This window comes from Streptomyces sp. NPDC102402 (genome assembly GCF_044765765.1).
GTDB lineage: Bacteria > Actinomycetota > Actinomycetes > Streptomycetales > Streptomycetaceae > Streptomyces.
This window is the reverse complement of the sequence record NZ_JBIWKR010000002.1, coordinates 465,415-521,543: the sequence shown is the minus strand read 5'-3', so window position 1 is coordinate 521,543 and position 56,129 is coordinate 465,415. Positions and strand designations below refer to the sequence as shown.

At 71.1% G+C, this 56,129-nt stretch carries 52 protein-coding genes and 1 pseudogene (1 of these 53 running past the window's edge); 24 read left to right on the top strand and 29 right to left on the bottom strand.

Annotation, left to right across the window (positions count from 1 at the left end; genetic code table 11):
* The 3 genes from ACIRJR_RS07275 to ACIRJR_RS07265 form a co-directional block, all read right to left on the bottom strand.
* A protein-coding gene (locus ACIRJR_RS07275; protein WP_403775100.1) for a polysialyltransferase family glycosyltransferase crosses the window boundary here: on the bottom strand, positions 1 to 1,248 show its 5' portion. It extends 99 nt beyond the left edge of the window; 1,248 of the gene's 1,347 nt are visible here — the first part of the coding sequence; it begins with the start codon at positions 1,246 to 1,248; its stop codon lies off the left edge, out of view.
* Positions 1,249 to 1,251: 3 nt separating this feature from the next.
* Complete coding sequence (locus ACIRJR_RS07270) at positions 1,252 to 2,217, bottom strand: glycosyltransferase family 2 protein (protein ID WP_403775097.1); 966 nt, start codon at positions 2,215 to 2,217, stop codon at positions 1,252 to 1,254.
* A gap of 127 nt (positions 2,218 to 2,344) precedes the next feature.
* On the bottom strand, positions 2,345 to 2,986 hold the full coding sequence (locus ACIRJR_RS07265) for a TetR/AcrR family transcriptional regulator C-terminal domain-containing protein (RefSeq protein ID WP_403775094.1): 642 nt from the start codon (positions 2,984 to 2,986) through the stop codon (positions 2,345 to 2,347).
* A gap of 38 nt (positions 2,987 to 3,024) precedes the next feature.
* On the opposite strand from ACIRJR_RS07265, the gene ACIRJR_RS07260 reads away from it, so the two are divergent.
* Complete coding sequence (locus ACIRJR_RS07260; protein ID WP_403775091.1) at positions 3,025 to 4,449, top strand: FAD-dependent monooxygenase; 1,425 nt, start codon at positions 3,025 to 3,027, stop codon at positions 4,447 to 4,449.
* Positions 4,450 to 4,467: 18 nt separating this feature from the next.
* Positions 4,468 to 4,926 (top strand): MarR family winged helix-turn-helix transcriptional regulator, encoded by a 459-nt coding sequence (locus ACIRJR_RS07255; RefSeq protein WP_403775088.1) that lies wholly within the window; start codon positions 4,468 to 4,470, stop codon positions 4,924 to 4,926.
* Between the two features lie 12 nt (positions 4,927 to 4,938).
* On the opposite strand, the pseudogene ACIRJR_RS07250 reads toward ACIRJR_RS07255, so the two are convergent.
* Positions 4,939 to 5,157, bottom strand: a pseudogene (locus ACIRJR_RS07250) (LysE family transporter); the annotation flags it as partial.
* Positions 5,158 to 5,189: 32 nt separating this feature from the next.
* Here ACIRJR_RS07250 and ACIRJR_RS07245 point away from each other — a divergent pair.
* Positions 5,190 to 6,767, top strand: coding sequence for a recombinase family protein (locus ACIRJR_RS07245; protein WP_403775085.1), 1,578 nt, complete (start codon positions 5,190 to 5,192; stop codon positions 6,765 to 6,767).
* Between the two features lie 361 nt (positions 6,768 to 7,128).
* Here the strand turns inward: ACIRJR_RS07245 and leuE are convergent, their stop codons facing one another.
* Complete coding sequence (gene leuE / locus ACIRJR_RS07240) at positions 7,129 to 7,785, bottom strand: leucine efflux protein LeuE (protein WP_403775082.1); 657 nt, start codon at positions 7,783 to 7,785, stop codon at positions 7,129 to 7,131.
* A 175-nt stretch (positions 7,786 to 7,960) separates the two neighbouring features.
* The gene (locus ACIRJR_RS07235) at positions 7,961 to 9,541 is read right to left on the bottom strand and encodes a methylmalonyl-CoA mutase (protein ID WP_403775079.1); all 1,581 of its coding nucleotides are present in this window, start codon (positions 9,539 to 9,541) and stop codon (positions 7,961 to 7,963) included.
* A gap of 240 nt (positions 9,542 to 9,781) precedes the next feature.
* Here ACIRJR_RS07235 and ACIRJR_RS07230 point away from each other — a divergent pair, with 240 nt between their 5' ends.
* The gene (locus ACIRJR_RS07230; protein ID WP_403775076.1) at positions 9,782 to 10,666 is read left to right on the top strand and encodes a L,D-transpeptidase family protein; all 885 of its coding nucleotides are present in this window, start codon (positions 9,782 to 9,784) and stop codon (positions 10,664 to 10,666) included.
* A gap of 175 nt (positions 10,667 to 10,841) precedes the next feature.
* On the opposite strand, the gene ACIRJR_RS07225 is transcribed toward ACIRJR_RS07230, so the two are convergent.
* The 6 genes from ACIRJR_RS07225 to ACIRJR_RS07200 form a co-directional block, all read right to left on the bottom strand.
* Positions 10,842 to 11,924, bottom strand: coding sequence for a hypothetical protein (locus tag ACIRJR_RS07225; RefSeq protein WP_403775072.1), 1,083 nt, complete (start codon positions 11,922 to 11,924; stop codon positions 10,842 to 10,844).
* The gene (locus tag ACIRJR_RS07220) at positions 11,924 to 12,607 is read right to left on the bottom strand and encodes an RNA polymerase sigma factor (protein WP_403775069.1); all 684 of its coding nucleotides are present in this window, start codon (positions 12,605 to 12,607) and stop codon (positions 11,924 to 11,926) included. The genes ACIRJR_RS07225 and ACIRJR_RS07220 overlap by 1 nt, the downstream gene beginning before the upstream one ends.
* A gap of 336 nt (positions 12,608 to 12,943) precedes the next feature.
* Entirely contained in the window at positions 12,944 to 13,726 is a 783-nt protein-coding gene (locus ACIRJR_RS07215; protein WP_403775067.1) for a TetR-like C-terminal domain-containing protein, read from the bottom strand.
* 275 nt (positions 13,727 to 14,001) lie between these two features.
* On the bottom strand, positions 14,002 to 14,580 hold the full coding sequence (locus ACIRJR_RS07210; RefSeq protein WP_403776388.1) for a hypothetical protein: 579 nt from the start codon (positions 14,578 to 14,580) through the stop codon (positions 14,002 to 14,004).
* Between the two features lie 107 nt (positions 14,581 to 14,687).
* Entirely contained in the window at positions 14,688 to 15,194 is a 507-nt protein-coding gene (locus ACIRJR_RS07205) for a hypothetical protein (RefSeq protein WP_403775065.1), read from the bottom strand.
* Positions 15,195 to 15,392: 198 nt separating this feature from the next.
* Positions 15,393 to 16,988, bottom strand: coding sequence for a family 20 glycosylhydrolase (locus tag ACIRJR_RS07200; protein WP_403775062.1), 1,596 nt, complete (start codon positions 16,986 to 16,988; stop codon positions 15,393 to 15,395).
* Between the two features lie 373 nt (positions 16,989 to 17,361).
* On the opposite strand from ACIRJR_RS07200, the gene ACIRJR_RS07195 reads away from it, so the two are divergent.
* The 8 genes from ACIRJR_RS07195 to ACIRJR_RS07160 all read left to right on the top strand — a co-directional run bounded on the left by ACIRJR_RS07195 (position 17,362) and on the right by ACIRJR_RS07160 (position 23,836).
* Entirely contained in the window at positions 17,362 to 17,922 is a 561-nt protein-coding gene (locus ACIRJR_RS07195) for a 2-oxo-4-hydroxy-4-carboxy-5-ureidoimidazoline decarboxylase (RefSeq protein WP_403775059.1), read from the top strand.
* Between the two features lie 166 nt (positions 17,923 to 18,088).
* Positions 18,089 to 18,469 carry a succinate dehydrogenase, cytochrome b556 subunit gene (gene sdhC, locus ACIRJR_RS07190; protein WP_014154475.1) on the top strand — a complete coding sequence of 127 codons (381 nt, stop codon included), beginning with the start codon at positions 18,089 to 18,091 and terminating at the stop codon, positions 18,467 to 18,469.
* A 5-nt stretch (positions 18,470 to 18,474) separates the two neighbouring features.
* Positions 18,475 to 18,957, top strand: a complete 483-nt coding sequence (locus tag ACIRJR_RS07185) for a succinate dehydrogenase hydrophobic membrane anchor subunit (RefSeq protein WP_403775056.1) — start codon at positions 18,475 to 18,477, stop codon at positions 18,955 to 18,957.
* 29 nt (positions 18,958 to 18,986) lie between these two features.
* A complete protein-coding gene (sdhA, locus tag ACIRJR_RS07180; protein WP_403775053.1) occupies positions 18,987 to 20,741 on the top strand; it encodes a succinate dehydrogenase flavoprotein subunit in 1,755 nt (584 codons plus the stop codon).
* Positions 20,741 to 21,517: a succinate dehydrogenase iron-sulfur subunit gene (locus ACIRJR_RS07175; protein ID WP_403775050.1), complete on the top strand. Its 777-nt coding sequence runs from the start codon at positions 20,741 to 20,743 to the stop codon at positions 21,515 to 21,517. Before sdhA ends, ACIRJR_RS07175 begins: the two co-directional genes overlap by 1 nt.
* Before the next feature lie 166 nt (positions 21,518 to 21,683).
* Entirely contained in the window at positions 21,684 to 22,268 is a 585-nt protein-coding gene (locus ACIRJR_RS07170) for a hypothetical protein (protein WP_403775047.1), read from the top strand.
* Between the two features lie 10 nt (positions 22,269 to 22,278).
* Positions 22,279 to 23,106, top strand: coding sequence for a hypothetical protein (locus tag ACIRJR_RS07165; RefSeq protein ID WP_403775044.1), 828 nt, complete (start codon positions 22,279 to 22,281; stop codon positions 23,104 to 23,106).
* A 10-nt stretch (positions 23,107 to 23,116) separates the two neighbouring features.
* Entirely contained in the window at positions 23,117 to 23,836 is a 720-nt protein-coding gene (locus ACIRJR_RS07160) for a TetR family transcriptional regulator (RefSeq protein WP_403775041.1), read from the top strand.
* Here the strand turns inward: ACIRJR_RS07160 and ACIRJR_RS07155 are convergent.
* From ACIRJR_RS07155 to ACIRJR_RS07145, 3 genes are all read right to left on the bottom strand, one after another.
* Positions 23,823 to 25,376, bottom strand: coding sequence for an ABC transporter substrate-binding protein (locus ACIRJR_RS07155; protein ID WP_403775038.1), 1,554 nt, complete (start codon positions 25,374 to 25,376; stop codon positions 23,823 to 23,825). The genes ACIRJR_RS07160 and ACIRJR_RS07155 overlap by 14 nt on opposite strands.
* A 141-nt stretch (positions 25,377 to 25,517) precedes the next feature.
* Positions 25,518 to 26,843, bottom strand: a complete 1,326-nt coding sequence (locus ACIRJR_RS07150) for a metallophosphoesterase (protein ID WP_403775035.1) — start codon at positions 26,841 to 26,843, stop codon at positions 25,518 to 25,520.
* Between the two features lie 54 nt (positions 26,844 to 26,897).
* Positions 26,898 to 27,143: an SCO4848 family membrane protein gene (locus tag ACIRJR_RS07145; RefSeq protein ID WP_099173748.1), complete on the bottom strand. Its 246-nt coding sequence runs from the start codon at positions 27,141 to 27,143 to the stop codon at positions 26,898 to 26,900.
* Positions 27,144 to 27,264: 121 nt separating this feature from the next.
* Here ACIRJR_RS07145 and ACIRJR_RS07140 point away from each other — a divergent pair, with 121 nt between their 5' ends.
* On the top strand, positions 27,265 to 28,509 hold the full coding sequence (locus tag ACIRJR_RS07140) for a D-alanyl-D-alanine carboxypeptidase family protein (protein ID WP_403775032.1): 1,245 nt from the start codon (positions 27,265 to 27,267) through the stop codon (positions 28,507 to 28,509).
* On the opposite strand, the gene ACIRJR_RS07135 is transcribed toward ACIRJR_RS07140, so the two are convergent.
* The gene (locus tag ACIRJR_RS07135) at positions 28,457 to 29,392 is read right to left on the bottom strand and encodes a YihY/virulence factor BrkB family protein (protein ID WP_403775029.1); all 936 of its coding nucleotides are present in this window, start codon (positions 29,390 to 29,392) and stop codon (positions 28,457 to 28,459) included. The two genes, ACIRJR_RS07140 and ACIRJR_RS07135, sit on opposite strands and share 53 nt — an antisense overlap.
* Positions 29,393 to 29,521: 129 nt before the next feature.
* Here ACIRJR_RS07135 and ACIRJR_RS07130 point away from each other — a divergent pair, with 129 nt between their 5' ends.
* Together ACIRJR_RS07130 and ACIRJR_RS07125 are read left to right on the top strand one after the other, a co-directional pair.
* Positions 29,522 to 30,871 (top strand): FAD-binding protein, encoded by a 1,350-nt coding sequence (locus ACIRJR_RS07130; protein ID WP_403775026.1) that lies wholly within the window; start codon positions 29,522 to 29,524, stop codon positions 30,869 to 30,871.
* 367 nt (positions 30,872 to 31,238) lie between these two features.
* Positions 31,239 to 31,997: a decaprenylphospho-beta-D-erythro-pentofuranosid-2-ulose 2-reductase gene (locus ACIRJR_RS07125; RefSeq protein ID WP_403775023.1), complete on the top strand. Its 759-nt coding sequence runs from the start codon at positions 31,239 to 31,241 to the stop codon at positions 31,995 to 31,997.
* A 275-nt stretch (positions 31,998 to 32,272) separates the two neighbouring features.
* Here ACIRJR_RS07125 and ACIRJR_RS07120 read toward each other — a convergent pair whose 3' ends face one another.
* Both ACIRJR_RS07120 and trpS read right to left on the bottom strand, forming a co-directional pair.
* Positions 32,273 to 32,863: a 2'-5' RNA ligase family protein gene (locus tag ACIRJR_RS07120; protein WP_403775020.1), complete on the bottom strand. Its 591-nt coding sequence runs from the start codon at positions 32,861 to 32,863 to the stop codon at positions 32,273 to 32,275.
* 91 nt (positions 32,864 to 32,954) lie between these two features.
* Positions 32,955 to 33,968: a tryptophan--tRNA ligase gene (trpS, locus tag ACIRJR_RS07115; protein WP_403775017.1), complete on the bottom strand. Its 1,014-nt coding sequence runs from the start codon at positions 33,966 to 33,968 to the stop codon at positions 32,955 to 32,957.
* Positions 33,969 to 34,022: 54 nt separating this feature from the next.
* On the opposite strand from trpS, the gene ACIRJR_RS07110 reads away from it, so the two are divergent.
* The 4 genes from ACIRJR_RS07110 (at position 34,023) to rocD (ending at position 37,993) form a co-directional block, all read left to right on the top strand.
* Positions 34,023 to 34,784 carry an RNA polymerase sigma factor gene (locus tag ACIRJR_RS07110; protein ID WP_403775014.1) on the top strand — a complete coding sequence of 254 codons (762 nt, stop codon included), beginning with the start codon at positions 34,023 to 34,025 and terminating at the stop codon, positions 34,782 to 34,784.
* Positions 34,759 to 35,694, top strand: coding sequence for a hypothetical protein (locus ACIRJR_RS07105; RefSeq protein WP_403775010.1), 936 nt, complete (start codon positions 34,759 to 34,761; stop codon positions 35,692 to 35,694). The genes ACIRJR_RS07110 and ACIRJR_RS07105 overlap by 26 nt, the downstream gene beginning before the upstream one ends.
* Before the next feature lie 331 nt (positions 35,695 to 36,025).
* Positions 36,026 to 36,634 carry a hypothetical protein gene (locus ACIRJR_RS07100; protein ID WP_403775007.1) on the top strand — a complete coding sequence of 203 codons (609 nt, stop codon included), beginning with the start codon at positions 36,026 to 36,028 and terminating at the stop codon, positions 36,632 to 36,634.
* Between the two features lie 153 nt (positions 36,635 to 36,787).
* The gene (gene rocD / locus ACIRJR_RS07095; protein ID WP_403775004.1) at positions 36,788 to 37,993 is read left to right on the top strand and encodes an ornithine--oxo-acid transaminase; all 1,206 of its coding nucleotides are present in this window, start codon (positions 36,788 to 36,790) and stop codon (positions 37,991 to 37,993) included.
* Positions 37,994 to 38,310: 317 nt separating this feature from the next.
* Here rocD and ACIRJR_RS07090 read toward each other — a convergent pair whose 3' ends face one another.
* From ACIRJR_RS07090 to ACIRJR_RS07080, 3 genes are all read right to left on the bottom strand, one after another.
* A complete protein-coding gene (locus ACIRJR_RS07090) occupies positions 38,311 to 39,498 on the bottom strand; it encodes a glutathionylspermidine synthase family protein (protein WP_403775001.1) in 1,188 nt (395 codons plus the stop codon).
* 6 nt (positions 39,499 to 39,504) lie between these two features.
* On the bottom strand, positions 39,505 to 39,786 hold the full coding sequence (locus tag ACIRJR_RS07085) for a hypothetical protein (protein WP_403774999.1): 282 nt from the start codon (positions 39,784 to 39,786) through the stop codon (positions 39,505 to 39,507).
* A gap of 132 nt (positions 39,787 to 39,918) precedes the next feature.
* The gene (locus ACIRJR_RS07080; protein WP_403774996.1) at positions 39,919 to 41,319 is read right to left on the bottom strand and encodes a PLP-dependent aminotransferase family protein; all 1,401 of its coding nucleotides are present in this window, start codon (positions 41,317 to 41,319) and stop codon (positions 39,919 to 39,921) included.
* 47 nt (positions 41,320 to 41,366) lie between these two features.
* On the opposite strand from ACIRJR_RS07080, the gene ACIRJR_RS07075 reads away from it, so the two are divergent.
* Positions 41,367 to 41,876 (top strand): carboxymuconolactone decarboxylase family protein, encoded by a 510-nt coding sequence (locus ACIRJR_RS07075; RefSeq protein ID WP_403774993.1) that lies wholly within the window; start codon positions 41,367 to 41,369, stop codon positions 41,874 to 41,876.
* 266 nt (positions 41,877 to 42,142) lie between these two features.
* A complete protein-coding gene (locus ACIRJR_RS07070; RefSeq protein ID WP_403774990.1) occupies positions 42,143 to 42,880 on the top strand; it encodes an isocitrate lyase/phosphoenolpyruvate mutase family protein in 738 nt (245 codons plus the stop codon).
* Between the two features lie 108 nt (positions 42,881 to 42,988).
* Here the strand turns inward: ACIRJR_RS07070 and ACIRJR_RS07065 are convergent, their stop codons facing one another.
* From ACIRJR_RS07065 to ACIRJR_RS07050, 4 genes are all read right to left on the bottom strand, one after another.
* Positions 42,989 to 43,978: a malate dehydrogenase gene (locus ACIRJR_RS07065; protein WP_403774987.1), complete on the bottom strand. Its 990-nt coding sequence runs from the start codon at positions 43,976 to 43,978 to the stop codon at positions 42,989 to 42,991.
* 176 nt (positions 43,979 to 44,154) lie between these two features.
* Complete coding sequence (locus ACIRJR_RS07060; RefSeq protein WP_403774984.1) at positions 44,155 to 45,219, bottom strand: DUF2690 domain-containing protein; 1,065 nt, start codon at positions 45,217 to 45,219, stop codon at positions 44,155 to 44,157.
* Between the two features lie 431 nt (positions 45,220 to 45,650).
* A complete protein-coding gene (locus ACIRJR_RS07055; RefSeq protein ID WP_403774981.1) occupies positions 45,651 to 46,247 on the bottom strand; it encodes a DUF3017 domain-containing protein in 597 nt (198 codons plus the stop codon).
* Positions 46,248 to 46,266: 19 nt separating this feature from the next.
* Positions 46,267 to 47,145 (bottom strand): bifunctional methylenetetrahydrofolate dehydrogenase/methenyltetrahydrofolate cyclohydrolase, encoded by an 879-nt coding sequence (locus tag ACIRJR_RS07050; RefSeq protein ID WP_103760570.1) that lies wholly within the window; start codon positions 47,143 to 47,145, stop codon positions 46,267 to 46,269.
* Positions 47,146 to 47,379: 234 nt separating this feature from the next.
* Here ACIRJR_RS07050 and ACIRJR_RS07045 point away from each other — a divergent pair, with 234 nt between their 5' ends.
* Entirely contained in the window at positions 47,380 to 47,991 is a 612-nt protein-coding gene (locus ACIRJR_RS07045) for a hypothetical protein (protein WP_403774978.1), read from the top strand.
* Positions 47,992 to 48,066: 75 nt separating this feature from the next.
* Here the strand turns inward: ACIRJR_RS07045 and ACIRJR_RS07040 are convergent, their stop codons facing one another.
* The 3 genes from ACIRJR_RS07040 to purN all read right to left on the bottom strand — a co-directional run bounded on the left by ACIRJR_RS07040 (position 48,067) and on the right by purN (position 51,895).
* Positions 48,067 to 49,524 (bottom strand): DUF2079 domain-containing protein, encoded by a 1,458-nt coding sequence (locus ACIRJR_RS07040; RefSeq protein ID WP_403774975.1) that lies wholly within the window; start codon positions 49,522 to 49,524, stop codon positions 48,067 to 48,069.
* A gap of 174 nt (positions 49,525 to 49,698) precedes the next feature.
* Positions 49,699 to 51,252 (bottom strand): bifunctional phosphoribosylaminoimidazolecarboxamide formyltransferase/IMP cyclohydrolase, encoded by a 1,554-nt coding sequence (purH, locus tag ACIRJR_RS07035; RefSeq protein ID WP_403774972.1) that lies wholly within the window; start codon positions 51,250 to 51,252, stop codon positions 49,699 to 49,701.
* Positions 51,239 to 51,895 carry a phosphoribosylglycinamide formyltransferase gene (gene purN / locus ACIRJR_RS07030; protein ID WP_403774969.1) on the bottom strand — a complete coding sequence of 219 codons (657 nt, stop codon included), beginning with the start codon at positions 51,893 to 51,895 and terminating at the stop codon, positions 51,239 to 51,241. The genes purH and purN overlap by 14 nt, the downstream gene beginning before the upstream one ends.
* A gap of 239 nt (positions 51,896 to 52,134) precedes the next feature.
* Here purN and ACIRJR_RS07025 point away from each other — a divergent pair, with 239 nt between their 5' ends.
* Positions 52,135 to 53,046, top strand: coding sequence for a hypothetical protein (locus ACIRJR_RS07025; protein WP_403774966.1), 912 nt, complete (start codon positions 52,135 to 52,137; stop codon positions 53,044 to 53,046).
* Positions 53,047 to 53,068: 22 nt separating this feature from the next.
* On the opposite strand, the gene ACIRJR_RS07020 is transcribed toward ACIRJR_RS07025, so the two are convergent.
* Complete coding sequence (locus ACIRJR_RS07020; RefSeq protein WP_403776385.1) at positions 53,069 to 54,961, bottom strand: DUF6350 family protein; 1,893 nt, start codon at positions 54,959 to 54,961, stop codon at positions 53,069 to 53,071.
* A 131-nt stretch (positions 54,962 to 55,092) separates the two neighbouring features.
* On the opposite strand from ACIRJR_RS07020, the gene ACIRJR_RS07015 reads away from it, so the two are divergent.
* Positions 55,093 to 56,010, top strand: coding sequence for an RNA polymerase sigma factor (locus ACIRJR_RS07015; protein WP_403774963.1), 918 nt, complete (start codon positions 55,093 to 55,095; stop codon positions 56,008 to 56,010).
* Positions 56,011 to 56,129 lie beyond the last annotated feature (119 nt).

Sequence of the window (56,129 nt, the reverse complement as noted above, 5' to 3'; positions counted from 1 at the left end):
GCGCCGCTTGAAGTAGTGCTGTGTGGTGCTGTCGAGGTGGTCCCGCAGCCAGGACTCCGCCTCGGCGCGCAGCGTGGGGTGGAGCCCGGACTGCATGCAGTAGCCCACCGTCCGGACCAGGGGTGCGAGGGAGTCCGGGGCCGTGGAGGGCAGTTGGGGCACCGGTTCTCCGGCCTGCTCGTCCAGGTCGGGCACGAGGTGGTCGACGATCGTCAGCGGGACGCGGTTGCTGTTCTCGTACGGGGTGATGCGGTCCAGGACGAGGCCGGTGCCGACCCGCGCGACGGGGATGCCGTAGTACACGGCGGCGGTGAACATCGCGGTCGAGAAGCAGCCGACGACGAGTGCGGGCGCGCACCTCTCGAAGAGGGTCTCGGCGAGCAGCGGGCTGTCCAGCGTGGTCAGCCGCACGCCGAGGGCGGCGGCCGCGTCGTCGAGCGCCCGGGAGTAGCGGGCCGGTGCGGTGGGGTGGGGTTTGAAGAGGACGGAGGTGTGACCGGCCCGTGCCGCGCCCCGCAGCATGCGCAGGTGCAGGTCCTCCTCCTCCTCGGCCGTGAGGATGTTCAGGGCGGCGAGGTACTGGCCGAGGAGCACGGCCGTGGGTGCCCCGGCCTCGGCCTCGACGAGCCCGCGGTCGCCGTCGGCCGCCCCGGCGATCTCTCCGAGGACCTTGCGGAAGGACTCGTTCGGGACGAGCTCGGGTTCGACGCCGGACTCGGCGAGGAGGAGCGGACGGAGCCCGGGGACGAGGTCCAGGTGGAGTACCCGCTGCACGCGGCAGGCGATGGAGCGCGGCACCTTGTTGCGGGTCGGGCCGTAGCTCATCAGGCCGTCCGCGTAGACGTGCACGGCGCTCTCGGAGAAGATCGCGGCCAGTGCGCGGGCCGGGTTGACCTGGATGGACTCGACGGCGAGGTCGACGGGGCCGTCGGGGTCGATGCCCCAGGCGAGGCGGAAGGCGCGCTGCCAGAGCTCGGTCTCCTCGGCGCGCGGGCCCCATCCGCTGGGGTGGTGCGGGCTGATGGCCTCGTTCCAGTCGACGACGGAGTCGAAGCGGGCCGCGATGTCCCCGTAGCCCCGCATCTCCTCCAGCCGGAGGGCGGTCTCGGGGATCGCCGCGTTGTTGGAGACGAGGAGGACGCGGTGGCTGTCCTGTCCCGGCCCGAACTGGCCGGCGTCCAGCGCCGCCGCGAGTGTGGCCGCCCCGTACAGGGTCGACACCTGGAAGATCTGGGTGCGCGTGGGCATGGGTCAGGCGGCCTTCTGCTTGTCACGCAGGCGGTTGAGCAGAGTGCTGCGCCTGGTGTCCATCATCGTCAGGGTGTGGTCGAGCACCTGCTGCGGCATGCGGTGCAGCGCGGCGGTCGACTCGTGGCGCAGGCGCCGGAAGGTGGCGGGCTCGTAGGCGTCCGCCTTCTCGTTGTGGAAGGCGATCATCGCGCAGTAGGTGCGGACCGCCTTGGGGAGGAGGATCTCCGCGTCCGGGTCCTCGCGGATCTCGTCGATCAGCGTGTCGTAGGCGGGGAAGAAGTCCAGCTGGCGGGAGTCCTTGATCTGCGTCAGGGACGTCGTGACACCGCGCCGGTAGAAGACCCCGTACAGATTCAGCGCCGCGTAGGTACGGGCCCGCAGGTGCAGCTGCCAGATCCACAGCCGGTCCTCGGCGGTGCGGAGCCGGGTGGTGAAGCGGTGGCCGCCGTCCTCGAAGAGCCGCCGGTGGTAGACGCCCGCCCACACGAAGGGGTAGTCGACCATCGTCTCGAACTCGGGGGCCGCGATGCCTTCGCGCGGGTCCATCACCGTGTCGCGGAGCCGGGCGGGGGCGCGCCGCACGACGCGGCTGGTCCCGGTGGCCTGGACGTGGTCGGTGCGGGCGAAGTCGCAGTCCAGCCCGGCGGCGGCGTGCAGCAGCCGGGCCAGGTGCCCGGGGGCGTACCAGTCGTCGCCGTCGAGGAAGGTGACGAAGTCGCCGCGGGCCGCGTCGATGCCGCTGTTGCGGGCCGCCGCGATGCCCACGTTCTTCTCGTGCCGGATGACCTCGGCGTTCGGGAGTCTGTCGGCCCAGCGGTCGACGACGGCCGGTGTGTCGTCCGTGGAGCAGTCGTCGACCAGCAGGAACTCGATGTCGGGGCCCGCGTTACGGGCAAGGCTGCCCAGCGTCGTGTCGGCGAAGGGGCCGACATTGTGGAACGGGACGACGACGGACAGTTTCGGCACGCGGGCCCTCACCTTCGATCATGGTCCGGTCACGCTAGTGACGCGGATGAAGGAGCGGGTGTCGTCCGGCCCGACGAACGGTGAACTCTGGGCGTCGCCGCGGTGACCTCCGCCGGGGACGGCAGCGCTAGGTGACGCCGTACCGCGCCTCGATGCCCGCGATGACGATCCGCAGGCCGTCCTCGAAGCGTTCGTCGTAGCGGCCGAAGATCTCGGCCCCGGCCGCCGCCGCGAGCGGGTAGCGCTTCAGGCGTCCGGCCCGGTCGTCGACGTCGTAACCCTCCCGCCGCTCGTCCGGCATGGGCTGGACGCCCTGCTCCTCGGTGACGAAGCCGATCGTGTACGCGTTCACGGTCGTGCCCGCGCGCACGGCCTGCCACAGCTCGAACCCGGCGTCGACCATGGTGCGGAGGTGGGCCTCCAGGCCCTCGGCGTGATCGGTGCCGGTGAACCGGGCGCCGCTGTAGACCTTGGCGCCGTCGCGGTAGCGGAGCAGGGCGCCGCGCAGGACGCTCTGGTAGGCGAACATCTGCTGCTGCCAGGAGTGGGGCGTAGGCCCGGGCAGGTCCGACAGCATCCGGCGGTACATCACCGTGGCCATCTCGTCGAGTAGCGCCTGCTTGTCCTTGAAGTGCCAGTAGAGGGCGGGTGCCTTGACGTCCAGCTCCCTGGCGATGGCGCGCAGGGTCAGCCCGTCGAGGCCCACCTCGTTCAGCAGTCTCAGCGCGGCGTCCGCGACGCGCGCCCGGTCGATCTTCGTCGTTCCCACCTTGACAATTTAACAGCGTTAAGCACACACTCCCGAACATGGAACTTAACGCTGTTAAGGAAACCGGGGTCCTGGTCGTCGGCGCGGGCCCCAGCGGCCTCGCCCTGGCATGCGACCTCGCCCGTCGCGGAGTGCGCGCCCTGGTCGTCGAGCAGGCCCCGTCCCTCTTCCCCGGCTCACGCGGCAAGGGCATCCAGCCGCGCACCCGGGAGGTGTTCGACGACCTCGGGGTGGGTACCGCCGTGCGGGAGCACGGCGGCACCGCCCCCGTCGGGATGACCTGGAAGGACGGTGAGCGCCAGGGCGAGTACGACATGTTCCGCCGCGCGGCGCCCACGGAGGCCGAGCCGTACGGGGAGCCCTGGATGATGCCGCAGTGGCGGACCCAGGAGATCCTCGTCGCCCGCCTGCGCGAACTGGGCGGCGACGTCCTCTTCTCGTCCGCGCTCACAGGCCTGTCGCAGGACGCCGACGGGGTCACCGCGCGGCTCACCACCGGCGAGGTGCGAGCCTCCTACCTGGTCGCGGCGGACGGCGGACGCTCCACGGTCCGGCGCGCGCTCTCCATCACGATGGAGGGGGAGACCGTGGACCCCTCCCCCACGCTGGTCGCCGACGTACGGATCGCGGACGACGCCCTCGACCGCCTCAACTGGCACATCTTCCTGGGCGAGAAGGGCATGCTCACACTCTGCCCGCTGCCCGGCACACCCGACTTCCAGCTGGTCGCCCAGTTCGGGGAAGGGGCGCCCGACACCACGCCGGAGGGCGTACGGGAACTCGTCGCGGCCCGCACCCACCTGGGCGCGGACGATGTCACCGAGGTGCGCTGGTCGTCCGACTTCCGCCCCCGCGCCGCGCTGGCCGGCCGGTTCCGTGACGGCCGGGTCTTCCTCGCCGGCGACGCCGCGCACGTCCACTCCCCGGCCGGCGGCCAGGGGCTGAACACGAGCGTCCAGGACGCGTACAACCTGGGCTGGAAGCTCGGGCAGGTGCTTCTCCACGGCGCACCCGCCGCCCTGCTGGACACCTACGAGCAGGAACGCCGCCCGGTCGCCGCCGAGATGCTCGGCCTCTCCACCCGCATCCACCGGGGCGAACAGGAACGCGGGTCCGCGGCGCAGCAGTTGGGCCTCGGCTACCGCGAGGGCCCGCTGGCATCCGGCCGGGCGGGCCTCCTGGAGGCCGGCGACCGGGCGCCGGACGGACCGGCCGGCGAGGGCGGGCGGCTCTTCGACGTCTTCAGGGGGCCGCACTTCACGCTGCTCGCGGTCTCCACGGACGCCACGCTCCCCGCTCACGACGGCGAGCTCCTGCGGACCTTCCGCACCGAGACGGCCGAGGCCTACGGAAAGGGCCTGTTCCTGGTGCGGCCCGACGGCTACGTCGGCTGGGCGGGCGAGGACACCTCAGGGCTCGCGGAGTACGCCGGACGACTGGGCCTTGACCTCAACTTTGCTTGAGGTTCTACGGTCCAGGACATGGACTACTCACATGACGACGCAGGACTCGCACGGCAGCCGATCGGGTACTGGAGCTGGGCCGCCTGGGACGCGGTCGTGACCCACATCCGGGCCGGACTGGCCGAACACGGCCTGACCCAGCCCCCCTGGTGGGTCCTCAACCAGCTCGTCGACGCCGGCGAAACGGGCCGCCCGCGCGCCGAGGTGGCCTCGACACTCAGCGGCTACCTGACCACCGGCGGCTCCATCGAGACCGAGATCGACTTCCTCATCACCCGGGGCCTGGCCACCGAGGACCCCCGCACGCACCTGCGACTGACCGCCGAGGGCCGCGCGCTGCACACCAAGGCCGCCGAACGGGTCGGCCGGGCGCTGTCGGAGATCCACGCCGGAATCCCGGACGAGGAGTACGTCGCCGCCCTCAAGGTCCTTCAGCGCATGATCCACAACGTGGGCGGCACGGCATGGCACCACTGAGCCCAGCCGCACTCACACACTGCTGAACGACAGCTTCGCCGCGAACCCGAGGAACAGCACACCCGCCGCCGAAGTGGCCCCTGCCGACAGCCGCTTGCGGCGGCGGAAGGCGGCGGCCAGGCGGGTGCCGCCGAATATGAGCGCCGTGAGGTAGAGGAAGCTGCTGATCTGCAGCAGCGTGCCCAGCAGCAGGAAGGAGATACCCGGATCGACGAACTGCATGAAGAACGTTCCAACATCCAACCGCCTGTAGGCTCACGCCCATGACCGCCACAAAGACCGCTCCCGAGTGGACTCCTGAGGAACTGGCCGAGCTGGCCGAACTCCAAGACAAGAGCCAGGCACTACCGGAGGACGCGCCCCAAGGACTCCTGTCAGTGCGACTGTCGATCCTCACGGAGGACACAACCTCGCCCGCGCGGCAGGAACTTGACCTTCGCCGTCATGCCATCCGAGAGGGCGTCAGGGTTGTCGGTGTGGCCAGGGACCTCGGCGTGTCTGCAACCAAAAAGGCACCTTGGGAGCGTAAGGAACTCGGGGACTGGCTCAATAACCGCATACCAGAATTTGACATTATTCTGTTCTGGAAGCTGGACCGATTCATCAGGCGCATCTCTGACCTACACGAAGTCATCAAGTGGTGTGAAAAGTTCGGGAAGAACCTGATTTCCCTCAATGACACACTGGACCTGTCATCTCCCATGACTCAAGCAATGGTGACATTCGTCGCGGCAGTTGCAGAGATCGAAGCCGCTAACACAAAGACCCGTGTTTCATCCCACTGGGAATACACTAAGCAGCAAGATCAATGGCGTATCGGTAAGCCGTCATACGGTTACAAGACCGGCAGGGTGCGCGGAAAACTCCGCCTAGTACAAGACCCTAAGCAAGCGCGAGCGGTGCGCTATATGTACCAGGCTGCAATGCGGGGGGTTCCGGCAAACCGAATCGCTAAGGTTCTGGACAGGGCCAAGGTTGCAACCTATAGCAACGGGAAATGGAACAATCAACAGGTCCTCAGGACCCTTAGGAATCCTGCCGTTAAGGGGATTCGCACTGAGGGAGGAACGAAAGCGGCCACTTACAGGTCTACGCCGGTACTAGACAAGAAAGGTCAGGAAATCAGGGTTACGGATGAACCGATCCTGACCACTGAAGAGTTCGAGAACGTACAAGCCGCGCTTTCCCTTCGCTCCAAGAACAAGCGCCACCACGAGAAGAACCGCCGCCCCACCAGGTTCCTCGGCGTTATGAAGCATCAGTGCGGTAGAAACGTCAATGAGACGAACAGCTACAAAGCACTTTCTACCGGCGAAGTGAGAGAGTATCGATACCTGCGGTGCCCCGAGTGTCGGAGGCCGGGATTTGTGACACCGGACCCTGAGCATGTGTACTCGGCTTTGGCGCAAGCCGTCTTTGAGGCACTGGGGGACTTCGAGGTGATCCGCCGCGAGTACGCCCGAGGCGACGAGAATAGGCGCGAGCGGAAGCGACTGGAAGAGTCCATCGCCTACTACATGTCCGGGCTGGAGCCTGAGGGAAGATTCGATAGGTCCGGGTTCATTCGAGAGAAGGCAGAGGGCACGCTAGATGCCCTCATGAACGACTTGATGAAGATCGACCCGGATTCCACGAAAGACAGGTGGGTCTACGAAAGTACCGGCATGACATACAACGAACACTGGAAAGCCGGCGGCGTAGAGGCGATGGAAAAAGATCTATTGAGTGCCGGCATAACTTTCGAACTTGGAAAACAAGATGACGGCGAACTGTTGGGCAAATTGATCATTCCACATGACGTCAAGAAGCGACTGATCAGGATGGACAACAACTGGAGTTAGCGATACCGGCACGCTCCGCCAAACAGAAATGCCTCCTCCGGGACGAGGGGGCATTTCTGTTTCATCTCTCGGAGGGATATAAATATGCGACAGGTCGAATATTGGCATGGTCGGGTAAACCGGCAAAAGGACGGCTTCAGGACACCTCGGGGCTACTTACGGCCTTCACTGTGAGTGGCTGCCGCTTCCGCCTGCCCGGGGTACTGGCAAGGGCAGAGAACGGGGTGACCTTGGGCGCCTCCTGGGCCTCCTTCGGAAGCCTCTCGGGTAGGCCGAGGGCTCGCAGTGCCTCCCGCTGCTCCTGGAGGTCCATGCGGGCGAACAGGGCCGCAGTGTCGTCAAGGTGAGACATACCTACCCCCTACGCGTTCGCCAGAGACAGCTTGACGGCAAACCCCAGGAAGAGCATGCCGGCGGCCGAGGTGGCCCCCGCGCTGAGCGTCCTCCGACGACGGAACACAGCGGCCAGACGAGCCCCGCCGAAGATGAGCGCAGACAGGTACAACACGCTTGCCAGCTGGAGGAGTACGCCTAGAGTCACGAAGCCCGCGACCGGGTTGGACTCTGACACGAACTGCACGAAGAAGGAGATGAGGAAGAGGATCAGCTTGGGATTGAACAGGCTGACCACGAGCGCCCGCCGGTAGGGACGCTCCGAATCCCTCGCGGGCGTCCCGTCCTCCTCCACCGCCAGCTCGGCCATGCGCTGGTGCCGCTCGCGCCACATCGACAGGGCCGTCCGCATCATCCCGATGGCCATCCAGGTCAGATAGCCCGCGCCGGCGAACTTGACGACCGCGAACAGCAGGGGCGTCGTCTGCAGCAGGGAGGCGGCGCCCAGCGCGGACAGCGTCATCAGGATCGTGTCCCCGGTCCACACCCCGGCGGCGGCCACATAACCGGTGCGCACCCCGCGCCTGGCGGCGACGGAGAGCACGTACAGCGAATTCGGCCCCGGCAGCAGAATGATCAGCACAAGGCCGGCGAGATAGGTCGGAAGATCGGTGACACCCAGCATGAACGGAGTCTCGCACGCGGGTACGACACTCCGCTCAGGCCGTCCACATCGCGGCTGGTCAGGGCCTCAGCGGGTCACCGTCGAGCAGGCATCCTCCTGTCGGGGACCACTGTTCAGGAGGCCCGGGACCGCCGTCGTACCGCGCGAGGTCACCCGGGCGGGACGACGGCTCCGCTCAGAACGCGTCCGTCGGGACGTACGCGCCCCAGACCTCCCGCAGCGCGCCGCAGACCTCGCCCACCGTGGCCCGGGCCGCGAGCGCGTCCTTCATCGGGTAGAGCACGTTCTCCGTGCCCTCCGCCGCCTTCTTCAGCTCCACGAGCGCGGCGTCCACAACGCCCTGGTCGCGCTCCGCGCGGAGCTTCGCGAGGCGGGCCGCCTGCTGGGCCTCGATCGCCGGGTCGACGCGGAGCGGCTCGTACGGCTCCTCCTCGTCGAGGCGGAAGCGGTTGACGCCGACGACCACGCGCTCCCCGCTGTCCGTCTCCTGGGCGACGCGGTACGCACTGCGCTCGATCTCCTCCTTCTGGAAGCCGCGCTCGATGGCCTCGACCGCGCCCCCCATGTCCTCGACCCTGAGCATCAGCTCCAGGGCGGCGGCCTCGACGTCGTCGGTCATCCTCTCGACGACGTAACTGCCCGCGAACGGGTCCACCGTCGCCGTCACGTCCGTCTCGTACGCCAGGACCTGCTGCGTACGCAACGCGAGGCGGGCCGACTTGTCGGTCGGCAGGGCGATGGCCTCGTCGAAGGAGTTGGTGTGGAGCGACTGGGTACCGCCGAGGACCGCGCCCAGCCCCTGCACGGCGACCCGGACCAGGTTGACCTCGGGCTGCTGCGCGGTGAGCTGGACGCCCGCGGTCTGGGTGTGGAAGCGCAGCATCAGCGACTTGGGGTTCTCCGCGCCGAACTCCTCCTTCATCACCCGCGCCCAGATCCGGCGCGCGGCACGGAATTTGGCGACCTCTTCGAGGATCGTCGTACGGGCGACGAAGAAGAAGGAGAGCCGCGGCGCGAAGTCGTCCACGTCCATTCCGGCCGCCACGGCGGTGCGGACGTACTCGATGCCGTCCGCGAGGGTGAACGCGATCTCCTGCGCGGGCGAGGCACCCGCCTCCGCCATGTGGTAGCCGGAGATCGAGATGGTGTTCCACTTCGGGATCTCGGCCCGGCAGTACTGGAAGATGTCGGCGATCAGCCGCAGCGAGGGCTTCGGCGGGAAGATGTACGTGCCCCGGGCGATGTACTCCTTGAGCACGTCGTTCTGGATGGTGCCCGTCAGCCGGCCGGCCGGCACGCCCTGCTCCTCGGCGACCAGTTGGTAGAGGAGGAGCAGGAGCGCGGCGGGGGCGTTGATGGTCATCGAGGTCGAGACCTCGCCCAGCGGGATCCCGTCGAAGAGGACGCGCATGTCCTCGACCGAGTCGATCGCCACGCCGACCTTGCCGACCTCGCCGGAGGCGAGGGGGGCGTCCGAGTCGTGCCCCATCTGGGTCGGCAGGTCGAAGGCGACGGACAGGCCCGCCGTGCCGTTGGCGATGAGCTGCTTGTAGCGGGCGTTGGACTCGGTGGCGGTGCCGAATCCCGCGTACTGCCGCATCGTCCACGGCCGGCCCGTGTACATCGAGGGGTAGACGCCGCGCGTGAAGGGGAAGGCGCCAGGGGCACCCAGCTTCTCCTCGGCCCGCCAGCCGTCGAGAGCCTCCGGCCCGTACACCGGCTCGATGGGCAGTCCCGACTCGGACTCACGCGTCATGTGCTGTGCCTCCCGTTCAAGCTGGTCATCAGTGACAGACGTCGCGACGGACTCCGCCGGCGGCGCCGGGGCCCGCGGGGTCCGCGCTCATGGCTCGTACCCGGAGGCCCGGACGTACGTCCCCCATCATGCGCAGGATTCGGCAACCGGGCAGGGCGGGAATCCGTCCCATGGGATATCCGTGTCACGCGGCAGGTCGGGCGTGACCGGCGTCGGGACGCGTGAGCCAGGGGGCAGGGAATGAGACGCGTACGGGAGAACAGCCGTGCCCACCGCGTGCGTACGGCGGCCGCCGCAGTCGTCGGCGTACTCGCTCTGGTCACGTCGGCGGCGGCCTGCAAGGTGGAGAAGGTGGGGGCCGCGGAGCCCACCGCCGCCGCGACGGAGCCGGGCGCCCGGCCCGCGGACGACGCCAAAACGGGCAGTGGCCAGGGCACCCCAGGCCCGGCCACCCCCTCCCGGACCCCGGGCGCACGGCCCTCCCCGGAGCCCAGGACCCTGATGTCCGTCGGCGACCGGAGCGAGCGGGTACGGGAGCTCCAGGCCCGCCTGCGTCAGATCGGGCACTTCGGCCGCACACCCACCGGGTACTACGGCACCGTCACCGTCGCCGCCGTGCGGTCCTTCCAGGGCAAGCGGGGCCTCTCCCGGACGGGCACGACAGACACCGTCACCTGGGAGCGGCTGCTCGCGATGACCCGCGAGCCGACGGCCAAGGAGCTCGACCCGCCGGCCGCGCGGCCTGCGCCCGCGAAGCCCGACGCCCGTTGCCTGAAGGGCCGTGTCCTCTGCGTCAGCAAGAACAGCCGCACGCTGTCCTGGATGATCGACGGCAGGGTCGTCTCGTCGATGGACGTGCGGTTCGGCTCGCAGTACACGCCCACCCGTGACGGCGAGTTCTCGGTGTACTGGAAGTCCCGCCACCACGTGTCGACGCTCTACGACTCCCCCATGCCGTACGCCATGTTCTTCAGCGGCGGCCAGGCGGTGCACTACTCGTCGGACTTCGCGGCGCGCGGTTACGACGGCGCCTCGCACGGCTGCGTGAACGTACGGGACGAGGGGAAGATCGCGTCGCTCTTCGCTCAGGTGCGCAACGGCGACAAGGTCGTCATCTACTGGTAGAGCTCCGGTGGACAAGGGGCGCGGGCGGGACCGGGGGAACGTGTCCCGCCCGCGCCGGGTGCGCTGAGCCGAAGGTACGGGGGGAACCCCGGCTCTGTGCGCGGCCGATGACCAGTCGGCACTCACTACTGCGCCGTACCGCCGAAGAGTGTTACACCCGGAACGTCTACGCAGGTCAGCGCGTTGACGGGGAGAGTTCGGACGGGACCGCCCCGGGTCCGGCCGTCGGCCGCGGGTCCACGCCGTCCCCCGGCGCGACGCCCCGCGTGCCCGCCTCGGACGGCGCGCGGAAGGTGACGGAGGGGAGGGACCCCTCGCTGTCGCCGCCGCCCTTCCCGCCGTCCGCTCCGCCGTCGCCCTTGTCCTCGCCCGGGCCGCCCTCGTCGCTCCCGCGGCCGCCCGTACCCAGGAGCCGGTCGCAGAAGCGGTCCAGGTTCGCCTCTCCGTCGGCCAGTTCGAGGAGCCGGCGCTCCTCCTCCCGGCTCAGTGAGTCCTCGCGGTAGCCACGGCATGCCGCGACCGACTTCTTGTACACCTCGGCCGGGGACCTCCTGGGCGGCTCGCGGCCGTCCGTGCCGTCCTGGGCGGTGTCACCGCCGTCCCGGGCCCCGCCCTCATGGTCCGCAGCGCCGTTCTCGCGCCCGGTTCGCCCGTCGTCCTCCTCCGCTCCGCCGTCCGGGCCGTCGGGCGCGTCCGAGACCGCCGGCGGACCGGGTGTACGGGGGGCGGCGGAGGGCAGGGGCGAGGACTCGCCCGCGTCGGGCACCTCCGCGCCGAGCTCATCGGGAGTCGCCGCCGCCGAGACCGACGTGGCGGGGACCGGTGAGGCATGGCCCCCGAACGGGGCGGGAAGCATTCCTGTGCCCGCCGCGACGGCCACCCCGCCGAGCGCACAGCCGGCGAGGGAGACGACGAGGCCGTAGCGCACGGGACGGGTCCAGCGCGGACGCCGGACCGGGACCGCGGGCGTGGGCCCGATCCGTACCGTGTGCTGGGCGTCCTGCTGTCCCGGGCGTCCGGCGGGACTCGCCGCGCCCGCCCGTCTCCCGCCCCGGGACGCCTCGCGGAAGGCGGCCAGAACAGCCGCCTCACCGGGCAGTTCGCCGCCGGCGGGGTGCGCGGTCCGCAGCGCGAGCAGTGCGGCCTCGAGCCGTCGGGCCTCGGTCGTGGCGTGACCCCCGACGGGCTCGACGGACTCGCCGCGGAGCAACTTCTCCGCCGCGTCCGCGTCAAGCCACTCGTGCTGCTCGTCGGCCATCACATGTCCCTCTGCGTCCACGGACGCGAATGCGTCACACCGGCGGGCGCCACCGCACCCTGGCGGCCCGGGCGCTGCGCGGGCACGGCACCGAGCTCCGGCCCCGGCGCCGGGATCTCGTCCTCCGGGCTGGGGTCGGCACCGACCAGCTCCGCCAGCCGCTTCAGTCCCCGGTGGGCGGCGGTGCGCACGGCGCCGGGACGCTTGCCCAGCGTCCGGGCGGCACTCTTGGCGTCCAGCCCGATGACCACGCGGAGCACGACCGCCTCGGCCTGGTCCTGGGGCAGTTGCGCGATGAGCGACATGGTGCGGCCGGTGGCCAGCGACTCCAGCGCCTCGCCGGCCGTGTCGGACTCGGCGGGCTCACCCGCCAGCTCGCTCTCGTCGCCACCGATGGCCGGACGCCTGCCTCTCATCCGCAGGTGGTCGAGCGAACGGTTGCGCGCTATGCGGGCCGCCCAGCCCCGGAACCGGTCGGCGTCGCCACTGAACCGGTCGAGATCACGCGCTATCTGCAGCCAGGACTCGGAGGCCACGTCCTCCGCGTCCGGTTCACCGACCAGCGTCCGTATGTAGCCCAGCAGCCGCGGGTGCACGGCGCGGTACACAGTACGGAAGGCGTCCTCGTCCCCGTCCTGTGCCGCGAGCACCGCGGCGGTCAGCTCCGCGTCGTCCCCCAGCACTCTTTCAACCCGCCCTGCTGATTCGAATCGTAGCTGGTCATCGCTACTGCGCCACCCTGCGTGACTCAGCACGCTACGTGGTCGGACCGCACCCCGTCCATGACTTGTACAACTCGCAACAGTCTCCTGGCCCAGTGCGGTGTGACAGAAAACGCACCCGTGGCGCTGAGATGAGTACGGGGTCGCCCTGCGACCCCGTGGAAGACGGCCGGGGCCTCTCCTGTGGGGGGTGGCGGCCCCGGTCGTCCTTCAGAACGCACCTCTCCGCCCCGCGGTCACGTCACGCCTGGACCTCTTGCGTGACCGACGCGCCGGCGGACGGCGGGGATTCCGGGCTCAGGAGCGGGGCAGTCCCACGTGCACGCCCATGGACGTCGCCGCGTGGACGAAGAACGCCTCCGGATCGGCGGCGACACCGGCGATGTGCCCGTACGCCTCGAATCCGAGCATGCCGTGCAGTTGGGTCCAGGCCGTGAGCATCCGCGTGACCACGGGGTCCGGGAGTCCCGCGAGCAGACCGGCCGTCAGCGGCTCCACGTTCCGGCGCATGCCCTGGGACAGTGCCGGATCTTCGGCATGGGAAGCGAGAACACCGGCCGCCTTCGCCTCATGAAGTGTCGCCAGCAGGGCCAGGACCGTCCGCGCACCCGCCGCCATCGTCTCCGGAGGAGCGCTGTAACCGGGCACCGGGGCCGCCCAGATCAGCGCGTACTCGTCAGGGTGGTCAAGGGCCCACCGCCGGACGTTCAGGCAGACCTCGACCCACCGGGCCAGGTGGCTCTCCGACGGGACGGAAGCGGAGCCGGTGGTGTCGGCGGGACCGCTCGACCGCCGCTCGGCGGCGTCACCCATCGCGTTGTACGCGCTCAGCACCAGATCGGTCAGCAGGTCCCACTCGCCGGGATACGCCTTGCGGGCGTCACCGGGGTCCACGCCCGCCTCCCGGGCCAGACTCTCCAGGTCGAGATCGACTCCGCGGCGCAACGGCAGTCTTCCCACCGCTGCCCCGCGCATCGCCGCACCCACATCCGCGAACACCGCGTCGCTCCGGGTACCCGCGTCTGCCCAGACCGTGTTTCCGTTCTCGGCACTCGTGCCCGAAGGGTTGGTGACGTCCATCCGGCGGCTCCTCTCTCGTCATCTGCCCGTGCCGGCGCGTGGGCCCTCGCGTTCGATACGGCATGGCCACAGCGCCTGGTTCGGCACGATAGACGCACGCGGGGGCACACCGGCCGACACCAGACAAACACACTGCGCTGACGTGGCGCTGACGGGTGAACGATTCCTTCCGCCTCCGGGAGCGGACGGGAGAGCGCCCGGAGGCGGGAGCGGAACGGCCGTCCCGGCCGGGCGCGGAGGTCAGGTCATGCCGTCCCCTCGGTCATGCCGTCCCCTCAGGAAGACGCCACGGACCGGCCGCGGGCGCGGCGGGACACCACCGCCCGCAGCACCCGCCGCCCCTCGGTCGAGAGCTCCAGGACCCTGCGCAGGCCCGGGCCGGCGCCCAGCGGCGCGGCCGTCTCGGCGAGCGCCTCCAGAATCTGGGACTGGCGGCGGAGCTCACCCGTCACCAGCGGGCCGCCGTCCGCGGCGCCGCCGGCACGGCAGCGCGCGGACACGTCCGTTCCGCCCGCCGGGAAGTCGAACTCCCCGTGGATGTCCAGGGCCAGCAGCGAGCAGGCGTCCGCCCACGCGCGCAGCGGCCCGGTTCCGAAGTCCCGGGGCGCGGCGCCGAGCAGCGCGCGGACCCGGGCAGCTGTGGCGTCGCCCCGGGCGGCTCCCTCCAGCGCGGCGTGCACGTCGTCGAGCCGGGTGGCCCATTCCGCGCCGCTCTCGCAGCTCGCCCAGAGCGGGCGCAGCGGTTCCGGATCGCTCCCGTCCCCCGGCGCCGGGAGGCAGCGGTCCAGGCAGGCGAGCCCGCTCGCCGCCAGACCTCGGCCGTCGGCACGGGCGATCAGCTCCAGCAGACTCATCGACGCCTCCCCCATGGGTTCCCGGAAGACACCGCCTCCCGTTACCGCGTACAGCGCCAGATGGCTGAAAAGCGTCACTCTCCCGACATGGAAGATCACAGCGGGACTCAGCCGGACAGGCTCTCGATGCCCAGACAGTCCAGGAAAGCGAGGAAAAGTTCCTCCGCGGACCGCTCAGGCCGCTCGACGCGCAGCAGTTCGAGCAGGGGACCTTCGCGCACGCCCCGGCCGGTTTCGGCCGCCCACTCCACGGCCCGCGCCGCCGCGTCCTCGGGTGGCAGGAAGAAGTCCTCGAGCGTCAGGCCGTCGCGGACCATGTGCGCCGTCATGGGTCCCCTGCCGAGGCACGCGTACCAGGAACCGCTGTGCGGCGCCGCCGCCTCGACGGCCACGCAGACTCCGTCCATGACGAAGCCGAGGAGGACCGGCGCCCGTGCGGCGTCGGCCAGTGCGGTCATGCTGCCGAGAGAGGGCTCCGTGGGGTGGGACCAGACCTGCCAGCCGTCCGCGCGGTACTCGCGCAGCGTCAGCCGCTCGCGCGCGTCCCGCAGCGCGGGGTGGCCGATCAGCGGCTCACCACTGCGGCCCACCAGATAGCAGCCCCAGAAACCCACGCCCTGCTCCCCCCGCGGTCCGGGCTGCCATTCTTCCCGCCCGGGACCACGGGGAAGCGCGAAAACGGGTCAACTCAGACGGGGTCCGGGCCGGTGGGCGACGGGGCGGAGAGCGGGGTCACGCCGAGGGCGGCGCGCCAGGGGTGCGGCTCGCGGACCCCTCCCCTCCTCCGCGGGCGGTGTCCACGGGGTCGTGCCTCAGTCCGTCGAATCGACCTCGCCGGCCAGTGTCCGGAATTGGGCCCAGCTCAGCTCGGGCTTCTCCGGGTCCCACAGCTTCTGGGAGACCGCGTTGAGCGGCATACGGATCCCCGCCGCCACCTGCGCCTGCGTCTGCGCGTTCGGGAAGTCGCCCCAGACGGCGAACCTGCCGCCCAGGATCTGCTTCGAGTAGCGCTCGGCCACCGGCTCGGTGCCCCGCAGGACGAGCGGGGTCCACTGCTCGTAGATGCGCTCCCCCGTCGGGTACGTGAAGTCGTTGGGCTCGCCGAGCACGTAGTAGAGGAACTCGTCGTTGAGGTTGATCACCTTGCGGCCCTCGGCCAGGTACTCCTGGGGCGGCCGGGCGCCGATCTCCTTGCCCGTCCAGTACTCGACCTCGATGCCCTTGTCGCCCGTGACCGTCCCGCCGCTGAAGAAGCCGTCGTTCCACGCCTTGGGGATCTTCTTCGCCTCGGTGATCACCGCGGCGCGGTCGTTCAGCCAGCCCTCCGCCAGATCCTGGACGGTGGCGCCGTCGCCGTACTTCTTCCGGGCGGCCTCGGCCAGCTGCGGGTAGGAGGCGGCCGGGTCGCTCACGGTGAGCGCCTGGTACTCGTCCGCGCCGACGTGGAACCAGTCGCCGGGGAAGAGCTCCGCGTACTCCTTGAGCAGGTCGTCGACGATCTGCGCCGACTCGGGCTTCGAGATGTCGATGGCACCCTCCCGCACGACCCCCTGCGTGTTCCGCAGACGCAGGTCGGGGTGGGCCTCAAGGACCGCGCCGAGGTGTCCGGGCGAGTCGATCTCGGCGACGATCGTGATGTGGAGGCTCTGCGCGAGCTTCACGATCCGGCGGACCTCCGCCTTGCTGAGGTGCTCGTCGGAGACGACCTCGGGATGCGTGTCGGACTCGATCCGGAAGGCCTGGTCGTCGGAGAAGTGGAGGCCGAGCTGGTTGAGCTTGAGGTCGGCCATCTCGCGGATCCTGGCCTCGATCCAGTCCGCGCTGTAGTGCTTGCGCGCGATGTCGAGGTTGAACCCCCGCTGCGGCCGGTCCGGGGTGTCGCGCACGACGCCCTCGGGCATGGTGTCGTCGGCGCTCAGCGACTGCTTGAGGGTGCGGGTCCCGTAGAACACGCCCGCCTGGCCGGCGCCACTGATCGTCACCCGGTTGCCCTCGGTCTTCAGGGTGTACGACTCCGGACCGCCCTTGCCGGAGTCCGCCAGGGCCAGCTCGACGTCGCCGGAGCGGGGCGCCTTCTCGCCCCGGTAGCTGATCTTCAGCTCCCGGGCGAGCAGCTTCGCCTCGTCGGCGAGCTCGGGATCGGCCGCGACGACCGTGCTGCCCTCGGCCGGTTTCCAGCCGGGCCCGCGGGCCGCCGTGTGCTCGCGCACCGAGGGTATGGAGCGCGGGGCGGTGGAGAGCGGGTAGCTCCGGGTGGGGGACGGCGCGGCGGAGGTGCGGGACGAGGCCGTCGCACCGTTCCCGGCGCCGGGGCCGGAGGCCTCGGGCCAGACGACGACGGTCAGGGTGACTGCGGCGGCCACCGCGACGGCCGCACCGGCCACCATGGGTGCACGTGAGGGCGACATCGGTCAGAAACCTCCGGATCGGGGGAGAAACAGTTCAAAGAAGATGAGAAAGTCGGGCATTCCCCCCGCTGATTCGTCCATCAAGCGTTCCGAAACTCTCCCGTGCGGGTGAATTTCTCGCATCCGTCGATTCCGCGTCGCCCGGCCTCGTTAGCGTGAGGACACACAGGAATCAGGCCTCACTCACTCCCCACACACAACCTCTTCGCTCTCAGACCCCTCTCCAGGGTCACAGATGTCATTCATTCGAGGAGTCCCGCTGTCCAGGTCCAGCGAGTCCCATGCCGACCTGCCGAAACCATCGCAGCAGGGCGGGCGGACGGCCGTTCCCGTCCAGACCCGGGGCACTGCCCCGGCCCTTCGGGAGGCCCCGGTGGAGGCCCCCGTTCCGGATCCAGTGTCCGCGAGGACGCACGGGAGTGCCCACTCGAGCGGACTCGGCCGCTTCAACGCCTGGCCCGGGGAGCTGGCCGAAGCCGCACTGCTGGAGTGCTGCGGCAGCCGTCGCTGGGCGCACCGGATGGCCGCCCACCGCCCCTTTCCGGACCTGGAGACGCTGCTCGCCGCATCGGACGAGGCGGGGTACGACCTGGCGCCCCCGGACCTCGCCGAGGCACTCGCCACGGAGAGCGCCCCCTGCCTGCACCACGACGCACCACGCGCCGCCCATCTGGCGCTGCGCGCCGCGCACGCCGCGTACGAGAGCCGGTTCGGCCACGCCTTCGTGATCTGCCTCGACGGCCTGCACCCCTCCCAGCACGTCGACCAGGTGCTGGCCGCGATCCGGACCCGGCTGGCGCACGAACCGGACGAGGAGCGCTCCCTCACCGCGGAGGAGATGCGGCGACTCGCCCGGGGCCGCATCATCGAGCTGGTGACGGAGGCGGGCCGGGCGCCCGGCCCGTTCCACCCGGTGGCATATGACCCCCCGTAGCCCGTCCGTGCCTGTTTGACTGCAGCTTTGATCACACCAGAGGCCCCGCCGCCATGGAACCGACAAAGCGTCGCTACGATGGCCAGGGCCGGTGGACCGTACCCGGCCGGGTCAGACCGACAGTCAAGCCGGCCGACCCCAATCCCCGCTCCCGGAGGGTTCTTCCGTGCCGGCTGGAACGCTGTACCGCGGCCGGGAAGGCATGTGGTCCTGGGTGGCTCATCGAGTCACCGGTGTCCTCATTTTCTTCTTCCTGTTCGTACACGTCCTTGACACCGCACTCGTGCGTGTCTCCCCCGAGGCGTACGACGACGTCGTGGCCACCTACAAGACCCCGCTCGTAGCGCTGCTCGAGTACGGCCTGGTGGCCGCGATCCTGTTCCACGCGCTGAACGGTCTCCGCATCGTCGCCGTGGACTTCTGGGCCAAGGGCCCGCGCTACCAGAAGCAGATGCTCTGGACCGTGCTGGGTATCTGGATCGTGCTGATGGTCGGGGCCCTGTACCCCGTCCTCGGCCACGCCGTACGCGAAGTCTTCGGGAGCTGAGGCCAATGTCCACCGAGACTCCTTCGTCGTCGGCGATCGGTGACGTCGAGGCCGTGCGCCTCTACGATGCCGACAATCCGGCCCCCGTGATCGAGCCCCCGCGCCAGCGCACGGGCAAGACCCCCAAGGGCTCGCGCACCAATTTCGAGATGTACGCCTGGCTCTTCATGCGTCTGTCGGGCATCGTGCTGGTCGTCCTCGTCATCGGCCACCTGCTGATCCAGCTGGTGCTCGACGGCGGAGTGTCCAAGATCGGGTTCGCCTTCGTGGCCGGCCGCTGGGCGTCGCCGTTCTGGCAGGTCTGGGACCTGGCGATGCTGTGGCTCGCCATGCTCCACGGCGCCAACGGCCTCCGTACGGTCATCAACGACTACGCCGAACGGGACAACACCCGCTTCTGGCTGAAGATGCTCCTGTACACCGCCACGGTGTTCACCGTCCTGCTGGGCACGCTGGTGATCTTCACCTTCGACCCGAACATCCGCTAGGCGCCGGGACAGAGGGACCAGAGGAAACCATGCAGATCCACAAGTACGACACCGTCATCGTCGGCGCCGGCGGCGCCGGCATGCGCGCGGCCATCGAGTCGACCAAGCGCAGCCGCACCGCCGTGCTGACGAAGCTCTACCCCACCCGCTCCCACACGGGCGCCGCGCAGGGCGGCATGGCCGCCGCGCTGGCCAACGTGGAGGAGGACAACTGGGAGTGGCACACCTTCGACACGATCAAGGGCGGCGACTACCTGGTCGACCAGGACGCCGCCGAGATCCTCGCGAAGGAGGCCATCGACGCCGTCCTCGACCTGGAGAAGATGGGCCTGCCGTTCGGCCGTACGCCCGAGGGCAAGATCGACCAGCGCCGGTTCGGCGGTCACTCCCGCAACCACGGTGAGGCCCCGGTCCGCCGCGCCTGCTACTCGGGCGACCGCACCGGCCACATGATCCTCCAGACGCTCTACCAGAACTGCGTCAAGGAGGGCGTGGAGTTCTTCAACGAGTTCTACGTCCTGGACCAGCTGGTCGTCGAGGTGGACGGCGTCAAGAAGTCCGCCGGCGTCGTCGCCTACGAGCTGGCCACCGGCGAGATCCACGTCTTCCAGGCGAAGTCGGTCATCTACGCCTCGGGCGGCACCGGCAAGTTCTTCAAGGTGACGTCGAACGCGCACACCCTGACCGGTGACGGCCAGGCCGCCTGCTACCGCCGGGGCCTGCCGCTGGAGGACATGGAGTTCTTCCAGTTCCACCCGACCGGCATCTGGCGCATGGGCATCCTGCTGACGGAGGGCGCCCGCGGTGAGGGCGGCATCCTCCGCAACAAGGACGGCGAGCGCTTCATGGAGAAGTACGCGCCGGTCATGAAGGACCTCGCGTCCCGTGACGTCGTGTCCCGCTCCATCTACACCGAGATCCGCGAGGGCCGCGGCTGTGGTCCCGAGGGTGACCACGTCTACCTCGACCTCACGCACCTCCCGCCGGAGCAGCTGGACGCCAAGCTCCCGGACATCACCGAGTTCGCGCGTACGTACCTCGGCATCGAGCCCTACACGGACCCGATCCCGATCCAGCCGACCGCGCACTACGCCATGGGCGGCATCCCGACCAACGTCGAGGGCGAGGTGCTGGCCGACAACACCACCGTCGTCCCGGGCCTGTACGCCGCCGGCGAGGTCGCCTGTGTCTCCGTGCACGGCGCCAACCGCCTGGGCACCAACTCGCTGCTCGACATCAACGTCTTCGGACGCCGCTCGGGCATCGCCGCCGCCGAGTACTCCGCGAAGAACGACTTCGTCGAGCTTCCCGAGAACCCGGCGCAGCTGGTCCAGGACCAGGTCGAGCGGCTGCGCAACTCGACGGGCACCGAGCGTGTCGCGACGCTCCGCCTGGAGCTGCAGGAGTGCATGGACGCCAACGTGATGGTGTTCCGCACCGAGCAGACCATCAAGACGGCGGTCGACAAGATCGCCGAACTGCGGGCGCGCTACCTCAACGTGTCCATCCAGGACAAGGGCAAGCGGTTCAACACCGACCTCCTGGAGGCCGTCGAGCTGGGCAACCTGCTCGACCTGGCCGAGGTCATGGCGACCTCCGCGCTGGCCCGCAAGGAGTCCCGCGGCGGTCACTACCGCGAGGACTTCCCGAACCGCGACGACGTCAACTTCATGCGCCACACCATGGCGTACCGCGAGGTCGCGGACGACGGCACCGAGTCGATCCGGCTCGACTACAAGCCGGTCGTCACGACCCGCTACCAGCCGATGGAGCGTAAGTACTGATGGCAACCCCCACCCTGGAGAAGTCGGACAAGGCCCCCGAGCCCGAGGCCGGCTTCGCCGACACCCCGTACATCACGGCGACGTTCCGGATCCGCCGCTTCAACCCCGAGGTCTCCGACGAGGTCCAGTGGCAGGACTTCCAGATCTCGATCGACCCGAAGGAGCGTGTGCTCGACGCCCTTCACAAGATCAAGTGGGAGCTGGACGGCTCTCTGACCTTCCGCCGCTCCTGCGCGCACGGCATCTGCGGCTCCGACGCGATGCGGATCAACGGCAAGAACAGGCTCGCCTGCAAGACGCTGATCAAGGACATCAACCCGGAGAAGCCGATCACGGTCGAGGCCATCAAGGGCCTCACGGTCCTGAAGGACCTCGTGGTCGACATGGACCCGTTCTTCCAGGCCTACCGCGACGTCATGCCCTTCCTCGTCACCAAGGGGAACGAGCCGACGCGTGAGCGCCTGCAGTCCCCCGAGGACCGTGAGCGCTTCGACGACACCACCAAGTGCATCCTGTGCGCCGCGTGCACGTCCTCGTGCCCGGTGTTCTGGAACGACGGCCAGTACTTCGGCCCGGCGGCCATCGTCAACGCGCACCGCTTCATCTTCGACTCGCGCGACGAGGCCGGGGAGCAGCGCCTGGAGATCCTCAACGACCGTGACGGTGTGTGGCGTTGCCGCACGACGTTCAACTGCACGGACGCCTGCCCGCGTGGCATCGAGGTCACCAAGGCGATCCAGGAAGTGAAGCGCGCGCTCATCACCCGCCGCTTCTGACCCACGCTTCGCAGCGAGAGGCCCCGTTCCGTGCGCGGAACGGGGCCTCTTCGTGCATGGGAAGAGCCGGGACGGTACGGTCATGCGGAGCCGTCGACGACCGGCTCGCCTCTCCCGGTGCAGCACGGCGCGGGAGCGGACGGCTTGATGGAGAACGGGGAACGTCGTGAGCGATCCGAATCCGTACGCGGACGACTCATACAAGTGGGGCCCGCCGCAGCCGCCGGGCAACCCGCCCACGATGCCGGACGGCCAGGGGTACGGATACCCGGCGCCGGGCGCCACTCCGGCCTACGGCTATCCGCAGCCGCTGCCCGAGTCCGCGGCGCAGCAGGGCCCCGGCTACGGCTACCCCGGCGGGCAGCCGACCGAGCCCGGCTTCAACCTGCCGGTGCAGCAGGGCGGCGGGGTACCGATGCTCTCGCTCGGCGACATCACGGTGATGAACGACGGCATCGTGACCCCGTCCGGCACCCTGCCGCTGAAGGGCGCGGTGTGGACGGCGACCGACATGTCGCGCACCGAGGAGAAGATCCCGACGGTGGGCATCGTGCTGGCGATCGTCTTCGCGCTGTTCTGCCTCATCGGTCTGCTGTTCCTGCTGATGAAGGAGAAGCGCACCACCGGCTTCGTGCAGATCACCGTCACCAGCGGCGGCCGGCACCACCAGACGATGGTCCCGGCGACGGGGCCCGAGACCTTCCAGTGGGTCATGTCGCAGGTCAACACCGCGCGTTCGATGAGCGCCTGAGCCTGCCGCGATGGCCCGCCTCCACCGCGCCGTCGTGGTCACGGCCGTGGACCGCGACCGGTTCGAGGAGTGCGCCGCCCTTCTCCTGGACATCGCCGAGTCCACCCGCACGGGCCGGGGAGGCGCCCTGCTGCAGGACGGGAGACCGGTCCCCGGCGTCCGTCTGGTGAAGGGCCGTCACCTGCGCGCGGGCGCGCGCTACACGGTCGCTCCGAACCCCGCCGAGCCCTCTCCCGGGAAGACGCAGGAGACCCCGGGGGAGACGATGACCGTACGCATACGGGAGTGGCGCCGCTCCACCGCGATCGCCGTGGAACAGCACATGTCGGCGGCCGGCACCGAGGCCCGGGTCCGCCTCCGGCTCACCACGCCGGACCGGCCGTCGGCCCTGGAGGCGGGCCTCGCCCTCCGTAATCCCTCCGGCGGCTTCCTCCAGCGGATCTCCGGGCGGGCGAAGGCCGACCTGAACGCCTGGTGGGCCGCGGCGGACGCCCCCGCCGGCGCTCTCCCGGCCGCCCGCGCCCCGGTCACCGCCCGCGCCCGGCACCCGCTCGGGCGGGCGTCGGTGGCGCTCAGGGTGCGCCCGGCCGACGGCGGGGCATGGGAGGTCGGCGTCACCCTGACCGTGAGCGGACGGGGGCTCCTGCGCCCGCCCGCCGCGCTCGCGCTGCTGCTGTTCAGGATCCCTCTGCGGCGCGCGTTCCGCTCCGGGGTCGACGAGGCGGCAGCGCGGTGGACGGCCGCGGTCGACGGGGGCCTGCCGTCCGCCGACGCGCTGCGCGCGGAGTTGGCCGGGGCCCTGGCCTCCCGGAATCCGCCGGACACGCTTCCCCGATAGCCTGGGCGGCGTGGCGAAGGACGAGAAGACGGCGAAGGCGCCGAAGAGCGAGCAGACCCGTACCCGGATCCTGGAGACCGCGCTCCGGCTCTTCGAGGAGCGCGGCTACGACCGGACGACGATGCGGGCCATCGCCCAGGAGGCAGGGGTCTCCACGGGGAACGCCTACTACTACTTCTCGTCGAAGGAGCACCTGGTCCAGGGCTTCTACGACCGGCTCGCCGCGGAGCACGAAACGGCCGTGCAGCCCGTCCTGGCCGGGGACCCGGATCTCGCCGTCCGGATCCGGGGGGTCCTTCTGACCTGGCTGGACGTCGCGGGGCCGTACCACCGCTTCGCCGCGCAGTTCTTCAAGAACGCCGCGGACCCGGACAGCCCGCTCTCGCCGTTCTCGGAGGAGTCGCTGGCGGCCCGGGAGGCGGCCATCTCGGTGCACGAGCGCTGCCTGTCGGGCTCTTCGGTCAAGGCGGACAAGGAACTTGCGGCACTGCTGCCGCAGTTGATGTGGCTGATGCAGATGGGCCTGGTGCTGTTCTGGGTCTACGACCGTTCCGAGGGCACGGAGCGCAGCCGTCGGCTCGTCGAGCGCACCGCCCCGATCGCCGCGCGGGCGATCGCGCTCTCCCGCTTCCGGGTGCTGCGGCCGCTCGTGCGGCAGATCCACGACGTGCTGGTGGAGTTCCTGCCCGGCGGGGCGTCCCGCGGCGCGCGGGACGTCAGATCCAGCTGAGTTCCCACAGGCGCCAGATTCCGGTGCCGTCGGAGAGGTACTGGGACCCGGACACGGACTGCTTGCTGACGACGTAGTCCTTCTTCTGCCACAGCGGCACCAGCGGCACGTCCTCGCCGACCAGTTGCTGCAGTTCCTTGAAGTCGGCCGAGGTCCGGCCCCGGTCGCTGTACTGCTGGGTGGCGGAGATCAGCGCGTCCATCCTGGTGCTGGTGTAGCCGTTGTGGAGGGAGCTGTCGCGGCCGACCAGCGGCTGGCTGAAGGTGTCGGGGTCCGGGAAGTCGGGGAGCCAGCCGAGGGTGTACGCGTCGTACTCACCGGCCGCGTAGCCCTTCTGGAAGGCCTGCCATTCCACGGCCTTCTCCGTGACCTCGAACAGCCCGTCCTTCTCCAGCTGGCGGACCAGCTCGGTGGACTCCTCCTTGTTGGCGTCGTCGTCGCGGTGGGCGAAGGTGATGTGCAGCGGGAGGTCCACCCCGGCCTCCCGCATCAGCGCCCTGGCCCGGTCCGGGTCCGACTGCGGGTAGGAGTCGAAGAAGGGGGTGCTGTGCCCGATGTACCCCTGTGGGATCAGCGAGTAGAGCGGTTCGACGGTGTTCCGGTAGACCTTGGTGACCAGCGGCCCCCGGTCGATGATCCAGGCGATGGCCTGGCGGACCTTCCGGTCCGCGAGCGGCGAGCCGTCACGGACGTTGAAGACGAGGTTGCGGATCTCCGCGCTGTCGGCCTCGGTGACGCGCTGTTCACTGGCGCCCGGGTCGAGCTCCGCGAGCTTCTCGGCGGGGAGCTGGCGGTGCGTCACGTCCACGTCACCGGCCGTCCACGCGGTCTGGAGCGCCTCGGACCCCTCGAAGTAGCGGATGTCGACCGCGCCCCCCGTCTTCTTCAGCGCACCCCTGTACGCCGGGTTGGGCACCAGCTCGGCGCGGACACCGGGCTCGTACGACTTCAGGGTGTAGGGACCCGAGCCGTCGACCTGGTTGTCCGTGCGGAGCTTGTCCTTCGGGTAGTGCGTGGGGTCGACGATGGATCCGGCGCCCGTGGCCAGCTTCTGGGGGAACGTCGCGTCCCGGGCCGAGAGGTTGAAGGTGATCGTGCGGCCCTCGGACACGACCGTGTCGAGGTTGGGGAAGAGGACCGAGGGGCCGACGTCCGCCTTGATCTTCAGCATCCGCTCGAAGGAGTACTTCACGTCCGCGGCCGTGATCTTGCGGCCGTCGGAGAACGTCAGGTCGTCCCGCAGCGTGCACTGGTACGTCTGGAGCTTCTGGCCGATGAAGCCGCACTTCTCCGCGGCGTCGGGTTCCGGCACGACCGCGCCGGACCTGAAGGTCATCAGGGACTGGTAGAGGTTGCTGTAGATCGCCCAGGATCCGGCGTCGTAGGCCCCGGCGGGGTCGAGCGAGGTCACCTCGTCGGACGTGCCCACCGTGATCGGGGACTCGTTCACCTCGTCCGAGGGGAGCAGTTGCCAGGCAGCGACGCCTGCGATGACCAGTACCGCCAGAATCGCGAGAATCCGTGGACGGATGAACCGCATTGCCGTGCTCCCTTGCCAACCCACCCCCGGCTCGCGTGCGGAGAGGCGCACCTCACCGCATCACGGCCGCATGTTCGCCATCACCCAATCACACGATATTCACATATGGAAGGCCAGGATGGACGCTCACAGGTTTCGCGGTCAGGCCTGCGGGGAAGCGAGCTGCACCACGGTGATGTCGGAGGGGGCGCCGACGCGCACGGGCGGCCCCCAGGCACCCGCACCGCGCGAGACGTACAACTGGGTGTCGCCGTAGCGTTCGTATCCGGCGACGGTCGGGTTGGCGAGCTCGGCCACGAGGTTCCCGGGCCAGAGCTGGCCGCCGTGGGTGTGACCGGAGAGCTGGAGACCGACGCCGTACTCGACGGCGTCGTCGATGACGACGGGCTGGTGCGCGAGGAGGACGGAGGCGCGGCTCCGGTCCCGGTCACCGAGCGCTCGGGCGAAGTCGGGGCCCTGGCCCTCGCTCTCGCCCGCGATGTCGTTGACTCCGGCGAGGTCGAAGCCGGCGATCTCGACGCGTGCGTTCTCCAGGGGGTGCAGGCCCAGCTCGCGTACGTGGTCGACCCACTCGGCGGCGCCCGAGAAGTACTCGTGGTTGCCGGTGACGAAGTAGCTGCCGTGACGCGCGTCGAGCTGCGCGAGCGGCTCGGCCGCGGAACCGAGGTCGGCGACGGATCCGTCGACGAGGTCTCCGACGACGGCGACCAGGTCGGGGCTGGTGGCGTTGATGGCGTCGACGACGCGCCGCGTGTGGGCGCGGCCCAGGATGGGTCCCAGGTGGATGTCACTGACCACGGCGATCCGGAAGCCGTGGGCGGAGCGCGGCAGTCCGGCCAGCGGGATGGTGATCCGCTTGGTGCGGGGACCGCGCAGCACCCCGTAGGTGCCGTAGCCGACGGTGCCGAGGCCGGCGAGAGCGGCGGCCCCGCCGACCGCGCGGGCGACGAACAGCCGCCGGGAGGGGTCGTCGACGGGCGGGGCGGCCGCGGGGCGCGCCGCGACATCCGTACGGGTGCTGCCCGCGCCGGCGACGGGCGCGGCCTGGTCCACCTGCCCGGCGGCGGGGTCCGGGGCCGGGGCCGTGTCCGGGGCCGGGTCCGGGTGCCGGCCGCCCGTTGCGGTGGGCTGACCGGCCTCTTGGGACCGGCGGGCGAGCACCCGGCGCAGCAGGGGCCGGACGGCCTCCCCCACCAGCAGGGCCAGCGTCAGGTAGAGCAGGGCGGCGAGCCACAGGTAGCCCGGCCACGCGAGCGCCTGCTGCACGGGGAAGGGGACCCCCGAGCGGCTGGAGACGAAGGCCCCGACGGTCAGCAGCGGCAGCGCGAAGGCGGCGACGGTGCCCACGCGGCGGGCGAGGCCGTGCTTCTTCGTCGTGTCACCGATCAGTCGGCGCCACAGGTACCGGTGCACACCCGCGAGCAGCGCGAGGACCGCGACCGCCACTAGTACGAAGACCACGATCACGTACACTCCCCCGCTGAAACGATCTTGTCCGGACGCCCGCCCGCGCCCGGTGCGTCATCTGCCTTCGCGACGCAGAGCCCTGACGCCACGGAACCCGATGACCCCCACAGCCGTCCCCAGAAGAAACGAGGTGACGGCCAGCAGGAGATGGACCCAGAAGTACGCGGTCGGGTCGCCTGCGTCGTCGAACGCGAGCCCGCTGCCGTCCTTCCACAGATTCTTGACAAAGGTGACCCAGATGACCCAGCTCCACGCTCCGAAAACGAGCAGGAACCAGGAGACGGGGCGGCTGAGCTTCATGGGATCAGTATCGCCGCCGCCTTCCCGTCCGGGCGCCCGGGGTGGGCTGTCCCGGCGGTACGCACGGCGGGTCAGCCCATCCGGGTCCCCATCCACGGCAACGCCCTGTACGTTTCCGACCGTGCCTGCTCTGAAAAAGACCGTAATGACGGTCCTCTCTGCCGCATTGCTGTCCGTATATGTCGTCAGTCCCGCAGGGGCGGCCGACAAGGACAAGACCGACGACAAACTGCCGAAGCCGACCGGTCAGATGTCGACCGTGGGCGGCAAGCGGCTGGGTGAGGTGGGTACCCAGGTCGACCTGGGGCCAGGTGCCCCGGTTCTGCCCAAGGAACTCAGCGCACGGTCGTGGATCGTCGCCGACGCGGAGGACGGACAGGTGCTCGCGTCGCACAACGCGCACTGGCGACTGCCGCCCGCCTCCACCCTGAAGATGCTCTTCGCCGACACGGTCCTGCCCGCCCTGCAGCCGAAGACGATGACCCACATGGTCACCGAGGACGAGCTCGCCGGCATCGGGGAGGGAAGCAGCCTGGTGGGCGTCAAGGAGGACCACTCCTACACGGTCCACGACCTGTGGCTCGGCGTGTTCCTGCGCTCCGGCAACGACGCGGTGCACGTGCTGTCCGAGATGTACGGCGGAGTGCCCGCGACGGTCGCCGCCATGCAGCGGCACGCCGAGGAGCTCCAGGCCCTGGACACGACGGTCGTCTCGCCCGACGGCTACGACGCCCCGAGGCAGGTCTCCAGTGCGTACGACCTGACGCTCTTCGCCCGGAGCGGTATGCAGAAGGCGGACTTCCGCGAGTACGCCGCGACGGCGACGGCGGACTTCCCCGGCGGGGGGAAGAAGGGCAAGAAGCGCGAGAGCTTCGAGATCCAGAACACCAACCGGCTGATCACCGGTGACATCGGGGTGGATCCGTACCAGGGCATCGCGGGCGTCAAGAACGGCTACACCACCCACGCGGGCAACACCTTCACGGGGATCGCCGAACGCGACGGGAAGGTGCTCCTGGTGACGGTCATGAACCCCTCGTCCGAGGAGAGCCACGCGGTCTACAAGGAGGCCGCCCACCTGCTCGACTGGGGCTTCGCTGCCGAGGGCAAGGTGACGCCGGTGGGCGAGCTGGTGCCGCCGAGGTCCGCCGTGGCCGCGAAGGGCTCCGAACCCGCGGCGGGAGCGGACAAGGCCGAGAGGAAGCACCCGGCCGCGGCGGCCACCGCCGCCCCTGCGGGCTCCAGCGGGGTCTGGACCGCCCTGTCGGTCATCGGCGGGATGCTGGTGGTCCTGGCGGGCGGGGTCTTCCTGGTCAACCGGCGCTGGCCGCTGCCGGACCTGGTGCGCCGCCTCCCTCGTCGCTGACGTCCGCGGTCCCCGCCTCCGCCGGCTTCTCGTCCTTGCTCGGCGTCGCCGTCCAGGCGGCACAGACCAGCAACAGCTTCGCGCTGAAGTTGATCCACAGCAGGAGCGCGATCGGCACACCGAAGGCGCCGTACATGCTCTTGCCCGCGACATCCCGCATGTAGCTGCCGAGCAGCAGCTTGAGCAGCTCGAAGCCGACCGCGCCGACCAGCCCGGCCACGATCAGGCGGCGGCGCGGCGGCTCCACCCCGGGCAGCAGGGTCAGCAGGTAGAGCAGGATCAGGAAGTCGGCGAGGACGGCCACGGCCACGGCGGCCACCTGGAGCAGCACTCCGCCCACGCCGTTCTCCGGGATGCCCAGGCGGTCCACCGTCCAGCCGATGGCCGTGGAGGCGACGGTGGACACGGCGAGGGTCACGAGCACCGCGCCGCCGAGGCCGAGGAGCAGGCCCCCGTCCTTGAGCTTGCGGACGACGGGATTGCCCTCGTCGACGTCGTCCTTCTCCCACACGGCGCGCAGGCAGTCCCTCATCGAGCCGATCCAGCCGATGCCGGTGAAGAGCAGCAGCACACCGGCGACGAGACCCACCGTGCCCGCGTGGGCCACGAGGTTGTCGATCCCGAGCTGGTCCGAGATGCCCGGCACCTGGTCGGCGAGCTTGTCCTCGATCTTGTCGAGCTGCTCGGTGGAGAGCAGCGCGGCACCGACCGCGGCACCGACCGCGATGAGCGGGAAGAGCGCGAGGAAGCTGAGGAACGTGATCGCCGCGGCCAGCCTCGCCCAGTGGACCCTCTCCAGCGTCTCGTAGGAGCGCCAGGCGTGCGTCTCCATCAGCCGTGCGACGAGCGGCCCGATGACGGGAAGATTCTTCAGCCAGTCCATGACCTACGCGTACCCGTCCGGGCGCAGAAAACCGAAGCCCTCCGGCCGCCGCATCCCCCAATCACCCATTTCGGTGAGTGCTGTAACAAATCCCTCAAAAGGGTTTTCCTGGGCGATACGGTCACCATCATGTCTGTCGACACGGTGTCCTTGACCGGCTGGGGCCGCACCGCCCCGACGACCGCACTGCGGTTCCGCCCCCGGACCTACGAAGACGCCGCGGTCGCGGTGCGGGGCCGGGGGCCCCGCGGGGTCGTCGCCCGGGGACTGGGCCGCTCGCACGGTGACGCCGCGCAGAACGCCGGCGGATCCGTGGTCGACATGACCGCGCTGGACAGGATCCGCGCGATCGACGCCGTCGCGGGGACGGTCGTCTGCGACGCCGGGGTGAGTCTGCACCGCCTGATGGAGACACTGCTCCCGCTCGGCTGGTTCCTCCCGGTCTCTCCGGCGACCCGCCAGGTCACCGTCGGCGGAGCGATCGGCTCCGATGTGCACGGGAGGAACCACCGGACCGCCGGCTCCTTCGCCCGGCACGTGCGCGCCCTGGAACTGCTGACCGCCGACGGCGAGGTGCGTACGGTGCTCCCGGGCACCGACCTGTTCGGCGCCACCGCCGGAGGCCTGGGGCTGACCGGTGTCATCCTCTCGGCCACGCTGGGCCTGCGCCCCGTGGCCACCTCCCTGATGTCGGTCGACACCGTACGGGCCGGCGGTCTGGACGAGGTGCTGGACCGCCTCGGCGCCTGCGGCGACCGCACCCCGTACGCAGCGGCCTGGATCGACCTCCTGGCCCGCGGCAGGTCGACGGGCCGCGGCGTCGTCACCCGTGGGGAGCACGCACCCCTGGACGCGCTCCCGGCGCGCGCCCGGCGCACGGCCCTGGCCTTCCGGCCGGGGCGGCTGCCCGCCGCACCGGCCCTCATCCCCGAGGGGCTGCTCGGCCGGACGCCGGCGGCGCTTCTGAACGAGCTGCGTCACCGCGGCTCCCCCGCCTCGCGGACCGGAGAGCTGCAGAGGGTCTCCGCCTTCTTCCACCCCATGGACGCCGCCCCCCGATGGAGCCGCACCCCGGGCAGATCCGGATCCGTGCAGTACCAGTTCACCGTGGGACACGGCCAGGAGGAGGCCCTGCACCGCATCGTCAGGCAGATCACGCTGCGCCGGTGCCCCGCCTACCACGCCGTGCTCAAGCGGTTCGGCGAAAGCGGGCCCGGCTGGCTCTCGTTCCCCGCACCGGGCTGGACGCTCTCCTTCGGACTGCCGGCCGCCCTGCCCGGCCTGGGCCGCCTCCTGGACGGGCTCGACGAGGAGGTGGCGGCGGCGGGCGGCCGGGTGTGCCTGGCGAAGGACGGGCGGATGCGGCCGAGTCTCCTGAAGGCGATGTACCCGCGGCTTCCCGCGTTCCGGGCCCTGCGCGAGGAGCTGGACCCGACGGGGGCGTTCCGCTCCGACCTGTCCCGCCGGCTCGCCCTCTGACCTGACCCGCCGGGCCGCGCTCCGGCTCGATGCCGCGCTCCGGCCTGCCCCGCCGGGCCGTGCGCGGCCGCCGCCGCCCCCGCTGCCCCGGCGCACCGCGACCGCCCTGCTCGTGCCGGGGGCACTGCTCGTCCGGGGGCACTGGTCGTCCCGGGGGCACTGTTCACCAGGGTCCCGCTCGTCCCGGGGCCGACTCGCCCCGGGGGCCCTGGTCGTCCCGGGGGCACTGTTCACCAGGGTCCCGCTCGTCCCGGGGGCACTGTTCACCCGGGTCCCGCTCGTCCCGGGGCCCCGTCCACCATCCGGTCCCTCGACAGCCCTCGGTCCACCCGACGGCGCTCTCCGTCATCCCGCTAGGAGTTATCCCGTGAAGGACGCCTTCGGTGCCCCCCAGTCCCTGCTCGTTCTCGGCGGCACATCGGAGATCGGCCTGGCCACCGCGCGGCGGCTGATCGCCCGCCGCACCCGGACCGTCCGGCTGGCGGGGCGGCCCTCCCCCGCCCTGGAGCGGGCCGCCGCCGAACTCCGCGAGCTGGGTGCCGACGTCCGTACCGTCGACTTCGACGCACTCGACTCCGCGTCCCACGAGGAGGCGCTCGGCAAGGTCTTCACCGAGGGCGACATCGACATGGTGCTGCTGGCCTTCGGAGTCCTGGGCGACCAGGCCCGCGACGAGGAGGAGCCGCTCTCCGCGGTCCGCGTCGCGCAGACCAACTACACCGGAGCGGTCTCCGCCGGTCTGGTGTGCGCCGGCGCACTCCAGGCGCAGGGCCACGGGTCGCTGGTGGTCCTCTCGTCCGTGGCCGGTGAACGGGCGCGGCGCGCGGACTTCATCTACGGCTCCAGCAAGGCGGGCCTGGACGCCTTCGCACAGGGGCTCGGCGACGCGCTGCACGGGACGGGAGTGCACGTGATGGTCGTGCGTCCCGGCTTCGTGCGGTCGCGCATGACAGCGGGCCGCGAGGAGGCGCCGCTGGCCACGACACCGGGTGCGGTCGCGGACGCCATCGTGACGGGGCTGAGGCGGCGTTCGGAGACGGTCTGGGTGCCCGGGGCACTGCGGGTGGTGATGTCGGCCCTGCGGCACGTCCCGCGCCCGCTGTTCCGCCGGCTGCCCGTGCGGTAGAGATGTGCGCCGCTCCACGAGGGCGGTCCCTGGGGGCGCCCGCTCCACGGGGGCGGTCCCTGGGGGCGTCGCTCCACGAGGACGGTCCCTGGAGGCGTCGCTCCACGAGGACGGTCCCTGGGGGCGCCGCTCCTCCACGAGGACGGTCCCCGGGGGCGCCGCTCCACGAGGGCGGGTCCCCGGGGGCGCCGCTCCACGAGGGCGGGTCCCCGGCGCCGGCGGGCGCGCCTCCGTGCCGGGAGGCGGGCCGGCCGGGGATCAGGCCCGTATCGGGCTCAGGGGCGCAGAGAGGGCTGGCCCATGGAGCTGCCGCCCTGAGCGGGCACGGCGGGCGCGCCCCCGCCGGCACCGAACGGGAACTCGTTGATCTTGCGCCAGACACCGTCCGTGCCCTGCTCGTACAGCGCGAAGGAACCGCAGGTCCAGGCCGCCTCGTACGAGGAGAGCTCCTCGTACGCGCGGTCCATCGCCTCCTCCGCGATGCCGTGTGCCACGGTCACGTGCGGGTGGTACGGGAACTGGAGATCGCGCACCAGGGGGCCGGAGGCCTCCCTGACCCGCTTCTGGAGCCAGGAGCAGGCCGATGCGCCCTCGACGACCTGGACGTAGACGACCGGCGAGAGCGGGCGGAAGGTGCCCGTGCCGGACAGCCGCATCGGGAAGGGGCGCCCGGCCGTGGCGATCTGCGAGAGGTGGGTCTCGATCGCCGGCAGGTCGGACGCCTCGGCCTCGGTCGGCGGGAGAAGGGTGACGTGGGTGGGGATGCCGTACGCGGCAGGGTCCCCGAAGCCCGCGCGCCGCTCCTGGAGCAGGCTGCCGTACGGCTCCGGGACCGCGATCGAAACGCCAAGCGTTACGGTCCCCACATCGTTCTCCTCAATCCTCGGACGGTCTTTCTTCCGTCGTGCCGACGCCAGTGTGGCCCCTTCGGCCCCGGTCTCGCCAGGGTCCTTGGACTCAGTGCTTCGCGGGCAGAAGGCCCATCCGGTCGTACGTCTGCGCCAGCGTCTCCGCGGCGACCGCCCTGGCCTTCTCGGCCCCCTTGGCCAGGAGGGCGTCCAGGGTCTCCGGGTCGTCCAGGTACTCCTGGGTCCGGGTACGGAACGGGGTGACGAACTCCACCATGACCTCGGCGAGGTCGGTCTTGAGCGCGCCGTAGCCCTTGCCCTCGTACTTCTGTTCCAGGTCCGCGACGGTGGTGCCCGTGAGGGTCGAGTAGATGCCCAGGAGATTGCTGACGCCGGGCTTCTTCTCCGCGTCGAAGCGGATCACGGTGTCCGTGTCCGTCACGGCGCTCCTGACCTTCTTGGCGGTGGCCTTCGGGTCGTCCAGGAGGTTGATCAGGCCCTTCGGCGTGGAGGCCGACTTGCTCATCTTGACCGCCGGGTCCTGGAGGTCGTAGATCTTCGCCGTCTCCCTGAGGATGTACGGCGCCGGGATGGTGAACGTCTCGCCGAAGCGGCCGTTGAAGCGCTCGGCGAGGTCCCGGGTGAGCTCGATGTGCTGGCGCTGGTCCTCACCGACCGGGACCTGGTTGGCCTGGTAGAGGAGGATGTCGGCGACCTGGAGGACCGGGTAGGTGAAGAGACCCACGGTCGCGCGGTCGGCGCCCTGCTTGGCGGACTTGTCCTTGAACTGCGTCATGCGCGACGCCTCGCCGAAGCCGGTGAGGCAGTTCATGATCCAGCCGAGCTGGGCGTGTTCGGGCACATGGCTCTGCACGAAGAGGGTGCAGCGCTCCGGATCGAGCCCGGCCGCCAGCAACTGGGCGGCGGCGAGCCTGGTGTTGGCCCGGAGTTCCCTCGGATCCTGCGGAACGGTGATCGCGTGCAGGTCCACGACCATGTAGAAGGCGTCGTGGGACTCCTGCAGCGCCACCCACTGGCGGACCGCACCGAGGTAGTTGCCGAGGTGGAACGAGCCTGCGGTGGGCTGAATTCCGGAAAGCACGCGGGGTCGATCAGAGGCCATGAACTCATTGTCTCAGGTGTGGAACCGATCTCCGGCAACCGGTGTAGGAAAGATGTGAGGACGCGGGGAGGGGCTCTGAAGCGGGGCCCGGAGGATGGCCGCACCGTCGGCGACGGGGGCGGAGGCAGCGGCGGAGGCCGTGCTGTCGGGCGCGCCGGAGGGCCGTCGGCACTTGATACCGACGGCGAGGCCGAGGTGATCACTCGCGTGCGCGCCGGTGACGCTGAGGCATACGCGCAGTTGGTGCGGGCTCATACGGGTGTCGCGCTGCGCGCGGCGGCCGCCTTCGGAGCGGGCGCGGACGCGGAGGACGTGGTGCAGGCCGCCTTCTTCAAGGCGTATCAGGCCCTGGGGCGCTTCCGGGACGGAGCGCCGTTCAGACCATGGCTGCTGCGCATCGTGATGAATGAGACGAGAAACACGGTCCGCTCGGCGGGGCGGGCGCGGGCGGTGGCCGGGCGCGAGGCCCGCTGCCAGGGGACGGATCCGGTGATACCGGAAGCGGCGGACCCGGCCGTGGCAGTTCTCGCGCAGGAGCGCAGGACGCTCCTGGCCGAAGCGCTGGAGCAGCTCAGCGAGGAGCACAGACAGGTGGTGACCTGCCGCTATCTCCTGGAGATGGGCGAGGCGGAGACGGCCGAGGCCCTCGGCTGGCCCCGGGGCACGGTGAAGTCCCGGCTGAACCGCGCGCTCAGGAAGCTGGAGCGGCGGCTGGGCGGGCAGTTGGGCCCGGTGCGGGGCGAGCGGGACGAGCGGGGCGAGCGGATCGACGGGACGGGAGGCGGGAAGGGTGAGCCGGGCGAGGGACAGGGATGAGCCGCAGCGTCCGGGGCGGCCGGGGCGGCCGGAGGACGATCAGCGGGCACGGCTGCGGGCCGAGCTGATGGCGCTGGGCGACGGGCTGGACGTGCCGGGCGCCGACGGCGCCACGATGGCCGAGCGGGTGATGGCGCAGATCGTCGCGGAAGGCGTGCCCGTGCCGGTGAGAGCCCGCGTGGGGAGCCTGGCACGGATCCGCGTCTGCTTCCGTCGACGCCTCCGGATGCTGGTCGCCGCCCTCTCGGGCCTGCTCGTCGTGCTGGTGCTCACACCGCCGGTCCGGGCGGCGGTCGTGGAGTGGTTCGACTTCGGCGGGGTCGAGGTGCGCTGGGTCCCGGACGCGCCGGACGATCGTTCCGGGCAGGAGGCGGGAGGCCCGGGATGCGGTGTCCCGCTGGCCATGCCCGAGGCGGTCAGGCGAGCGGGCTTCCGGCCTGTGGTGCCGGACGAGCTCGGGCCGCCGTCCACGGTCGCGGTGACCGGTCTGCCGGACGGCCACTCGATGGTCACGCTCTGCTGGTCGGAGGGCAGGCGGACGATACGCCTCGACGCGTTCGAGTCCGGCCTCGATCCGTACTTCACCAAGCAGGTGAGCACTCGGCCGGCGTGGGTGAAGCTGAACCGCGCCGACGGTGCGGACGACGGAGGCGGCCAGGCGGGGAAGGCAGCTGAGACAGGTGGGGCAGGCCGGGCGGGGCAGGAGCCCGGCCGGTCCGACGGAGCGTGGTTCGCGGAGCCCCATCTCCTGGAGTTCATGATGACCGGGGAGGACGGCCGGCGATGGATCAGGACCGAACGGACCGCGGGACCGACCCTGCTGTGGATGCGGGACGGGCACATGACGCTTCGGCTGGAAGGCGTGGACTCGCTGGAACGGGCGTGTGCGATCGCCGAGTCCACCCTCTGAGCGGTCCGGAAAAGCCTGGTGCGCAAGGCGGAACCTCGTGCCCGCGGCCGGTGTATCCAAGGTGACGCCGTCCGGAGGGACCGGGCGGATCGAGGGAGATCGGGCGGGGCGCGACATGCGTGGACAGCCGGAACCGAGGGTGGGGCACGGGAGCACGTCCGGGGTGGCCGGGGCGACCCGGACGGCGCTCGGACAGACGCGGAAGGAGACACGGCGGACGCGTCTGTTCGCCGTTCTCGCGATGAGTCTCGGTCTGGGCCTTCTGCCGGCGGCCGAGGCATCTGCGGCCGAGGCATCTGCGGGCGGGGCATCTGCGGGCGGAGCGACGAGCGTGCTCCTCACATCTCCGGCGAGCAGCGAGACAGCGGCGCTCTCCGGCTCCGATGCGAGGTACGGATCGCTGGAGGAGCTGCTCGGCCCGGAGGCGGCAGAGGGGTCGCGGAAAAGGCCCTCATCGCTGGACGGCGCGGTGGGCACGCGGCAGATCAACGTGACGTGGATGGCCTTCGACCTGAGGCCGGTCAGGACCGACCGCATCTTTCCGGGGGAGGATCCGGACACCGTCTGGATCCACACGGCCACGGGTGTCCCCGACACGTATCGGGGGCTGTGGCACCGGGCCGCGAAGCCGGAGCAGCTGATCAAGGTCTTCGATGAGCTGGGCCTGATGGGCCGGCCGAGCGTGGAGGGGGCCGGCCCCGTCCTCTTCCCTGAGACCTGGGAGGACGAGGGCCTGTTCGGACGGGCACGCGGGCAGGCAGTGAGGGAGGAGCCCTCGCCAGCGTCCGCGCCACGGGCTTCCGGTACATCCACGCTGTTGGAGCACTGGTGGTGGGCGATACCCGGTTTCACCGTGGGCTCGGCGTTCGCCCTGGTGGCCCTGCGGTCGCGGTCGGGGCTGCGGAGGCCACGCGTGCGTCAGGAGCTCATCGACGGCTGACCGGGTGGCGGGCGAGGCCGGGCGTCCAGGCGGAGCGAGGCCGGGAGAGGGCACGAGGCGCGCCGCGCGCCGAAGGTTTCCAGGCCATGGATCCGACCGACGATACAAAGTGGGCACCACCCGCGCCCACGCCGCACGACGAACGGAGATCCCGTGTCGATCACGGAAACCGCCATCGCCTCCGCCGAGGCGCACAGCGCGCACAACTACCACCCGTTGCCGGTCGTCGTCGCCACCGCGGACGGCGCCTGGATGACCGATGTCGAGGGGCGCCGTTACCTCGACATGCTCGCCGGCTACTCGGCCCTCAACTTCGGGCACGGCAACCGGCGCCTGATCGACGCGGCCAAGGCTCAGCTCGAACGCGTGACGCTGACTTCGCGTGCCTTCCACCACGACCGGTTCGCCGCGTTCTGTACGCAGCTCGCCGAGCTCTGCGGAATGGAGATGGTCCTGCCCATGAACACCGGGGCGGAGGCGGTGGAGACGGCCGTGAAGACGGCCCGTAAATGGGGCTACCGCGTCAAGGGTGTCCCGGACGGGATGGCGAAGATCATCGTGGCCGCGGACAACTTCCACGGCAGGACGACCACGATCGTGAGCTTCTCCACGGACGCCGAGGCACGGGCCGACTTCGGTCCGTACACGCCGGGGTTCGAGATCGTGCCGTACGGGGATCTCACCGCGCTCGCCGAGGCGATGACGGAGAACACGGTCGCGGTGCTGATGGAACCGATCCAGGGCGAGGCCGGGGTGCTGGTTCCGCCGTCGGGTTATCTCGCCGGGGTGCGGGAGATGACCCGGGAGCGGAACGTGCTCTTCATCGCGGACGAGATCCAGTCGGGCCTGGGCCGCACCGGACGGACCTTCGCCTGCGAGCACGAGGGGGTCGTGCCCGACATGTATCTGCTGGGCAAGGCTCTGGGTGGTGGTGTCGTGCCGGTCTCCGCCGTGGTGTCCTCCGCCGCGGTCCTCGGTGTCCACAGGCCGGGCGAGCACGGATCCACGTTCGGCGGCAACCCGCTGGCCTGCGCGGTCGCCCTGGAGGTGATCGCGATGCTCCGCACCGGTGAGTTCCAGCAGCGTGCGGCGGAGCTGGGCGAGCACCTCCACCACGAGCTGGGGCTGCTGACCGGTGGCGGTGCGGTGGAGGCCGTACGGGGCCGGGGCCTGTGGGCAGGGGTCGACATCGCGCCGGCCCTCGGGACCGGCCGGGAGATCTCGGAGAAGCTGATGGAGCGTGGCGTACTGGTCAAGGACACCCATGGCTCCACCATCCGGATCGCGCCGCCCTTGGTGATCAGCAAGGAGGACCTGGACTGGGGCCTGGAACAGCTTCGCGGCGTGCTGGCCGGCTGAACCCGGACGGCCGCCTCGGCCGTCCCGGCCGAACGGACCATCCGACCCGTCCGACCCGTCCGACCCGTCCGACCGTCCGACCCGTCCGGAGGGTGCGAGGCAGGAGAGCCAGTACGGGGGAAGCCGGGGCAGCCGGTCTCCGACCGGCCGGGGCCATCTCCGGCCGGCCGGTCAGTCCGGGCCGGCCGGTCAGTCCGCGCCGGTCGTCAGTCCCGGCCGACCGGTCAGTCCGGGACGGTCATGGGCCAAGAACGGTCATCGGCCAACGGCGGTCATCGGCCGGCCCTCGTCGGTGAGCCGGCCAACCGGTCATCGGTTCAGAGGATGACGTGGGGCAGGAAGCGGGCGTACTCGTCCGTGATCAGCCCCGCTGACTCCCGGATGCCGAGCCCGGCGGACTCGTCCTCCACCACCCAGGCGCCGAGTACCACGCGGTTGCCCGCGAAGTCGGGCAGGGGAGCAAGCTCCTGGTAGCAGCAGGGTTCGTCGCGCAGCACTGCGGCGCTGCCGGGTTCGTGGATGGTGACCCCGGCACCCTCACGGCCGAGCAGCGGCTTGGCGACGTACCCCGCGGCCCCGGGCCCGGCCAGTTCGCGGGGGCCGTCGAGATACGCGGGAAGGAGGTTGGGGTGGCCGGGGTGCAGCTCCCAGAGGATGGCCAGCAGCGCCTTGTTGGAGAGGAGCATCTTCCAGGCGGGTTCGATCCAGCAGGTGCTGCCGGTCCCCCCGCCGTTGTCGAGGGTGTCCAGCACATGAGGTCCGAAGCGGTCCGTCGCCAGCCACTCCCAGGGGTACAGCTTGAAGCAGCTGCGGATGAAGCGGAGCCGCTCGTCGACGAAGCGGCCGGACAGCCGGTCCCAGCCGATCCGTTCGACGGAGAGTGCCTCGGTGTCGATCCCCGCCTGCGCGGCGGTCTCCCGCAGGTAGGCCACCGTCATCAGGTCCTCGCCCAGCTCGTCGCCGTCGGAGTGGGCGAAGTGCAGGGGGCCGGGGGGAAGCAGCGGGGCCTGCCGCTTCCACGCGTCGACGAGGCGCTCGTGCAGCGAGTTCCACTGGTCCGCCCCGGGGAAGCGGTCCTCCATCCAGAACCACTGAGGGCTGGCGGCCTCCACGAGCGATGTGGGGGTGTCCGCGTTGTACTCCAGCATCTTCGCCGGGCCGGTCCCGTCGTACCGCAGGTCGAACCTGCCGTACAAGGAAGGGAGTTCGGCGCGGCGCCGCCAGGACGCGGCGATCAGGCGCGCCAGCCGGGGGTCGGTGATGCCGAGATCGGCGAAGCGGTCGCGTTCGACGATGTGCGCGGCGGCGGCCAGGCACATGGTGTGCAGCTCCTCCACGACCTCTTCCAGCGCCTCGACCTCAGGCAGGGAGAAGACGTAGTAGGCGCTCTCGTCCCAGTACGGGCGCAGGGAGCCGTCCGGAAAGCGGGTCAGGGGATAGATCAGCCCCTGCTCCTCTACGGTCTCCTGCCAGCCGGGGCGTGGTTCCGTGGTGCGGCGTTCCATGAGGGCTCAGCCGCCGCTGGAGCCGGAGGAGCCGAATCCGCCGCGTTCGACCGCGGCCTTGTTGAAGCTCCCGCCGGAGACCCGGTTGTTGTGGCTGCTGCCGCCGTAGTAGTAGGTACCGCTGCCGCTGCTGTCGTCGCATTCGTAGTCCGGCAGGATCTCCTGGGTCACCGGGTCGACGCATCGCTGGTCCGGTTCCGAACTGCACGCGGTGAGCGTCGCCGCGAGTACTCCCATGCCGCCGAGCACGACGGTGCCCGACCTCAGCCTGCGCCTGCGCTTGTCCATCTGCTGTTCTCCCCCGTCGTACCCACGAGCCGGTGTCTGCCCACCTGCGAACTGCCAGTCACATTAGATGCATGGCCCTCTCGACTGAAACCCGGTGCCGCCGCCTCTCCCGGAACACCCCGGCGCCTCCGGCTACGGGAGCACCCTGCAGAGCGCGTCCAGCGCCCCTGCCCAGCCGCTGTCCGAAGGGGTGCCGTAGCCGATGACCAGCCCGTCGCGACCCGGTTCCGCGTCCTGGTGCCGGAAGCGGGAGAGCTTCTCCAGCGCCAGCCCCTGCCAGGTGGCCGCCTGGACGACCGACTGCTCCGTTCCCTCCGGGAGTTCGAGTACGGCGTGCAGCCCTGCCGCGATGCCGCTCACCCGGAAGTCCGGTGCCCGCTCGGCGAGCGCCTCGACGAGCTCGTCCCGCCGGCGCCGGTAGCGCAGCCGCATGGCCCGCACATGCCGGTCGTAGGCCCCCGACGCGATGAACTCCGCGAGCGTCAGCTGGTCCGGCACACCGGACATCCAGTCAAAGCCGCCCTTCGCCTCGCAGACCTCCTCCACCAACCGCTCCGGCAGCACCATCCACGCCAGCCGCAGCCCGGGCGCCAACGACTTGCTGGCCGTCCCCATGTAGACCACCCGCTCCGGGTCCAGCCCCTGCAACGCGCCCACCGGCTGACGGTCGTAGCGGAATTCGCCGTCGTAGTCGTCCTCCAGGATCAGCCCGCCCGAGGAACGCGCCCAGTCCACCGCCGCGGCACGGCGGTCGGGGTGGAGGGGGACTCCCGTCGGGAACTGGTGGGCGGGGGTCAGCAGCACCGCCCCCACCCCGGGTGACGACCCCAGCTCCCCGGTCCTGGCCCCGAGCGCGTCCACCGGGAGGCACGGGATGCGCAGGCCCACTTCGGCCAGGATGTTCCAGTGGATGTCCAGCCCGCAGGACTCGACGGCCGTCTCCCGCACCCCGTGGCGCCGCAGCACCTTCCCCATGAGCGTGAGGCCGTGGACGAACCCGGAGCAGATCACGATGCGTTCCGGATCCGCGTACACCCCGCGCGCCCGTGCCAGATAGTCCGCCAGCGCGTTCCGCAGCTCGACGCGCCCCCGCGGATCGTCGTACCCGAAGGCCGAGTCGGGAGCCACGGTGAGGGCACGCCTGGCAGCCTTGAGCCACTCCGCACGGGGGAAGGCCGAGAGGTCGGGTGAACCCGGCATCAGGTTGTGCGTGGGGCGCCGCCGCACCGGCCGGGCCCTGGGGCCCCGGTCCGCGGGTCCGGGTGCGACGGCCCGCCGTGCGACCGTGGTCCCCGAACCCTGCCGTGCGGTGAGCCAGCCCTCGGCCACCAGCTCGGCGTAGGCGTCGGCGACCGTGTTGCGGGCGATCCCGAGATCCGCGGCGAGCGTCCGGGAGGAGGGCAGCCGGGTGCCCGGCGTCAGCCGCCCGGTGCGGACGGCCTCCCGCAGTGCGTTCATCAGCCCGCTGCGGAGGCCCGGCCCGACCGGCTGGATGTGCAGGTCGGCACCGAAAGCGGCCCAGGAATCTGTCATGGAAATGGACCATACCGGTGCGCCACCCGCCCGTTAGCGTCGATCCCATGACCACGCACACGCATCACACACCCACCGGCAACGCCCCCGAGCACCCCGCCCGTCTGCAGTGGGCCCAGCTCGCCCCCGACGTCTACAAGGCCATGGTCCGGCTGGACGCCGCAGCACGTAAGGGACTCGACCCGACGCTGCTCGAACTGGTGAAGATCCGCGCCTCGCAGGTCAACCACTGCGCCTTCTGCCTGGACATGCACACGAAGGACGCCCTCGCGGCGGGCGAGTCGGTCGAGCGCATCATCCAGCTCAGCGCCTGGGAGGAGTCGCAGCACTTCTACACGGAGAAGGAGCTGGCCGCGATCGAGCTGACGGAGGCGGTGACGGTCCTCACCGACGGATTCGTGCCCGACGAGGTCTACGCGAAGGCCGCCAAACACTTCGAGGAGGCCGAGCTGGCCCAGCTGATCGCCGCGATCACGGTGATCAACGCCTGGAACCGGTTCGGCGTGACCGCCCGGCTGACCCCGGGGCACTACACCCCGGGCGACATCAAGCACTGAGCGCGAGCCGCCGAGCCGTGCCGACGTGCCCGGGACGCCGAGTGCGGGGCGGGGAGACACTCCACCCCGCACTCAGCCCTGCCACACCGGCCGCCAGGCCCCTCCGCCCCGCACTCAACCCAGCCACACCGGCCGCCAGGCCCCTCCGCCCCGCACTCAACCCAGCCACACCGGCCGCCAGGCCGCCCCGCACTCCTCCGCGCCGAACGCCTGCGCGAGGCGCCCTCTCCCCCCGGAGTCCTGATGAACGAGCCCGTGGAGTCCTGATGAACGAGCCCGCGTCCGTCTTCCGCGCCCTGCACCACGGCCGACCGGCGGGCGACCCGCTCGTCCTGCCCGGACCGTGGGACGCCGCGAGCGCCCGCGTGTTCGAGGACGCCGGGTTCACCGCCCTGGCGACCCCGAGCGCGGGTGTCGCCGCCTCACTCGGCTACGCCGACGGGCGCACGCCCGCCGCCGAGATGTTCGCGGCGGTGGCCCGGATCGCCCGCGCGGTGTCCGTACCCGTGTCGGCGGACGTCGAGGCCGGCTACGGCCTCCCCCCGGACGAACTCGTCGAGCGCCTCCTGGAAGCCGGAGCGGTCGGCTGCAATCTGGAGGACTCGGTCGACGGCGCACTCGTCGACCCCCGACGCCAAGCCGACCGGCTCGCACAGGTGTGCGCGGCGGCCGACGGGCGGCTCTTCGTCAACGCCCGCGTCGACACCTACGTCCACCGGGATCCTGCCTGCACGGACGTCGTCGCGGAGACCGTCTCCCGGGCCCGTCTCTACGCCGGAGCCGGCGCCGACTGCGTCTACCCGATCATGGCTCCGGCGGACGACCTCCCCCGGCTGGCCGCCGCGGTCCCGGTCCCGCTCAACGCCCTCGGCACACCGGACGGCCCCTCCGCCACCCGCCGGCTCGGAGAACTGGGCGCCGCACGGGTCACCTTCGGGCCCCAGCTTCAGCGCGGGGCCACGGACGCCGTGCGCGGCCTCGCCGGCCGGCTGCTCGGACGCTGAGCGGACACGCGTCCGGTCACTGGGCACACATGAGGGCGCCCCTCGCAGCAGGTGCTGGCGGGGGGCGCCCTCATACGGCTCCGGGTCCGGCCGGTGGCCGGACTCCGGTCAGATCAGGCCGAGCTCGCGAACCGCGTCGCGCTCCTCGGTGAGCTCCTTCACCGACGCGTCGATGCGCGCACGGGAGAACTCGTTGATGTCCAGGCCCTGGACGATCTCGTACGAGCCGTTCTTCGTGGTGACCGGGAAGGAGGAGATGATGCCCTCGGGGACACCGTAGGAGCCGTCCGACGGGATACCCATCGAGGTCCAGTTGCCCTCGGCGGTGCCGTTGACCCAGGTGTGCACGTGGTCGATGGCGGCGTTGGCGGCCGATGCGGCCGAGGACGCGCCACGGGCCTCGATGATCGCGGCGCCGCGCTTGGCGACGGTCGGGATGAAGGTGTCGGCCAGCCACGCCTCGTCGTTGACGACCTCGGCGGCGTTCTTGCCGGCGATCTCCGCGTGGAAGATGTCCGGGTACTGGGTCGCGGAGTGGTTGCCCCAGATCGTCAGCCGCTTGATGTCGGAGACGGCGGCACCGGTCTTGGCGGCCAGCTGCGAGATCGCGCGGTTGTGGTCCAGGCGGGTCATCGCGGTGAAGCGCTCGGCCGGTACGTCCGGGGCGGCGGCCTGGGCGATGAGGGCGTTGGTGTTGGCCGGGTTGCCGACGACGAGGACCTTGATGTCGTCCGCGGCGTTGTCGTTGATGGCCTTGCCCTGCGGCTTGAAGATGCCGCCGTTGGCGGAGAGCAGGTCGCCGCGCTCCATGCCCTTGGTGCGCGGACGGGCGCCGACCAGGAGGGCGACGTTGGCGCCGGCGAAGCCGACGTCGGGGTTGTCCGTGATCTCGATGTCGCGCAGCAGCGGGAAGGCGCAGTCGTCGAGCTCCATGGCGGTGCCCTCGGCGGCCTTCAGGCCCTGCGGGATCTCGAGGAGTCGCAGGTTGACCGGCACGTCCGGGCCGAGCAGGTGGCCGGAGGCGATGCGGAAGAGCAGCGCGTAGCCGATCTGGCCGGCTGCGCCGGTCACGGTGACATTCACGGGAGTGCGGGTCATGGCGATCTCCGTTAGACAGCTGGCGGTGGGGGTCCCTGCCCCTGGTGCTGGATACCTCTGAATCTTGACGTGAAGAGATATCCAGCGGTCAGGCTATCCGACCCTCGCCGCCCCGGCCGCCCGCCCCCCTGTGGGACCGCGCACAGTCGGTTACGCACCGCAGCCGCCCCCTCGCGTCACTCCGGGGTGGTGCAGCCGGTCGTCCCGGAGGCGAGGCTCGCGCAGGCCTCGGCGTCGGACGCCCGCTTCACGGCGACCATGGGGGTGTACGCGTCCGCGTCTGCGTCCACCGTGCCCTCCTGCTCCGACGGGCCCGAGGTGATCCGGACGGTGTCGCCCGGGGAAGCCTGAGTGATACGGGCCCATGCGGCCCCGCAGGTCCTGCTGTAGCGGACCTCGACGAGGCCGTCGCCTACGGTCGCCCTGGCCACCGTGTCGGCGAACCGGCCGCCGCAGCCCATGGCTTCCGGGTCCTGCCCCGTGCAGTCGGCGCCGTCGCAGCCGACGCCCGACGGCAGCCCGGGCGCACTGGTAACGGGATCGGCGGACAGGGGCGCCGCCACCGCACCGGCACCTTCGTCCCCACCCGGACGGGCGACCAGTACGGCCCCGGCCATCAGCAGGAGCACGCCCACGGCCCCCGCCAGGAACAGGGTGAGGCGGCGACGGCCGCTGCCCTTCTCCTCTCCGGGGCCACCGTCGCCCGCACGGATTCCGCTTCCGCCGGCATCCGGCGCGGACCCCGGTCCGGGCTGCTGCGGAATCCGGGGAACCGTGCCGCGCTGGACGGGCACGGAGGGCGGGCGGCCGGTGTCACGGGCCTCTCCCCCGGGAGCCGTGGCGGTGGAGACGCTCGTACCGCCTCCCACACGTCCGCTCGCCACGGGAGCCGCGGCCACCCCGGCCTCACCGAGTGCCGCACGCGCCTGGGAGATCCTGATGGCCTCCATCGTCATGTCGTGCCGCATCTCGGAGCGGCTCCAGGCGCGTTCGGCCAGCTCCCACATGGTCGTCAGATGATGCTGCGGAGTGTCCGTCACCTCGGACAGCGCCACGATCGCCCCTCTGGGGGCGAGCAGCCTGCCGTTGAGGTAACGCTCCCACGACGTCTTGCTGTAGCCGGTGCGGTCGGCGACCGCAGCCAGGCTCAGGCCGCTGCGGTCCACCAGTCTGCGCAGCTGACCGGCGAACTCCCGCATCTGCGGATCGAGTTCCTCCGGTAGTGCCTTCCAACGAGGCATTGCTTCCCCCCAGTCGAGTCCCCCGGACGTTCCCGGCGCACCCCCTTTCCCGGCGCCGGCCTTCCTCCCGCTGTCGGAACGGTCGGTCCCGCTCTCCGAACTACCCAGAAGGATGCGCGGATCCAGGATTCCAGTTCCGGACAAAGAGGTGCACAGGTGCATTCGGTATGAGCGCACGCTCCGTTGTGCGCCGTAGATTCGTACTGAGCTCTCCGCCAGCCGTTGCGTATCGATCACACCATGGCGGAATGGTCACTTCCGTGCCACAGGCACCAGGCATCCCTTGAACCAGATACCTCATGTCCATGACGCTTGACCGAGGACAGGGCAAGGCGCTCAAGTCGCCGCGTACCGGCGCCTCCCGCGCCGTCGCCCTGTCCGGTGTCCGTCCCTTCTCGGGGGAGGGGACGGACACCCTTCGCCGGCCGGGCCTAGCGGATCGTGAAGTGCACCACGTCCTGCAGGAACGGCACCTGCAGCCACGGGCCGGGCTGCGCCATCAGCGCGAGCAGCACGATCAGCGTGCCCATCAGGCCGTACGTGACCAGATCGGTGAACCGCGACCGTACGGCCAGCATGCCGACGGAGGGGACCACCCAGCGCAGCACCGCACCGGCGAGCAGCGCGATCCCCATCAGCATCACGCCGATCCTGAACGCCTCGGCGAAGGCGTTGGTCCCCACGATCAGCAGCCCGGCCCCGGCGGTGCAGAGCACCGTGAGCAGGGGCCACTGGCGCGCGGGCGCGGGGGCGTCCCCCGGTGCGGCACGGCCGCCGCCCTCAGGCCGCGCCGTGTCACGGGTCAGCGAGAAGCGACGCGAGGGCGCCCAGGTCGAACCACTGCCCTCGCCCTCTCCCCGCGTCTCGTCCGCATCGGCCGCGACGGACCCCCCGGGCGCCTCGGCCTCCCCTGGCTCCACCACGGCACCGGACCCCCCGGAGACCACGGAGCCCTCGGGCACCGCCGCCTCCCCGGGCCCGCCCGTCCCCGCGTGCGTACCGTCCGCCGGACTCGTACCAGCACCCATGACGCTCCTCCGGTTCAGGTCAGCCGGCGGACACGGCGGAGGCCTCGGCGGCGGCGCGTTCGGCCGCCTCGACCACGTTGACGAGCAACTGGGCCCGGGTCATGGGGCCGACGCCACCCGGGTTCGGGGCGACCCAGGCGGCCACCTCGGCGACACCGGGGTGGACGTCGCCGACGATCTTGCCGTTCTCGTCGCGGCTGACGCCGACGTCCAGTACGGCGGCGCCCGGCTTGACGTCCTCGGGCTTGATCAGGTGGGGCACGCCCGCGGCCGCGACGATGATGTCCGCCTGCCTGAGGTGCGCCGAGAGGTCGCGGGTGCCCGTGTGGCACTGGGTGACGGTGGCGTTCTCGGACCTGCGCGTCAGCAGCAGCGGGAGGGGGCGGCCGATGGTGACGCCCCGGCCGACCACGACCACGTGGGCGCCGTTGATCTCCACGCCGTGGCGGCGGAGCAGGGTGACGACGCCCTGCGGGGTGCAGGGGAGCGGGCCCGTCTCGTTCAGCACGAGCTTGCCCAGGCTCATGGGGTGCAGCCCGTCCGCGTCCTTCGCCGGGTCCATCAGCTCCAGGATGCGGTTGGTGTCGATGCCCTTGGGAAGGGGGAGCTGCACGATGTAACCCGTGCACTCCGGGTTCGCGTTGAGCTCACGTACGACCTCCTCGATCTCCTCCTGGGTGGCGGTGTCGGGGAGTTCGCGCTGGATGGATCCCATGCCGACCTGGGCGCAGTCGCGGTGCTTGCCGTTCACGTACCAGCGGCTGCCCGGGTCGTCACCGACGAGCAGGGTTCCGAGGCCCGGGGTGATGCCCTGTGCCTTCAGGGCCGCCACGCGGACGGTCAGATCGGACTTGATCGCAGCTGCGGTGGCCTTGCCATCGAGAATCTGGGCAGTCATGACACCCATCCTCGCGGATGACCCCGCCCGCATACCAATTCCGGCTTGCCACGTGGACGCGAGATTGCACTTGCACAACGCCTTGGGCAATCGGCTGGACAAAAAGGCGATGTCACGACGACGATAAAGCCGCATCACTGCGGACAGTGTCGGGGGGACCACCGTTCTGAGTGCACACGATTCCTCCGCCCGGGCCGCATCGTCCCCGCATATCCACGACGGAGGAACCTCGCCATGAGCTTCGGCGACCCCAACAACCCCTACGGCCAGCAGCAGGGTGGCCAGCCGCAGGGCGGCCAGCCGGGCTACGGCTATCCCCAGCAGGCCCCCCAGGGTGTCCCGCCGCAGGGCTACGGCTACCCGCAGGCCCCGCCGGTCCAGGGCGGCTACGGCGGCTACCCGGGCGTGCCCACCGAGATGCCCGGCAGCGTGAAGGCCGCGCGCATCATGCTCTACGTCCTCGGCGGCTTCCAGGTCATCGGCGCGATCGTCATGGTCGCCGGAGGTGCCTGGCTGAGCGACCAGCTGTCCGACGCCGAGACGTCCTACGGCTCGTCCAGCAGCCAGGACGCGGCCGACATCAGCATGGGCATCTTCGTCGTCCTCGGCATCCTGACCCTCGGGATCGCGCTCTGGGCGATCCTGACCGCCGCCAAGTTCTCCTCCGGCGGCAACGGCATCCGCATCTCGGCGATCGTCTACGGCTCACTCGTCACGCTCTTCAGCGTCATCAGCCTGCTGACGACGAACGTCTTCGCCCTCATCAGCATCGCGCTGGGCATCATGGTCATCGTGTTCTGCGCCAGGCAGGACGGCGCCCAGTGGTTCCAGCGTCCGCGCCACTGACGCAGCGCCGCAGCCACCCCGGAGCCGGGGTGCGAACGAAGGCCGTGACACCCGCTCACCACGGGTGTGCGGCCTTCAGCCCTTTCCGGGCACGGGCGTGGTCCGCTCCATGACGACGAAGGAGCCCGCCCGGCGGGTGATCCGGTACTTCGCCTCCGGGTGCAGCTGCTCCGCGTACCTCACCGGGTCCTCGATGGGCCGCGACCAGCCGAAGTCCAGGTTGATCGCGACGACGTCGGGTGCGGTGCCGGGCGCCCCGCCGACCCAGTAGACCGTGCGGTCCCCGGTCAGGTGCGCCATCAGCGTGATGTCGGTCTCCACCCGCACGCCCACGGGGATGGCGTCCAGCGCCTCCTCCGCGGCGTGGGTGCGTGCGTCGGAACGGTAGGTCTCGGGGCGCAGCAGGTCGCGGAGCGGAAGGTGCTGCGTGAGGGTGACGGCGATCGCCACGGCCACCGGGACGGCGACGTTCGCGTAGGAGACGAGCCAGGGCCGCTTCGAGGCCCGGCTGCGGCGGATGCCGTCGGCCATGGCGAGGAAGACCACGGGCATCAGGATCGCGCTGTAGTGCCAGACCATGCCCCAGTGGTTGGAGTCCTGGGAGAGCAGTCGCCAGCCGATCGTGGGCAGGACGAGCAGGATCAGGGGTGAGCGCAGCGCCATGAAGGCGGTGATGCCGACCAGGAAGACGAGCATCTCCAGCTTGACGGAGGAGTCGAACACGCCGAGGACGGAGTCGAGCAGGGAGACCTGCTGCCCGCCGTTCTCCTCGATCTTCTTCCAGTAGTCGTACTCCCCCGCGCTGCTGGCCGCCGGAATGAGCACGAGGACGGTCAGCGCGAACGCGACGACGCCGAAGGCCGCCAGCAGGAAACCCTGGAGCCGCCGTCCGTACAGGGCGAGGAGACCGCCGACGACGGCGACGGTGACCCCGAGGTCCTCCTTGACCAGGACCAGCGGCAGCGACCACAGGACGACGGCCCGCCAGCGCTCCATGAGCAGGGCGCGGCAGACCAGGGCCAGCAGGGGGACGGCGAGGGCTATCTCGTGGAAGTCGGCCTTCACCGCTTCCTGCAGCCCCCAGGACAGCCCGTACGCGACGGTCGCGCAGAGGCCGGAGCGGCCTCCCAGCATCTGCTGGACGGTGCGCCCGACGATGACCGCGGACGCGGCGAACAGTGCGGCCTGGGCGAACAGCAGGGCGACGGCGGACGGCCAGATCCAGTAGAGCGGGACGAGCAGCGCGACCACGGGACTGAAGTGGTCGCCGAGTATCAGGAAGCCCGGCCCCTTGATGTCGACGACCGGGGCGTCGAAGCCGGCGTACGCCCGCACCTCCTGCTCGAAGATGCCGAGGTCCCAGGAGGGCGACTGGAAGTGGCTGAAGCGCAGGTACCCGTAGAGGAAGTAGAGCGCGCACAGGACCACGGCCGCGATCAGGTAGGGGCGCAGCGGTACCGCGCGCCCGGTGTCCGCGGCCGGTCCCGGGGTCTCCCCGGGCACGTCGGTTTCGCTCTGGCTCAGCTCAAGCACGGTGCCCCCGCAACGGAATCCCACAGTGGTCACTGCCGGTCGCACCGGTCCCGCCCGTTACGGTCCGACAAGCCATTCATTAGAACAGAGGGACGACCGGTGTCCGTACGCCGGGACGCACCGCAGGCCGCACCCGGACGGGGTGCGGCCTGCGGTGGTGATGCGGACCGGGGGTCAGTGGAAGAAGTGGCGCGTCCCGGTGAAGTACATGGTCACGCCCGCCTTCTGCGCGGCCTCGACGACCAGCTCGTCACGGACCGAGCCGCCCGGCTGGGCGACGGCCTTGACGCCGGCGGCGGTCAGGATCTCCAGGCCGTCGGGGAAGGGGAAGAAGGCGTCGGACGCGGCGTACGCGCCCTTGGCCCGCTCCTCGCCGGCCCGCTCGACGGCCAGCTTCGCGGAGTCGACGCGGTTGACCTGGCCCATGCCGACACCGACCGAGGCGCCGTCCTTGGCGAGCAGGATGGCGTTGGACTTGACCGCGCGGCAGGCCTTCCACGCGAAGGCGAGTTCCCGGAGCTCTTCGGCGGAGAGCGCCTCGCCGGTGGCGAGGGTCCAGTTGGCAGGGTCGTCGCCCTCGGCCTGGAGGCGGTCGGTGACCTGGAGCAGCGCGCCGCCGTCGATCGGCTTGACCTCGACCGTCGAGGCCGGGGCGTCGGGGCAGCGCAGCACCCGGATGTTCTTCTTGCGGGCCAGCACCTCGACGGCGCCGTCCTCGTACGCCGGGGCCACGATGACCTCGGTGAAGATCTCCGCGACCTGCTCGGCCATCGCCACGGTCACCGGACGGTTGACGGCGATGACGCCGCCGAACGCGGAGAGCGGGTCGCACGCGTGCGCGTTGCGGTGCGCGGTCGCGACGTCGTCGGCGATCGCGATGCCGCACGGGTTGGCGTGCTTGATGATCGCGACGCACGGCTCGGCGTGGTCGTAGGCGGCGCGGCGCGCGGCGTCGGTGTCGGTGTAGTTGTTGTAGGACATCTCCTTGCCGTGCAGCTGCTCGGCCTCGGCGAGGCCGCCCTCGCCGGAGGTGTAGAGCGCGGCGGGCTGGTGCGGGTTCTCGCCGTAGCGCAGGACGTTCTTGCGCTCGTACGTCGCACCGGAGAAGTCGGGGAAGCCCGAGTCGTCCGCTGCCGCGTAGTCGTCGGCGAACCAGGCGGCGACGGCCACGTCGTACGCGGCCGTGTGCTGGAAGGCCTCGGCGGCGAACCGCTTGCGGGCGGTCAGGTCGAAGCCGCCCGCCTTGACCGCGGCGAGGACGTCGGCGTAGCGCTCCGGGCTGGTCACGACCGCCACGGACGGGTGGTTCTTGGCCGCGGCGCGGACCATCGAGGGGCCGCCGATGTCGATCTGCTCGACGCACTCGTCGTCGGAGGCGCCGGAGGCGACGGTCGCCTTGAACGGGTAGAGGTTGACGACCACGAGGTCGAACGGCTCCACGCCGAGCTCGGCGAGCTGCTCGCGGTGGGCGTCCAGGCGCAGGTCGGCGAGGATGCCGGCGTGGACCCGGGGGTGCAGCGTCTTGACGCGGCCGTCGAGGCACTCGGGGAAGCCGGTGAGCTCCTCGACCTTGGTGACCGGCACGCCCGCGGCGGCGATCTTCCCGGCGGTGGAGCCGGTGGACACCAGCTCGACACCCGCCTCGTGCAGACCGCGGGCGAGGTCTTCGAGCCCCGTCTTGTCGTAGACACTGACCAGGGCGCGGCGGATGGGCTTATTCACCGACATGACCGAGATGAACCTTTCGTCCCTCAATGCGATAGCCGTCACGGGCGAGCCGCCCCACGGCCTCGACGAGCAGCTTGCGCTCGACTTCCTTGATGCGTTCGTGGAGGGCGGCTTCGCCCTCCGCCGTTTCCTCTTCGGTCACCTCGACCACGCCCTGCGCGATGATCGGACCGGTGTCGACGCCGTCGTCGACGAAGTGGACGGTGCACCCGGTGACCTTCACGCCGTACGCGAGCGCGTCGCGGACGCCGTGAGCACCGGGAAAGCTGGGGAGCAGGGCGGGGTGGGTGTTGACGACCCGGCCGCCGAACTCGGCGAGGAAGCCCTTGCCCACGATCTTCATGAATCCCGCCGAGACGACGAGGTCCGGGCGGTGCTCCGCCACGGCGGCGGTCAGGGCCTCGTCCCAGGCGTCACGGCTCGCGTACTCGCCGAGCTTGCGGACAAAGGTGGGGAGCCCGGCGCGTTCGGCGCGCTCGATGCCGACGGTGCCGTAACGGTCCGCGCCGACCGCGACGATCCGGGCGCCGTAACCCTCGGGGTCGGCGCCGATCGCGTCGAGGAGTGCCTGGAGGTTCGTGCCTGAGCCGGAGACGAGCACGACCACACGGGCCGGAGCGGCGGAGGGGGGCGGGGAGGCCACAACAGGGCCCTTTCTCGCGTGGTGGAGCGGGTGCGCGATGTACAGGAGGTGCGTTTGTATGGTCGTACGAAAGAAGCTCGTCCCGGGATACGGGGAACTCTACGAACGGTCCGACCGTCAGCAACGATACCGGCACACCCGGCGGCCCCCACGGGACGGGGGCGTGACCGGGAGGTAGCGTCAGGGGACAGGGAACCGCCCCCGGGCGGAAATGACGAGATGGGGAAGACGTTCACCACATGCCGGACCGCCTCCGCACCGCCCTTGGCCACCCGCTGCCCGAGCGGGCATCCACGCTGATGCGGGAACGCCAGTCCTCATCGCCGGACTCCTCGCCGGGCTCGGGTTCCGCGTCGGGATCGGGTCCCTCCCGCGGCCCGGGCTCCTCGTCCGGGCCGTCCGGGTCGTCCGACGACAATCCGTTCGCGGCACCGCCCGAGGACCGGCCCGACCAGCCCTGGCAGCCGCGCCACCCCTCCCACGCGCCGGGAGACCAGGGCAACGGCGGGAGCGGTGACCACGGCGGGGGACAGCCCGACGACCGCCCGGTCTGGGGCAGCCAGTGGAGCGATCAGCAGCCGGGCCGGCAGAGCGGCGGCTTCGGCGGCCGTCCGGGCGGGCCCAGCGGCCAGGGCGGCGGCCCCGAGAACACACCCGGCGGGCTGCGCTGGGACCCGACCGACCCCTCGCAGCGACGCGCGCGTTACGCGGTGCTGGGCGGCATGTGGGCCTTCTTCTTCGCCCTCTTCGACTTCCCCGAGATCGCGATGCTGCTCGGCGCCCTCTCCGTGTACTGGTCGGTCAGCGCGCTCCGCGGTGGCCCGCACAAGCCCCGGACGTCCGGCACGGGATCTCCCGCGGCGACGGACGGCACGCCGGACAGGGCGACCACTCCCCCGGCGCCCGGCGCCGTGCCCGGAGCGGCCCCCGGCACCGCCCAGATCAGCAAGCGGCAGCAGACGACGGCGGCCGTCAGCGGTCTGGTGACGGCGCTGCTGGCCCTGGCGATCGTGGCCACCGGCTACACGGTCCAGCTGGTGTACCGCGACTACTACACCTGCGTGAACGACGCACTCACCAAGTCCGGCGCACTGTCCTGCAACGACAAGCTGCCCGATCCGCTGGAGCCCTTCTTCGGCGTGAAGAAGTAGCCCACCGAGCCCGCGACACTCGCTACGGAGCGTCTTCCCGGCCGGGTTCCGGGTGCCCCTGGGCATCCGGAACCCGGCCGGTCGCCGTATCCGGCCGCGGGGCGGACCCGGACACGGGTCCGGGTGCCGACTCGGGAACGGGTGCGTCGGCCGGAGCCGACGTGTGAGCGGGTTCGGGTGCCGGCGCCTGACCAGGCGCAGAGCCTGACGCGGACGCGGGTTCTGACACGGGCGCAGGAACCGACGCGGGTTCCGACACGGGCGCAGGAACCGACGCGGGTTCGGACACGGGCACAGGAACCGACGCGGGTCCTGACACGGGCGCAGGAACCGACGCGGGTCCTGACGCGGGCGCAGACGCGCGCGCCGTGGCCGGAACGGGCCCAGGGGGCGCCGAGGACGCCGGGAAGTCCGCCATCAGACCGCCCGAGTTCTTCTTCAGCGCGGCCCAGCGGGCCTCCCGCGCGCCGTCCTCGTGCCAGGGGTCCGCCGACAGGAAGTCGTACGGCTCGTCCTGGTCCGCTCCGCCGGGCGCCTTCTCCGCGTCCTGTGCCGGCTTCGGCTCCGGCTTCCGTTCCGCCCCGGCCCCCGCCGGATCTCCCGTGACCGCCGCCGGATCTCCCTTCGCCGCGTCCCAGCGCCACCCCCACCGCCGTTCCCGCATGCGCCACGCCCTGAGCAGGAGCGCCGCCGGTACGCCGACCAGCGCGGCCCACGCGAGCGCGGCCGGACCCACCAGCCACCACACGGGGCCGAACTCGGCCAGCGCCCCCGTGCCCAGCGGGCCGCCCGACGCCGCCGCCAGCACCGCCGCGCCGGTCCCGGTGCCCACGGCCGCCAGTCCTGCCACCATCGCGGTGCGCCCCTGCCCCCACGTCTCCTCCCGCGCCCCGGGCACCGGCGCCGCGGCCCGTGCGACGAAGCGGGCGACGGTCAGGCCGGCCGCGACCGGCACCGCGACGGCCGCCCAGTTCGCCGCCGTACCGGGGCCGTGGGAGGGCACTGCGGCGAGCAGCGGGAAGTCCGGCAGCGCGGGCGGCCCGGTGAAGGCCAACGGGGTGGCCAGGGACGACGTACCGAGGGCGAATCCCGGCCCGAGACCGTAGGAGGCGCCCCACATCGCCGCGTTCGGTACGAGCGCTGCCGCCAGCAGGAGGACGGACACCCTGCCCGCCCAGTCACCGGACAGCCCCATGAACGACTCCCTCGCCGCTCCCGAATGCCACACCAGGGCCACCGCGACGAGCAGCGCCCCGCCTCCGAGCAGCGTGAGCACACCTGCGGCGGCCGACCGAAGTGCCACGGCGGCCCCGGCCCGGAACCGGGATCGGGCGGCCGCCTCCTGAAGCCTCAGCGGCGCCCAGACCAGCAGCGAGGTCAGGGGGCGTCCACGCCCCGCCCACACGCCGACGGCGGCCGCGCCGATGACCACGGCGCCGAGCGGGAAGACGATCGAGGCCCGGTCGGCGGGCAGCGCACCGCCTCGCGCGTAGGCGTCCGAGGCCAGCACCACCAGCAGGTAGCCGGCGCTCACCGCGCAGAACGCCCCGACCGCCGAGTGGCTGCCCACGGCCTTCCCGACGGGTTCCGCCGATTCCCGGGCGGCCCGGTACACGAGCCACACCGGCAGCGCGCCGAGCAACAGCGGAACGGTCCCCACGGGCGCGGGGTGCCCTCCCACCGTGTCGACCCTGACGAGTTCGGCTCCGTGAGCGAGCAGCCAGAGCCCGGTCGCCACATGGAGGGCTCCGCCCGGCCCGCTGTCCGGGTACGGGGAGCCGATCCACAGCACCATGACGAGGACGGCCAGCGAACCGAGCCCCAGTCCCGCCGCGAGTACCCCGCGCACGAAGGCGGAGGCCACTGCGGCGGTCCGGCTCCGCTCGGCAGGCAACATCGGGCTGCGCTCGGTCACTTGGGTCACGCGGCCATGCTGCCAACGACACGCGCCCATTTCGTGTAACGGGCGAATAGCCGCTGTGTCGCCCAATATACGTTTATGTACTTTTTCACCCAGTGCAGTGTCACGGGGGACGGAGGCCGGGCATGACGCGGAGCACCACCGGCACGGCCCCCGCGCCGGACACGCCCGCCCAGGAAGTGCCCGCGCCGGACGGACGAGGTGACACATCCCGGCCCACGGGCCTCACCGCCGAGGAGGCGTTCGACACCCTGTACGACTACGCCGCTCCCGGCCTCACCCGCCAGATGTATCTGCTGACAGGGCGTCGGAGACTCGCCCGGGAAGCCGTCCAGTACTCCTTCCGGATCGCCTGGCAGCGCTGGCCCGAGGTGGCCAGGGACCGCGATCCGGCGGGCTGGGTGCGGGCGGCCTCGTACGAGTACGCGATGTCGCCCTGGCACCGGCTGCGCCGCACCCACCGCCGGGCCGACGCGCTGCCCGAGGACCCGGCGCGGCACGCGCTGCTCGACGCGCTGCTGGGCCTGCCCCCGGCGTACCGTCGCACGCTGCTGCTCCACGACGGTGTGGGACTGGGGCTGCCGGAGACGGCTGCGGAGACGGAGGCGAGCACTCCCGCTGCGGCGAACCGCCTGGTCCACGCGCGGGCCGCCGTCGCCGAGCGGCTGGCCGAGCCGGCCGGTCCGCCGGACGCCGACGGCAGGTCACCACGGTTGCGCGAACGCCTCAGCGCACTCGCCCTCGCCGAAGAGGTTCCGGCTCCCCCGCCGGCCCCGGTCGTCCGCGCCGGCAGCGAGCGCGTCGCGGAGCTCTGGACCCGGGCCGCGCTCTGCTTCGGGGTGCTGCTCATCAGTTCGACGGCCTTCACCCTGCACACGGCCCCCACCCAGTACGAGCAGCCGCTGGCGCCCGCCGAACGGGTCGGCGGTGTTCCGCCCCGGGGCGGCCCGGAGAAGCTGACGCCTCAGGACCTGAAACTGCAGAAGGCGCTGCGTGACGAGCTCACACACGGCCCGGAACGCCTGGTTCCACGCGTTCCCTGAACGCAGCGTCCCCCTCTCGGCACCGCACGGACGCAGACGGCGCGGGGGCCGGCCCCCCCGCGGGGGGGGGGGGGGGCGCGGCGGGGGGGGGGGGGGGGGGGGGGGGGGGTCGGCGCGGG

Excerpts from the sequence above, each read along its gene's own strand:
- ACIRJR_RS07260 (WP_403775091.1), top strand. The coding sequence starts at position 3,025 with ATGGAACTTAACGCTGTTAAGGAAACCGGGGTCCTGGTCGTCGGCGCG.
- ACIRJR_RS07255 (WP_403775088.1), top strand. The coding sequence starts at position 4,468 with ATGGACTACTCACATGACGACGCAGGACTCGCACGGCAGCCGATCGGG.
- ACIRJR_RS07245 (WP_403775085.1), top strand. The coding sequence starts at position 5,190 with ATGACCGCCACAAAGACCGCTCCCGAGTGGACTCCTGAGGAACTGGCC.
- leuE (WP_403775082.1), bottom strand. The coding sequence starts at position 7,785 with ATGCTGGGTGTCACCGATCTTCCGACCTATCTCGCCGGCCTTGTGCTG.
- ACIRJR_RS07235 (WP_403775079.1), bottom strand. The coding sequence starts at position 9,541 with ATGACGCGTGAGTCCGAGTCGGGACTGCCCATCGAGCCGGTGTACGGG.
- ACIRJR_RS07230 (WP_403775076.1), top strand. The coding sequence starts at position 9,782 with ATGAGACGCGTACGGGAGAACAGCCGTGCCCACCGCGTGCGTACGGCG.
- ACIRJR_RS07225 (WP_403775072.1), bottom strand. The coding sequence starts at position 11,924 with ATGGCCGACGAGCAGCACGAGTGGCTTGACGCGGACGCGGCGGAGAAG.
- ACIRJR_RS07215 (WP_403775067.1), bottom strand. The coding sequence starts at position 13,726 with ATGGACGTCACCAACCCTTCGGGCACGAGTGCCGAGAACGGAAACACG.
- ACIRJR_RS07210 (WP_403776388.1), bottom strand. The coding sequence starts at position 14,580 with ATGAGTCTGCTGGAGCTGATCGCCCGTGCCGACGGCCGAGGTCTGGCG.
- ACIRJR_RS07200 (WP_403775062.1), bottom strand. The coding sequence starts at position 16,988 with ATGTCGCCCTCACGTGCACCCATGGTGGCCGGTGCGGCCGTCGCGGTG.
- ACIRJR_RS07185 (WP_403775056.1), top strand. The coding sequence starts at position 18,475 with ATGTCCACCGAGACTCCTTCGTCGTCGGCGATCGGTGACGTCGAGGCC.
- sdhA (WP_403775053.1), top strand. The coding sequence starts at position 18,987 with ATGCAGATCCACAAGTACGACACCGTCATCGTCGGCGCCGGCGGCGCC.
- ACIRJR_RS07175 (WP_403775050.1), top strand. The coding sequence starts at position 20,741 with ATGGCAACCCCCACCCTGGAGAAGTCGGACAAGGCCCCCGAGCCCGAG.
- ACIRJR_RS07165 (WP_403775044.1), top strand. The coding sequence starts at position 22,279 with ATGGCCCGCCTCCACCGCGCCGTCGTGGTCACGGCCGTGGACCGCGAC.
- ACIRJR_RS07155 (WP_403775038.1), bottom strand. The coding sequence starts at position 25,376 with ATGCGGTTCATCCGTCCACGGATTCTCGCGATTCTGGCGGTACTGGTC.
- ACIRJR_RS07145 (WP_099173748.1), bottom strand. The coding sequence starts at position 27,143 with ATGAAGCTCAGCCGCCCCGTCTCCTGGTTCCTGCTCGTTTTCGGAGCG.
- ACIRJR_RS07135 (WP_403775029.1), bottom strand. The coding sequence starts at position 29,392 with ATGGACTGGCTGAAGAATCTTCCCGTCATCGGGCCGCTCGTCGCACGG.
- ACIRJR_RS07130 (WP_403775026.1), top strand. The coding sequence starts at position 29,522 with ATGTCTGTCGACACGGTGTCCTTGACCGGCTGGGGCCGCACCGCCCCG.
- trpS (WP_403775017.1), bottom strand. The coding sequence starts at position 33,968 with ATGGCCTCTGATCGACCCCGCGTGCTTTCCGGAATTCAGCCCACCGCA.
- ACIRJR_RS07090 (WP_403775001.1), bottom strand. The coding sequence starts at position 39,498 with ATGGAACGCCGCACCACGGAACCACGCCCCGGCTGGCAGGAGACCGTA.
- ACIRJR_RS07085 (WP_403774999.1), bottom strand. The coding sequence starts at position 39,786 with ATGGACAAGCGCAGGCGCAGGCTGAGGTCGGGCACCGTCGTGCTCGGC.
- ACIRJR_RS07080 (WP_403774996.1), bottom strand. The coding sequence starts at position 41,319 with ATGACAGATTCCTGGGCCGCTTTCGGTGCCGACCTGCACATCCAGCCG.
- ACIRJR_RS07075 (WP_403774993.1), top strand. The coding sequence starts at position 41,367 with ATGACCACGCACACGCATCACACACCCACCGGCAACGCCCCCGAGCAC.
- ACIRJR_RS07070 (WP_403774990.1), top strand. The coding sequence starts at position 42,143 with ATGAACGAGCCCGCGTCCGTCTTCCGCGCCCTGCACCACGGCCGACCG.
- ACIRJR_RS07065 (WP_403774987.1), bottom strand. The coding sequence starts at position 43,978 with ATGACCCGCACTCCCGTGAATGTCACCGTGACCGGCGCAGCCGGCCAG.
- ACIRJR_RS07060 (WP_403774984.1), bottom strand. The coding sequence starts at position 45,219 with ATGCCTCGTTGGAAGGCACTACCGGAGGAACTCGATCCGCAGATGCGG.
- ACIRJR_RS07055 (WP_403774981.1), bottom strand. The coding sequence starts at position 46,247 with ATGGGTGCTGGTACGAGTCCGGCGGACGGTACGCACGCGGGGACGGGC.
- ACIRJR_RS07050 (WP_103760570.1), bottom strand. The coding sequence starts at position 47,145 with ATGACTGCCCAGATTCTCGATGGCAAGGCCACCGCAGCTGCGATCAAG.
- ACIRJR_RS07045 (WP_403774978.1), top strand. The coding sequence starts at position 47,380 with ATGAGCTTCGGCGACCCCAACAACCCCTACGGCCAGCAGCAGGGTGGC.
- purH (WP_403774972.1), bottom strand. The coding sequence starts at position 51,252 with ATGTCGGTGAATAAGCCCATCCGCCGCGCCCTGGTCAGTGTCTACGAC.
- ACIRJR_RS07025 (WP_403774966.1), top strand. The coding sequence starts at position 52,135 with ATGCCGGACCGCCTCCGCACCGCCCTTGGCCACCCGCTGCCCGAGCGG.
- ACIRJR_RS07015 (WP_403774963.1), top strand. The coding sequence starts at position 55,093 with ATGACGCGGAGCACCACCGGCACGGCCCCCGCGCCGGACACGCCCGCC.